This window comes from Spiroplasma endosymbiont of Ammophila pubescens, assembly GCF_964020965.1.
GTDB lineage: Bacteria > Bacillota_I > Bacilli_A > Mycoplasmatales > Mycoplasmataceae > Spiroplasma.
In genome coordinates, this window is the sequence record NZ_OZ026611.1 from 230,686 (window position 1) to 288,356 (window position 57,671).

Here is a 57,671-nt window from a genome sequence, read left to right on the forward strand (position 1 = left end):
CCATTAATTGGAACTGGGCTAGCATGATTTGGAAATAACTCAGGAAAATTACCAGTAGGGTTAGATTCTTTAATCTTTGAGATTTTTAAGCGATCATTAGTGCTATTTGGGTTACATCATGTGTTTTATTCACCATTATGATGAACACAAACCGGGGGAAGTATGGCAGATTTAATCGCTAATGTTTCAAAAGACTCTTTAAGTTATATGGCTTTCCTTAAAGATTTACAAGGAGCTGGTTATATTGATGCTAATATTGATTTAAGTACAATTACAGTTGGAGAAGCACAAGCAGCAATTACTAGTTGAGTATCAGAACTAAATGCTTCAACAATAGCAGCAGTTGGTGATCAAACAATTATATATAAAGTTATTGCTGATCCAAAAATTACCTTTACAATAATTCAACATATTGGGTTAAATTTAGGACGATTCCAAACTGGGAAGTTCCCATTTATGATGTTTGGATTACCAGCAGCAGGAATGTACTTTAGTGTTCCAAAAGAAAATCGAAAACAAGTAATGGGAATTTACTTTTCAGCAGCCTTTACTTGCTTCTTAACAGGAATTACAGAACCAATTGAATTTACTTTCTTATTTGTAGCACCATGGTTATTTTATGGTGTTCATATGCCATTATGTGCAATTTCATTTATGTTAATGGGATTATTACATGTGCATACATCAATGACCGTTTCAGATGGATTTATTGACTTTATTGTCTTCGATATTATTCCATTTGTTGGTGGAAAAGAAACAAACTTCTATTGAATTTTTGTAGTTGGAATTCCATATATTGGAATTTATTTTGCAGCTTTCTATTTAGCAATTAAATATGGGAAAGTTCAAATTCCTGGTCGTGATGGTATCACAAAACTATATACTAAAGCTGATTTTAAAGCAAAAAAAGGTACTAATGAAACAACTTCATCAACACCAGCGAAGGGTGCAAATGGTGATGCGGCAAAAAGAGAAAAAGCACGTAAAATTATTGAATTTTTAGGTGGTGCTGATAATATTACGGCAGTTGACTCATGTGCTTCACGTTTACGAATTACAGTTGTTGATAGTAAACTTGTCAATCAAGATGGAATTAAAGGGTTAGGTGGCAGCACCGGAATGCTTATTCGTGGTCAATCGGTTCAAATTATTTATGGTGGAGAACAAGAAGTAATTAAACCGTATATGTGTGAATTATTAGCTGAAATGCGTAATAATAAAGAGACAGCAAATTTAAATTCAAAACAGGGTTAAAATTAAATAGATATCAAAAAAAACATTAATTTTTTAATTAATGTTTTTTTGTCTATTTTAACAAATGCTATTTTGTGATAAAATTATAATATATAAAAATGGAGTGGAAAATAATGACATCAATTTTTGGATATCCAAAAGAGGAATTACAATTAGATTTAGTTACGCATGGTTTTAAGAAGTATTTAGCAGAGCAAATCTTTGATTGAATATATGTCAAAAACATATATTCTTTTTATGAAATGACAAATATTTCTAAAACTGATCGTAATAAATTACAAGAATACTATACGATTGAGCCATTAAAAATTGTTGTTCAACAACAGTCAAAAGATGGAACAGTAAAGTTTTTGTTTCAGTTAGCAGATGGTTATAAAATTGAAACAGTTTTAATGGCTCAAAGTTATGGTAATTCTGTTTGTGTTACAACACAAGTTGGTTGTAATATGGCATGCACTTTTTGTGCCTCAGGACTATTAAAAAAAACCCGGAATTTATCAACTGCCGAAATTGTTCAACAAGTTATGATGGTTAATCGTTATTTAGCAACAACAAATGAACGTGTAAGCCATGTTGTTGTAATGGGAATTGGCGAACCATTTGATAATTTTGATAATACGCTTAAGTTTGTCAACATTATTAATGACTCAAAAGGTTATCAAATTGGTGCGCGCCATATTACAATTTCTACTTGTGGGTTAGTTCCAAAAATTAAACAATTTGCAGAATTAAAGACCCAAGTTAATTTAGCAATTTCATTACATGCTCCAAATAATGCGATTCGTAATCAATTAATGCCAATTAATAAAACTTATCCAGTAGAAAAATTAATGGATGCAGTTCGTTATTATATTGAGTTAACTAATCGGCGTGTTACTTTTGAGTATATTTTAATTGAGAATGTTAATGATAGTCGTGAAACAGCATTAGAATTAGCAAAGTTAATTCGAGGATTAAATGCTTATGTTAATTTAATTCCTTATAATACAGTTGCAGAAAATGGGTATCAACGCAGTACAAAAATTAATCAATTTTTTGAAACTTTACAACAGCAAAAAATTAATTGTATTGTTCGTCGTGAATTTGGGCACGATATTGATGCTGCTTGTGGTCAATTACGAGCTAAAAATAAAGGGATTATTAGAAAATAATTATGCAAATACGGTTTGGATACAAAACTGATATTGGTGTTTATCGTAGTAGTAATCAAGATTACTTTGATTTTGCCAATAATAGTTTTAACAATTATATTGCCATTGTTTGTGATGGGATGGGTGGTCATCAACATGGCGAAGTTGCCAGTAAAATGGCTGTTGATAGTTTAGTGGAACATTTTAAACGGACAAATTTTAATCATTTGTCCGATGAAGAAATTAATAAATGGTTTCGTCAAACAATTTTAGCAATTCAACAGGAAATGGTTACTTATGCTCAAATTTATGCTGATACAAGTGATATGGGAACAACAGTTGTTGCTGCCTTAATTGCTAATGGAAAAGTATATGTTATTAATATTGGTGATTCACGGTTATATAAATTACATCATGATAAAATTTATCAAATTACTACTGACCAAAATATGGAAAATTCAACAGAATATCGAGAAAAACAAGAATTAGAATTTCAAGGTCAATATAAAAAACAATATAATATGCATACTTTTTGAAAAGTATTAACAAGTGCTTTAGGACCAACAAAGAATTTAAAAATTGATACTTATGTTATTGAAGATATTAAAGGACAGTATTTATTAACCACCGATGGAATTCATGATTATGTTGATGAAATTGATTTAATTGAAACATTAAAATCAACAAATAAATTAAACGATAAGGTTAAAATTTTAATTGATCGGGCATTAGAAAATCTATCAACTGATAATTTAACCGGAATTGTTTTTGAAATAACAGATTAAAGCACTGTTATTTTTATTTGTTGTTTTTTTCTTCTTAGTTTTTTGTGTTATGATGTTTACAAGTTAAAATAATAAGGTAAAAGGGTGCAGAAAATGGAACAAATCACAATTGGAACAGTGTTACACAATCGTTATCAGGTTTTAGCTAAAATTGCAGATGGTGGTATGGCTGAAGTTTTTGAAGGATATGATATGTTATTAAAGCGGCATGTTGCAATTAAAATTATGACATTAACATTATCAAAAAATAAAGAAGCAGTAGAACGTTTTAATAAAGAATATAATTCAATTGCGCAGTTTTCCCATAATAATGTGGTTAAAGTTTATGGTTCATTTCAGGCGTATGATCGTCATTGTTTAGTTTTGGAATTAGTTAAAGGTTATACTTTGAAAGATCGTTTACTAACATTAGGTCCTTGCACTGTTAAAGAATTATTATATTTTTTTGATGAAATTAATTTAGCTATTACGGAAGCTCATCATAATGATATTATTCATCGTGATATTAAACCAGAAAATATTTTGATTTCATATGATGGTAAAATCAAGGTTGCTGATTTTGGGGTTGCAATTTTAGAAAATAGTGAAGATTTAGAATGTGGCAAAATCATTGGAACATCAAAATATATGGCACCAGAAATTGTCCAATCAAAACCAGCAACAAAACGCAGTGATATTTATGCTTTAGGCATTATGTTATATGAGTTAGCTGTTGGGATGGCTCCTTTTGTTGGAAAAAATCCAACTTTTGTTGCAGTTAAACATGTTAAAGAATTGCCACTACGACCACGGTTAGTAAATCCCTTAATTCCACAAAGTTTAGAAAATGTTATTTTAAAAGCAATTGCGAAAGATCCTAGTGAGCGGTTTCAAACAGTAGTAAATTTTAATACTAGTTTACAAGCAATTGAAACATCAGAACATCGCTCGGAAAAACCTTTAAAGTTATCAAATATGTTTGAAGTAAAAGGTAAGCAGTGTAAGCTTTATGATCGGTATTGTTCTTATCCATGATTTTTAAGAATTAATGTTGCTTGATGATTTAGTTTCTTACTAGTTTGTTTCATTATTGCCTTAGTTTGTCTTTGCTTGTTTTTACCAGGGTAGAATAATATGCATCAAACAGGAATGATTATTCGCATTGTTAGCGAGTTTTGTTATGTTAAAAATGATATTGACCATCAAATTTATGCTTGCAAAGCAAAAGGATTATTTCGTCATCAAGAAATTAAACCAGTTGTTGGTGATTATGTTCAATTTGAAATTCAAAATGACAAGCAAGGAATTATTTATCAAATTGAACCGCGTAAAAATGAATTATACCGGCCACGAATTGCTAATGTTGATCAAGTTATTATTATTACAGCAATGGAAGAACCGGCTTTTAATTCATATTTATTAAATAAATATTTAGCATTTATTGAATACAAAAGTTTAAAACCAGTTATTGTTTTTACTAAAAAAGATTTAGTGAAAACAGATGAACTTTATCAAAAATATTTTAACTTATATCGAAAGTTAGGTTATGAAGTTTATTTTATTAGTAATAAAAAAGATGATAAAAAAGTATGACAACAATTTGAACAACTTTTTCAGAATAAAATCACAGTGTTAACTGGGCAAACTGGTAGTGGGAAATCATCAACTCTAAATACGCTATTACAAGAAGAGATAATTAAAACGCAAGAAATTTCTAAAGCATTAGGCCGCGGAAAACATACAACGACGGCTAGTGCATTATATGAGTTATTAGATGGAATGATTGCTGATACACCAGGTTTTTCAACATTTGATTTAAGAGATTATGAAAAAGGAGGATTAGCCCGCTCTTATCATTTATTTAATCAATATGCTAATGAATGTAAGTTTCGAACTTGCTTGCATTTACATGAGCCACATTGCAAAATAAAAGCATTAGTTCAAGCAGATGTTATTCCACAATTTTTTTATAATGATTATGTTCGCATTATGCAAGAACAATAGAAAGAGGTAATGATGAAAAAATATTTTGTTGCACCAAGTGTTTTAAGTGCAAATTATTTAATCCTACAAGAAGAGTTAGCAGCAATTAAGAAAGCAGGTGCTCAATGAATTCATTTTGATGTAATGGATGGTGATTTTGTACCAAATTTAACTTTTGGTCCAAAGATTTTAGCTGATATTACTAGTTATAGCGATTTATATCTTGATTGTCACTTAATGGTTAAAATTAAAAATAGTAGTGTTGAAAATTACCTGCTGCCCTTTATTAAAGCAGGTGCATCAGCAATTACTTTGCATTATGAAGCATTAACTGAACCACAATTAACTGAATTTTTAAGTTTACGAACAAAATTAAACATAAAAATTGCGTTAGCAATTAAACCATCAACTCCAGTTGAAATTATTTACCCGTATTTAAATCGTCTTGACTTAGTCTTAGTAATGACAGTAGAACCTGGTTTTGGTGGTCAATCTTTTATTCCAGCAGCAGCAGCAAAGATTAAAATTTTACGACATTATCTTGATCAAAATAATGGCAAAACACTAATTGAAGTTGATGGGGGAATTAATGCTGAAACTGCAACCCTTTGTAAACAATATGGGGTTGATGTGTTAGTAGCGGGTAGTTATTTATTTGGCCATGTTGATTTAGCAGCAAGGTTGAAAGGATTATTAGCAGATGAAAGCAAATAAAGTTTTAATTGTTTGTTCAGAAACAAATTTAGATTTACAGCAGTATCAAGATTATTATAAAATTGGTGTGGAACGAGGTGTCTTAGATTTAATTAAAACTTTTGATACTTTTGATCTTTTTTGTTGTGACCAAGATAGTTTAACAACAACAGAAGCAAAACTAATTACTAGTAAAGTAAAAGAGTTATTAATAGTTTCCCAAATTAAAGATTATATTGATGGTGAATTAGCCTTACAAGAAGCGTTAAAATTAAAACCACAAGAAATTATTTTTATTGCACAAGGTAATCGCTTTGATATGGAGTTGAGTTGTTTTAACTTTATTTATCGCTATAATATTATTTTTATGAATGATAATACTTATGCTTATTTATTAAAACCAGGAATGAATGAAGTTTATCAAAAGGCAGGTTATCGTTATTTTTCATTATTTAGTTTGCAAGCAGCAACTGTGACAATTAGTAATTTAAAATATAATGCTAACCAATTAAAATTGTCAGAATTATCGCCTAATGCAGTTAGTAATGAATTTCTTACGTCAGTCGGGAATATTGATGTTTTAACAGGACAAGTTGTTGCAATTTATAGTAAATAAAAATCGGTTTTTAAAACCGATTATTTTTTGCTTTAAAATTTGGTACCCATGATCGGGCTCGAACCGATACGAATTTCTTCGGTAGATTTTGAGTCTACTGCGTCTGCCAATTCCGCCACATGGGCATTTGTATATTTTTAATTTTATCGTATTTTAGAGAAAAAGGAAGCATAAATTTTAAAATTTATGCTTCCTTTTTTATTATTTTGTGACTGTGTCCTTGAACTTTATTTATTGCGCAATTTGACCTTTACGCTTTAATGTTTTTAAAGTTCTTGTTGCAACACGTAATGTTTTAACTTCACCATCAACAACAATGCTTACTTTTTGTAAATTAACATTTCATTTACGACGAGTTGCATTTAACGCGTGTGAACGTTTGTTTCCTTGTAAAGCGCTTTTACCAGTAATTTCACATTTTCTTGCCATAATTTCACTCCTTTATATCTACATACTATAAAATAATAACTAATTTTTAAATTAAAAGCAAGTATAAATATAATTTTTATGAAAACCTTTAGTTTTTGCTAAATTTAAATTAAAAAACGAATAAAACTATTGTTAAGAGTGTCATCCATCTTTATCTTATCTTGAATTTTCTTCAACTTGTGTTACCTGTTCTGGTTGATTTTCTTGTTGGTTCATATTTTTTACTTGTTTGTTAATTGTAATAATACTCTTTTTTTGTAAATCTGTTAAATGTGGTTTGGGAAGAACAGGTGGTTTGCTTTTTTGATTGCTTGTGCTTGAATCGCATTTGGTCCTGGTTGTGATTCTAAATTTAATAATTCTTGATTAGATAATTTTAAACGTGGTGGTTTTGCAATTGGATTTATTTTTGATTTAGGTAAATATCATTGGGTATTTTTTTTGTGCATCAATTATTGCTTTGTCTGTATTTAATACAAAGTTATTAAGTTTAGTTATTAAATTTTGATAAGTACCACGAATTGTTTCAATAATTTCTTTTCCATTTGAAATAATTTCTTCATTTTTATGTTGAAAATAAGGAAAAATTACTTCTTTGTATAATTAATTTGCAACATTTTTAATATCTGATAATTCTTCTAAATTTATTGTTTCTTTTAGATTTTTATCTTTTTTTATTATTTTAAAATATTTATTTTCTAACTTGTTAAAATCTTTTAATAATGTTTTAAAATCACTATCCACTTTATCTAAATTAAATAAAAATTTTATTTTGTTCATATGTTTACACCTTTTTTATTTTACAGTAACGTTATTTACTAATTAAAATAATCATACACTACTTATATAATAACTCATTTTATTAAAAAATAATATTTTTTATAATATCGTAAGTTATTTTATAATTGAAAATTGTTTAGTTACTTAGTATTTAGTAAATATTTTACTTAATGATTGAATTTTAAAAGGTGGTAATTAACTTTAATTTATAGTAAGATTACATCTAGGAGGGAAAATATTATGATTGAAATGACAGTACGAAAAACAAGTGAACAAGGGAATAATCATTATTCTTTTACTCAAACTTTATCATTTGATAATACAATTGGAGGAAAACGTAATCAAGAATCATTAAACCATAGTATTGCTCATGCAATAGCTTCTTTAAGAGTACAACATGGATTTTCTTGAGAGGATATTAATGAATGTATTAAAATTAAAAATGTTTCAGAAAAAAAAGAAATTAATACAAAAGACTTTGTTTTAAAATATCAAGAATTAATATTAGCGGAAGAGAAGACATTAGAGAAACTTGTTAGTCCTAGTCATATGTTAACAAATATTGATTATTTTTTTAAATAATTTTAAATGGAAAAGACAACGAAAAGTTAATAATTTAATTAAGAAAATATAATAAATTTATTGCTTTATTATATTTTCTAGTTATAATTAATAATGTTAATTTAGTTTAGTGGTGATTTTTATGATTGAAAAAATTAATGTAGCTAAAATTGCAGATTTAGTTCATGCAGCAGTAATTACAGTTCCTGGGGTCGCTGGATTCGCAAAGGTTGATGATACTGAAAATAATGAAGATAATGTGATAATGCTACTTAAAGATTACTCACAGTCAATTAAATTGAGACAAGATGGTCGTAATTTTTATATAGATATCTTTATTATTTTGCTAGAAGGAGTAAATATTAAAGATATTGCCCGAGAAATACAAATTAGGATTAAATATGAATTAGAAAAACTGGATATTTATTCGAACGATATTATGATTTATGTTAATGTAAATATTCAAGACTTATTAATTTAGGTAGGAAATTTATTAAAATGAGATATTTGAATGATGCAAGATTTACAGTTATATCACTTAGGAGAACTAAAAAAGGGAAATTAATTGATGAAAAATGTAAAGGTGATAGAAATGGAATTTAATGCAAAATCTTTTAAAGATTCACTGATCAGCGGTTATAATAATTTATATAATTTTTATTCAGAAATTGATAAATTAAATGTTTTTCCAGTTCCTGATGGCGATACGGGAACAAATATGAATTTAACGATGACTAATGCTGTTAAGGAAATTAATGAACTCAATTCGGAGTCAATTAGTAAGGTTGCTGATGTTTTTGCACGTGGCTTAATTATGGGAGCTCGTGGTAATTCAGGTGTTATTTTGTCACAAATCTTTCGTGGTTTTGCCAATGGTTTAAAAGAATTTGATGAATTAAATTTTGATTCAGTTAAAGCAGGAATTTCACAAGCAAATGAGGTTGCTTATAAAGCGATAATGAAACCGGTTGAAGGAACAATTTTAACTGTAATTCGTGAAACTGCGGAACATGTTTCAACATTAGAAAAAGAAATTCCTGTTCCAGAGTTATTCCAAAAAATTGTTGATTTTGCAACTGAGTCATTGAATCATACTCCGGAGTTACTGCCAGTTTTAAAAGAAGTTGGTGTTGTTGATTCAGGTGGTTTTGGTTTAGTAAAAATATTTGAAGGCATTACAGAATATTGAAAAACAGGAAAAATTGTGCCACAACGAAAAAAACAGGTTGAAAATACTGGTGAAAATGTTGTTATGGATTTACAAAATGAAGAATTTGGTTATTGTACTGAAGCAATTGTAATGTTAGATCATAAGCATATTAATAAAATTAATGTAATGCAAATTCGCCAAACATTAGAAGATCAAGGTGGAAAATCAATTGTTGCAGTTGTTGATAATGATATTTTAAAAGTTCATGTCCATACTTTACTTCCTGGTTATATTTTAACTTTTTTACAACAACATGGTGAGTTTAAGAATATTAAAATTGAAAATATGAATTTACAAGCAGCCAAACATGTTAAAACAATTAAAATTGATCGGCAATTGAAAAATCCGGTCGCTATTATTGCTGTCACACCATCAAATGGCATTGCTAATTTTTTCAAAACTGATTTAAATATTCAATTTACAGTTAATGGTGGAGCATCAATGAATCCATCAACGGATGATTATTTAAGTGCAATTGAAGCAGTTGATGCGGTTGATGTCTTTATTTTACCAAACAATAGTAACGCAATTTTAGCAGCGCAACAAGCAGCAAAAATTGAACGTAATTCCAATGTCTATGTTGTGCCAACAACATCAATTCAAGAAGGAATGGTAGCAGCTTTATCATTTGAACCGGGAGAAACACCGAAAAAGATTTATTCAACATTAAAAGCAAGTCTTAAAAATGTGACAAGTTTGTCAATTACTGTTTCAGCAAAAACAACTTCAATTGATGGTGTTAAAATTAACAAAGGAGAATATATGGGAATTATGAATAAAAAAATTATTTGTTCATTTCCAACCTTATCACGAACAATGAAATACTTGTTTGATCGAGCAATTACAAAATCAACAGAAATTGTTACAATTTTTGCTGGTGAAGAAGCAGAAACACTCGATATTAATGCAATTCGAAAATATTTAGATGAAAGTTTTGATGTTGAATATGAATTTATTGATGGTGATCAAACATTATACCCGTTTTTAATTGCTGTAGAATAAATAAAAATAATAGAATGAATTTAAGTTTTTTATTTATTTATCTTGAAATGAATTATGAATATGATAATATAGTAGGGATTTAGATTTTATGGCACTATAGCCAAGCTGGCTAAGGCATGGGACTGCAACTCCCCGATCGTCGGTTCGAATCCGACTAGTGCCTCCATTTAAATACTGCTTTATTTCTTATGCGTCCATAGATCAATTGGATAGATCGTTTGACTACGGATCAAAAGGTTGAGGGTTCGAATCCTTCTGGGCGCGCCATTTATTTAAATGTTATTTTTTTTCGGAAAGTAGCTTAGCTTGGTAGAGCACTCGGTTTGGGACCGAGGGGTCGCAGGTTCGAATCCTGTCTTTCCGACCATTTTTTATACTATTTTGGGCCCGTAGCTCAGCTGGGAGAGCACCTGCCTTGCACGCAGGGGGTCGACGGTTCGAACCCGTTCGGGTCCACCATTAACTTTAGTAAAGCAATTAAACTTGATATGGCGGGATAGCTCAGCTGGTTAGAGCGCTCGGCTCATACCCGGGAGGTCAAGAGTTCAAGTCTCTTTCTCGCTACCATGGACCCTTAGCTCAGTTGGTTAGAGCATCCGGCTCATAACCGGATGGTCACTGGTTCAAGTCCAGTAGGGTCCACCATTTATTATTTAGTTGCTTTCCGAGCATTTTTTGGAAGATTACCCAAGTCTGGTTGAAGGGATCGGTCTTGAAAACCGACAGGCGGTGAAAGCCGCGCGGGGGTTCGAATCCCTCATCTTCCGCCATTTTTTTAAAAAAAACTTGCAATTAAAAGTTAGGTTATGATAGTATTAAAATTGTGGGGTGGAGCAGTGGTAGCTCGTTGGGCTCATAACCCAAAGGTCGCAGGTTCAAGTCCTGCCCCCGCAACCAATGGTCTTGTAGTGAAGTGGTTATCATGCCTCTCTGTCACAGAGGAGATCGCGGGTTCAAGTCCCGTCAAGACCGCCAATCGTGGTTCAGTAGCTCAGTTGGTAGAGCATTTGATTGAAGTTCAAAGTGTCGGCAGTTCAATTCTGTCCTGAACCACCATTGAATTTAGTTAAAAATAACCCTAGACTCTAAATTAATCGTAGATTAGTTTAGAGTTTTTTATTTTTGTTATATAATTAATAAAGGTGATGGGAATGTTTTCAAGATTGACAAAAGATATAACCTTTTATTTAAAACGTGAAGAGTGAAAGTTCGCGTTAAATGAAGACAATTTTAAATATAAACCACGCTTTGTCTTAGACCGTTATCAGAAAAAGATAGGAACTGAGAATTTCCGTAATTTTAAATATTGAATTTTTAAACGTTGAATTTTAAAAAATTTTGCTTATACCCAAGATTTTATTCATCGGTTTTATAAATATCAACGGAAATTAGATTTAGTGCTAACTGGTCGTGAACAAGAGTTTATTTATAATGTTGAAGAAGTTAATTTTACATTATGACGCCCCTTAAAAGTTTTACCAGTGGCATTTGATTTACAACCAAAGGAAAAGTGCCATTTTAAAAATAATACTGTTAATATTCATCTTTTTACAACCCATAAAGATATTAAGTTTTTTTGTAAGGGTGTTCTATTAATTACTAATAAGCGGTTTATTATTGATGGTTTAGATAAGAATAATAATAAGAAAGTAGTTCAGTTTAATTTAACAGATATTTCAAATGTTGAATTTATTGATATTGGTGTTAAAATTACGGTTGGAAAGCAAACTTATTTGATTCGGGAAAATAATCATATGTTAATTTTAGCATTGCTTTATCGTTGCTTGGGGCATAAGAAAGTTACCTTTGATCTTAAAAAACTACCACTAAATTTTAAGTTTTAAGATAGAAAGATGAGAGAGACAAAATGATTTTAAAAAATGCGAAAATAATTTGTGAAGAAGAAGTAATTTCAAATGGTTGAATTGAAATTAAAGATAATAAAATTATTAAAATTACAGCAGGTCATACTGACCAAAGAGGTTATGATTTACAACAAGCAATTATTATGCCTGGTTTTATTGACTGTCATGTGCATGGTGGATATGGTGAAGATACTGAAAAAGTCACAATTGCTAGTTTTCAAAAATTTGCTCAAGCAGTACCACAAGAAGGAATTACCAAATATTGCCAAGCAATTATTACTGGCAGTGATGATACTTTAACAAAAATTTTAACGGTATATCAAGATTATATGAAAAATTATAATAAGGGCCCGCAAGCACGACAAATTGGTGCCCATTTAGAAGGACCTTTTATTTCCCATAATTTTAAAGGTGCACATGATGAAACATTATTACAAGAACCAAACATTCACCTGTTAGAAAAATGAATAGAAGCTTCAAATAATAACATTCGGATTGTCACATATGCGCCTGAAGAAGAAAATGGTACTTTTACAAAGTTTTTATTAGAACATCAAATTTTACCATCAATTGGACATTCAAATGCAACATATGATTTAGTCGCAAAACGAGTAGCAATGGGAGTCCACCATGTAACACACTTATATAATGCTATGAGCAAATATGATCATCGTCAGCCTGGTGTTGTTCCTGCTGCATTAAATTTTGATGAAATTTTATGTGAATTAATTAGTGATGGAATTCATATTAATCCAAACATCATTAATTTAACTTATAAAATTAAAGGAGCAAAAGGAATTTGCTTAGTAACTGATGCAATGCTTGCAAAAGGATTACCTGATGGTGAATATCAATTTGGGCCATTGCCAGTTGTTAAAACTGGACAACAAGTTGTCATTAAAGGCACAACTACAATTGCGGGGTCAGTTGCAACCTATGATTATTGTGTTCGTAATTTTCAGCAGTTTACTAATTGTTCATTCCAAGATTTAGCATTAGTTACTAGTACTAATATTGCTAAACAATTAGGAATTTATTCAACGACTGGTTCAATCGCTGTTGATAAATTAGCAGATTTAGTTGTGTTAGATGCTGACTTAAAAGTTTTAATGACCTTATGTGAAGGTGAAATTGCTTATTCACAACATCATTTAACACAAAAATAGAAATTTGTTTTAAAAATTATAAAACAATAAGGAGGAATAAAAAATGAAATTAATTATTGTTGAAGATAAAAATGCAATTGGGAAAGTTGTTGGACAAATTTTTGTAAATTATGTGCAGCAAAATCCAAAAGTTGTTTTTGGTTTAGCAACTGGTTCATCACCAGAAACAACTTATCAATATATTATTGAAGATTATAAAAAAAATAAGACAGACTGAAGTAAAGTAACAACTTTTAACTTAGATGAATACATTGGTTTAGAATCAAGCCATCCACAAAGTTATCGTTACTTTATGAATGAAAAATTATTTAATCACTTAAATATTAATAAAAAGCATACTTATGTACCATTAGGGACAGGTGATTATATTGCTTATGCGAAAGAATATGATAATTTAATTGCAAAAGCAGGGGGAATTGACTTACAATTATTAGGTCTTGGTACTAATGGGCATGTTGGTTTTAATGAACCACCAGCAGATTTTAATTCTTTAACAGGTGTTGTTGATTTAGTTCCTTCAACAATTGAAACTAATGTTCGTTTTTTTACTTCACCAGGTGATGTTCCCCAGCAAGCAGTGTCAATGGGTATTAAATCAATTTTAAATGCAAAAAAAATTATTTTAATTGCTAATGGTACAAATAAAGCACACGCGGTTAAGCAACTAGTTGAAGGTGAAATTAGTAAGTTATGACCTTGTACAGCTTTACAAATGCATCAAGATGTTATTGTTGTAGTTGATAAAGCAGCTGTTGGATTATTACAAACACGAGGAATTAATCTTAGTTAAAAATGAATTGAAAGAAAATTTAATAATTTTAACAAAAACCTTTTTTGTTCAAAGAAATACTTTTTTAGCAGAAGTATAACAATATCAGTGAGAAAAATTGGACCTAGTAATTATTCAAAAGAGTTTTTTATTAAAACTTTTTTTTTTTTTTTGAGTGATACAATTTAAGTACTATTTACTAACTAGATAATAATTAAAACACGCTCTTAATTTTAAGATTGGGAGTATGCTCTATGACTGAAATTGAACAATTATTATCACAGTCATATGCTGAATGCGTTAATTATTTATTAAAAAAATATGGGCCAGTTGCAAAAGATTACTTTTCTGATTTTGGTTGTACTAAAAAGACAAGTGGAATCACGCGGGGAAATGAAGGCTTATATATTCATCATATTGATGAAGATAAAGCAATTATGTTATCAACTCCGACATATGCAAAGAAAAATCCATTTGATTATCAAAAAGCTGATCATTTAGTCTATTGCAATTTATTAGAACATTTAGTTTTACATATTAAAATTGTTGAATATCCAAATCCAGCCCAAAATCCGGGTGAAACCTGTGGGGTAGGCGGAATCTATAATTATATTTTTCCTGAATTAAATGATATTTATAGTGGAATTGTTTATAAACAAGCTTGAAAACAATATGTAAAACTTTAATAAATAAAAAAACATCTCAAAAGAGATGTTTTTTAAACTAAACGGTTGTATCATTCAACAATTAGTGCTTCATTAATATTACTATTTAGTTCTTCACGAAGAGGGAAACGAACATATGTTCCTGTCATTTTAGTTTTATCAAATTTAACAAATTCTAATGTACTAACTTGATTATCTAAACTTTCTAAAATCTTAATATTTTTTTGTGAACTTTCTTTTACACTAATCACATCACCAGGCTTACAATTATACGATGGAATATCAACTTTCTTCCCATTAACAAGAATATGAGCATGATTTACTAATTGACGAGCTCCTGCTCTTGTTTGTGATAGTCCCATACGATGCACGATGTTATCTAAACGTGATTCTAACATAATTAAGAAGTTTGTTCCGGCAATCCCTTTCATTTTTTTTGATTTACTGTAAGTGTTACGGAATTGACGTTCTGTTAAACCATACATATAACAAACTTTTTGTTTTTCATGTAATTGTAATCCATAGTTTGATAATTTTGAACGACGTTGTCCATGTTGACCAGGTGGTGTTGTTCTTTTTTTCCCTTTTGAAAACTCTTTGCCGTTTTCTAAGATACTAAAACCATATCTTCTTGCTTTTTTAAATATACTTCCATGATAACGTGCCATTAAAAAAACCTCCTATATATCATTATGACATACAAAAAGATTCATTGAATTGCTCTAATAAAGGAAGTTTTTTACTTCGCCCTAACAGCTAGGGTTACTTTAACATTAAATCTTAATTAATAAAAAACTAAGAACATTACTATGCAATTCTGCTGCTTCTCTGTGTTGTCTAGAGAATATTGTATAATAAAATCAAGGATAATTCAATATTTTTTTCTAATTTTTAATGTAATATCTTTTGCAACTGCTATAATTCAATTGATATATAGTAATGATTGGGGGCTAGGCAAAATGGAAAATATTATTAATAATACAATTAAATTAATATTATTAATTTTATTTTTTGTCTGCTTGTTACTATTAATAATAACATTAGTGTTGTGAGGGCAAAAGCGTTATTTAAAAACAATTGAAATTAAAGTTTTACAAAAATTTGATATTTTAAAACGATTACCGTTAAAACATAAAATTTTTCGGATTTCTGAAATTGCTCGTTATAATAATCGCTATGCAAAAGACTTGATTATCTGACGAACAAAGTATGAAATTATTTATGAGAAAAAATTAATAAGTTGTTTAGAAGTATTTCGTAAATTATATCAAATTAATAAAACAACATCCAAGAAAATGCCGAAAGTAGCAGTACAAAAAATTATTCCGTTGTTAAAAGAATTAACTTTATTAGAAGAAGAAGCTCGTCGGTTATTAGATGAAATTAACAGTCAATTGCGAATTGAATTATTACAACGAGATTATATTTTGGCACATAAGAAAATGTTTAATTCATTGTTAGAAGATGCAGTTAAATTGCAAATGAATGTATCTTTAGATTCTAAAAAAATTAGTGATTTTGAACGAAATATTGAAAGTATGTTTGATGAATTTGAAGATTATTTAACAGCGGGTGATTTTGTTAAAACAGAACAAATTTTATCCAATATTACTACTTCCTTAACTATTTTTGTTGAAATTTTAGACAATATTCCACAAATTAAAGCCTTGTTAACAAAAGTGGTTCCAAATAAACTTTCTTTATTAAAAGATAAATATGTTCTTTTCAATAAAGATGAAAGTAGTCGTGATTTATTAAAGTATAGTTTTGATGAATTAACCCAAAAGATTGATGAAACTAAAATTTTAATTTCTAAATATATTGATAACTTGCAATATAAAAAAGCAACAAAGAAAACAATTGAAATTATTAATCAAATTAGTGATTTTGATCAAAGTATTGAACACCAAAAAGCAATTATTTCATGTTTTAAAAAATATTATCAAGTTGTAATGGATTATATTAATAAAATTGAACGGAGTTTTAATGCGATTTCTCGACAAATTGAGGCATTACGTAGTTCATCAACATTAACGGCACATGAAGAAGGCATTTATCGTGAAGCAATGGGAAAAATAAAAGATTTAACACATGATACTAACCGCTTAGTCTTAGAAATTAATCGTAATGATCGCGATTATGTTAATTTTAATCAAGAATTAGTACATTTATTAGAAAATGCTGTTGTAACCCAAGAAGCATTAGAAAATGTTGTAAAGATTATTGAAAAGCGTAATTTTGCAGAAACTGAAATTCGAAAAACAATTCATTTGTTAGAAGTGGTTTTGTTACAAGCTGAAGTCCGCTTAAATCAATTACAATATAAAAAATTATTAACAAAATATGAAAAAGCAATTAGTGATTATCGACAATCCTTGGAAAAAATTAAACGAATATCATTTGATGTTAATAATCCTAGTGAAGTTGATGAAGTAACAGGTAAACTAAATCGTTTGAAAACAGAAGTTTTAAAATTGTTTGAAAAAATTAAAAATAATATTTTATTAGATTTATTATCACAAGAAACATTAGTTTATGCACAAAAATTTATTTTAACAAATGATGATGTTGATGACCAGTTACGTAATGCTCAGATTGCTTATCGCGATGGTGATTATGATGACTCATTATTTTTAGTGTTAAAAATTATTCATGAAGAACAAGGAAAAATATAGAAAATGGAGTATAAAATGAATTTTGATGTAATATTAATTCGTTATGGAGAATTAACAACCAAAGGAAAAAACCGTAATGATTTTACAAGAGTTTTAGTTAATAATATTAAAACAAAATTAACAGGATATGAAAATCAATATCAAATTAAAAAAGAATTTGATCGTTTATTTATTGAACTATTAGATGCAACGGTTAGTATGGAAATTGTTAACATTGTTAAAAATGTTTTTGGTTCATCATCGTTATCATTAGCCAAAAAAGTTGCTTGTTATTTATCAGAGATTGCTAATTGTGCAATTAATATCGTAAATTATTATCAACCAGCAACTTTTAAATTAGAAGTGCGCCGAAATGATAAGACTTTTCCACTGACATCAACGGAAATTAAGCAACAATTAGCACCAAAAATATTACAACAAACAAAGGTTAAAGTTGATGTTCATCAACCAGTTTTGCAAATTGATGTTGAAGTACGCCGAACATTTACATATGTTTTTGTTAATAAGATTAAAACAATTGGTGGTTTACCAGTTGGAATATCTGGACGAGGATTAGTAATGTTATCAGGAGGAATTGATTCACCAGTTGCAGCTTTTTTAACAATGAAACGGGGAATGAATATTGAATATTTACATTTTGCGACACCGCCACATACGACAGAAGAAGCATTACAAAAGGTTAAAGCTTTAGTTCAAAAATTAAATTATTACGCTGGTCAAAATCAGCAACGATTGCATGTGGTTAATTTTTCAATGTTACAACATGAATTAATGCATATTCTTGATGCTAGTTATCGAATTATTATTATGCGAAGAATGTTTTATCGTATTGCTAATTTATTAGCTAAAGATTTAAAATGTCAGGCAATTATTACTGGAGAATCATTAGGACAAGTTGCTTCTCAAACAATTGAAAGTATTAATACAATCAATGATGTTTCTACATTGCCGATTTTGCGGCCAGTATTGTGTTTTGATAAAAATGAAATTATTGATATTGCAAAACAAATTGATACTTATCAAACATCAATTTTACCGTTTGAAGATTGTTGTAGTTTATTTGTTCCAAAGAATCCTGTTACAAAACCACGTTTAAAACAAGCAGAATTTCAAGAAAAGAATTTAATGTGAACAGAAATTATTGATGTTATAATTAAAAAAAATATAACAACATATGTGGTTGGTAAGGATGTGATTTATGAAGAAGAAAACTAGTTTTTTTCAAAAAAAGAAAGAAGTAGCAAAACAATTAGTTAATGAATCTGAATTACAAAAAGCAGAACAATCACGAACAAACTTATTAGAAGAAACAATATTAATTGATGAAGAATTTTCAATTATTTGTGATGTTAAAGATGAAAATATTAAAATAATAAATATGAAGAAAGAACAAAATTCTTTTTATAATGAAAATGCAATTGATTTAGAAAAAGAATTATTAAAAGAAATGGTTCCAAAGAAAAAAGCCCGTTTATGACGTTATTTAGTTTTTGGGATCTTAGCGCTTTTAATTGTAATTATGATCATTATTATTGCAATTAAATTATAAAATTAGGCCACAATTGTGGTTTTTATTTTCTTTTTCGCTACAATGATAGGAGAGTGAGGTAGCAATGATGACAATTCCCCATTTAAATGTTCGAACAAGTTATAGTTTATTATCATCTTTAATTACTTTTGATAAATATTTTAATTATGCTATGACAACTAATTTATCATCATTGGCAATTTGTGATAATAATATGTTTGGGGTTTATGAATTTCACCAGCTTTGTCAAAAAAATAAAATTAAACCAATTATTGGCTTAAATGTTATTATTTTCTTGAATGATATTCTTTATAATATGAATTTATTTGCTCGTAATCAAAATGGTTATTTTAATTTAGTTGAAATTTCATCTTTAATAATGATTAATGCTGAACATAAGCAAAATTTAACATTAGAGGAAATTAGTAAGTTTTTAACAACAGATGTTAATATTATTATTAATTATACAACAGATAATTATCAACCTGAGTTATATCAAACGCTAAGAAAAATTTTAAAAGTTGGAACGGATTTATATTTAGGTATTAATAATGGGAATTTATCGTTGTTAGAGTCGTTGCAAGCATTAGTTGCAAATGAACAAATTATTTGAAATAATAAAGTACAATATTTTACAAGTGAAGATTTTACTGCTTATAAAGTTGTTGATACAATTAAAACACAAATTTTATTTAAAGAAAGTAAGATGAAAGATTTATATGGTTGAGTTTCACCACCCCCCTTTTATCAACAATATTTTGACAATATTAAAACATTTATTACGACAATTGATGTTTTTCCTTTACATAAAGGGACTATTTTTGATAATTTATTACATTATCCAACCCCAGAAGGGCAGACAGCACAACAGTTTTTACAAGAAATTTGTCAAACAGCTTTAAAACAAAAAAAAATTAATGGTTCTAAAACAACATATCTGCAACGATTAACTTATGAATTAACAGTGATTAATAAAATGGGTTTTAATGATTATTTTTTAATTGTATGAGATTATGTTCGTTATGCAAAACAACAAAATATTTTTGTTGGTCCTGGCCGCGGTAGTGCTGCTGGTAGTCTTGTAAGTTATTTATTAAATATTATAACAATTGATCCAATTGCTTATAATTTACTTTTTGAACGATTTTTAAATCCAGAGCGAAAAAGTTTACCAGATATTGATATTGATTTTGAAGATGATAAACGAGAAATGGTTGTTGAATATTTATTTGAAAAATATGATAGTGAACATGTTGCCCATATTATTACTTTTCAAACAATTGGGATGAAAATGGCAATTCGAGATATTTGTCGAATTTTTGATATCGCAATTGAAGAAGCAGATAAAATGAGCAAAGCAGTTCCATTAGAATATAATTATCATTATGAAGAAGCAATTAATGCTAATCCTCTTTTTGAAATTTATCAGAAGAAATATCCCCAAGTGTTTTTGCATTTAAAAAAAATTATTGGTTTACCACGTCAAACAGGGACCCATGCAGCAGGTGTTGTTTTAACACAACAACGCTTACAAACAATTATTCCAATTAAAGAAGGCTATAATGGAATTTATCAAACACAATATTCAATGAATTATTTAGAAGAATTGGGAATTCTAAAAATGGATTTATTAGGATTACGAAATTTAACAATTTTACATGATGTGATTGATAATATTTACCAAGAAACAAAAGTAAAATTAGATGTTGACACCTTACCATTAAATGACCAAAAAACTTATCAATTATTAGCGCAAGGGGATACAAAAGGGATTTTTCAATTAGAATCACCAGGGATGACGAAGGTTTTAGTTGATATGGTTCCAGACCAATTAGAAGATATTGTTGCAACGTCTTCATTATATCGTCCTGGTCCACAAGATAATATTCCTTTGTTTATTAAACGAAAAAAAAATTTGGCAAAAGTTACCTATATTGATGAACGTCTAGCTGAAATTTTAGCACCAACTTATGGCATTATTGTTTATCAAGAGCAAGTTATGCTAATTGCTCAAAAAGTTGCTAATTTTTCACTAGCTAAAGCTGATGTGCTTCGTCGTGCAATGGGGAAAAAAGATGCATCAATTATGAGCCAAATGAAAACTGAATTTATTGAAGAGGCTGTTAAAAATCATTATGTTGAAAAAATAGCACAAGAAATTTGAGAATTAATTTATAAATTTGCTGCCTATGGGTTTAATCGGAGCCATGCAGTTGCATATTCATTGTTAGGTTATCAAATGGCCTATTTAAAAGCAAATTATCCTTCCCAGTTTTTAGCTAGTTTATTGACACATGTTATTGGGGATGAACATAAAACAAATGATTATATTGCTTTAGCAAAAAAGAATCATTTAACAATTGTGCCACCAAATATTAATGCTCCATATCGACAGTATCATACAATTGATAATCAAATTTGTGTTCCATTATTAATTATTAAACAAATTGGTTTTGCTTTTTTTAATAAAATTGCCCAAGAGTATCAAACTAATGGGATGTTTATGGATTTATATGATTTGTTTATTCGTTTATATAAGAAAGGCTTAAATCGAAAAACTTATGAGGCATTATGTTTTTCTGGAGCATTAGATGTTTTTAAGTTGAACCGGATTACCTTATTTAATAATTACCACCGGATTCTTACTTATATTGAGTTGATTAAAACGCAAGAAGAGAATGAAAATTTGGTTGTTGATTTTTCATTAGCTGAAAAACCAGAACTAGTAATTGAACCAAACGATGAAGTTATATGTATAGAAAAAGAATATGAATTTTTAGGATTTTATTTATCGAATCATCCATTAAAATATATTCGTGAAAAAGCAGGGTACCAAGATAAAACAACATTAATTAGTAATTTGCGTTTAAGTTTACGATCAACAAATATTTTAGTTCTCGTGAAGCGAGTAAAAGTAATTACTGATAAAAACAACAATAAAATGGCATTCTTAGATTGTTATGATGAAAGTAGCGAAATTAGTATTACTGCTTTTGCTGGTATTTATAAAGATTATGCTAATTTGTTAAAAACTAATAATGTCTTATTATTAAATATTAAGTTAGGAACATATAATAATAAAATTAATGGGATTATTAATCGCATTAAATTTATTAGTGGGTAGCAAGAATAAATGTTTATTGAAGTTATTGCAAGAAACTACAAAGAATGCCAAATTATTGAACAAGCTGGAAATATTAACCAAATTGAATTATGTGCTTATTTATCGCGCGGAGGGTTAACACTATCTTATGCAGTTATTCAAGAATGTACTGAACGAATTAAAGTTCCTATTCGGGTAATGGTTCGTCACCGTGATGCTGATTTTTATTGTCCGGCTGATGAATATTTTCAACTTAAAAAAGATATTGCTTATATTAAAACAACAAAGGCAGAAGGTATTGTGGTCGGTATTTTAACACCTACACATCAAATTGATTTATTACGGATGGAAGAATTAATTGCCTTAGCACATCCATTAGCAATTACTTTTCACAGGGCTTTTGATTTAATTGAAGATAAAATTACTGCTATTCAACAATTAGTTCAATTAGGAATTAGCACAGTTTTAACCCAAGGTGGGATAACTCCAATTATGAAAAATTTAGTAACTTTACAAAGTCTTCGGAATTATGGTGTTCAAATTCAAGGAGGTAGTGGTATTAATTTGACTAATTATCGCGAAATTAGTCATTATTGTGATGCTATTCATCTTGGCAGTGCTGTGCATTATGACGGGACTCGAAATACTGTCCTTGATATAGTAAAACTTCAACAATTAAAATAGGAAAATTTTTAATTAATTATAATTAATTTGCTACTTTTTCTAAAAACTTTAAAAAAAGTAATATAATTATTTGGTAATGATTAATAGCAGAAAGGAATAAAAAATGAACATTTTAAAAAACATACTTGAAAAAATTAATACCTTTTCTCACAAAATAAAAATTATTTTTCCAGAAGGAAATTCTGAACGAATTCAAACAGTAGCGAAACAATTAATTGGTACAAATATTACGCCAATTCTTGTTTTTGCAACACGAGCAGAAGTTCCTACAACAATTGATGAATTACAAAGCGAAGTTATTGTTGCCGAAGAGCAAAATGAAACAGAATTAGCAGAATATTTCGTTGAATTACGAAAAGGAAAAATTTCATTATTAGAAGCTAAAGAATTAGTTCGTGAATGTAATTATTTAGCAATTTTATGAGTTAAAAAAGGTCTTGCTGATGGAATGGTTGGTGGGATTACTTATGATACAAAAGATATTATTGGTCCAGCATTGCGAATTATTAAAGCAAAACCAAGTGTAAAATTAGTTTCATCATTTTTTTTAATGGTTCGGAATAATGAACGTTATATTTTTACTGATTGTGCTTTGAATATTGATCCAACGGCTGAGGAATTAGCAGATATTGCTTATTTAGGATATGAAGCTAGTCAAGTTTTTGGTTTTCAAAAGCCAAACATGGCATTATTATCCTTTTCAACAAAAGGTTCAGGGCGTGGGACTTCTGTTGATAAAGTCCGTACTGCTTATGAACTTGTCCAAGTAAAGAATTTAAAAAATTGTTCTGTTGATGGTGAGTTTCAATTTGATGCCGCGTGAGATTATGCTATTCGTAATAAAAAAGCGCCGTCATCAGTCTTAAAAGCACCTGTTGATATTTTTGTTTTTCCAAATTTGGATGCGGGAAACATTGGATATAAAATTGCCCAACGATTAGGGGGATTTGAAGCAATTGGTCCAATTGTTATTGGATTAGACCGACCAGTTAATGATTTATCACGTGGTGCTACTATTAATGACATTTACAATACTGTTTTAGTGACAGCATATTTATGTATATATAAATCAAATGATTAGAAAGGAAAAAAAGAAAAATGATTTTAGTAATAAATGCGGGTAGTAGTTCAATGAAATTTCAATTATATAAAGTTGATTCAGCAAAAAATTATGAAGTAATTTGCAAAGGATTAGCTGAACGAATTAACATTGATGGAATTTTTACCCTTAAATTTAATGGTCAGGAGTTTCAAACAAAAGAAAATTTTCCAGATCATAAAGCAGCAGCGAAAGTTTTAATCGCTAAATTAAAAGAACATCATATTATTCAAGATTTTACTGACATTCAAGGAATTGGACATCGAATTGTGCATGGTGGTGAAAAGTTTACACAATCAATAATTATTAACGATGAAGTATTTGCAGAAATTAAACGAATGGTAACATTAGCTCCGCTGCATAATCCACCAGCAATTGCTGCCATTGAAGCTTTTCGTAAGATTGTTGATGTTCCAAATGTTGCAGTATTTGATACTTCATTTCATACAACAATTCCTGAAGAAAATTATTTATATTCAGTTCCCTATGAATGATATAGTAATTATCAAGTCCGTCGTTATGGTTTTCATGGCATTTCTTATCGTTATATTACAAAACAATTAGCTGAAATTTTACAAAAACCAGTGACTGAAGTTAATGCAATTATTTGTCATTTAGGCAATGGTGCTTCAATTTGTGCAGTTAAAAATGGTAAAAGTTTTAATACTTCAATGGGTTTAACCCCATTAGAAGGATTAATTATGGGGACACGAAGTGGCGATATTGACCCTTCAATTCACCAATTTATTGCAAATCAAACTGGTGCAACATTAGATGAAATAACTAATACTTTAAATAAAGAATCTGGTTTATTAGGAATTTCGGGAGTATCATCTGATTTACGTGATGTTTTTAAAAGTAGCACGAATAATCAACGTAGTAAATTAGCATTGTTAATGAGTACAAAAAGAATTGCAAAATATATTGTTAGTTATGCTAATGATTTAAAAACAAAACTAGATGCAATTGTTTTTACCGCTGGAATTGGTGAAAATTCTGATGAAATGCGCCAATTAGTTGTTAATGAAGTTACTTTATTAAACTTAGAATTATCTTCGTCAGCAAATCAAAGGTCATATGAAACGGAAAATCTAATTTCAACTCCAAAAGCAGATGTTCTTGTTTATGCAATGCGAACAAATGAAGAAGTAATGATTTGTGAAGATACTTATCATTTAATTAATTCATAAGATAATTTTATTATTATTTAAAATATAATTCTTCACGATGAAAAGGTTTAGATGCTATTAGCATCTAAACCTTTTCATTTTAGTCCATTTTTTAAATTAAGTGTTTTGCAAAAATTTTATTAATACTAAAATGAACAACTAAAATCATGGCAGTTGAAAAAATAAAGGTAAATGTAGTGTCAGAAATCCAGTGGAATCTTTCCATTACAACAGCAAAATTCATTGCTAAAACATGAATTAATCAAATAATAAAACATAATTTTATTTTTCAGTTAATTTTATTGTTCTGCTTATTTTTTAAAAATAAAAGAATAATTGAGCCAGTACAATATGTAGCATTAATATGACCACTTGGGAAAGCGTATTCTCATGGGGTTTTAAATGTTGCCATATTAACATTACTAAATAAACCAATTGGTGGTTTTCACCAAGGATATTGTCATTCTGAGGGAATATTATTAAGATAACCGTTACCTAAATTATATCCAAAATGAAAACTCGATTTAAGATAAGCAGCTAAGAATTCAGGATGGGCATCAATTAAATCACCAAAAATAGCATTATAATAATAGATTCGATGTGTTGCACCTTTTAAAATCACAATAATAATATATGTACTAATTAAAAAACTTAATCCTTTAGTTGCTTTTATTCATGTTTGTTCTGTTAACAAACGGTTAGTTTTAACTAACCGATAGCGAACATAATAAAGACCAATTCCTAATAAGAATGATTGGTAAAGAAAAACTAAAATAGCACTTGTTAATTTATACTTATAATTATCAAATAGAAGATAGTCAATTCCAGGCCCAAAGCCTTCGTCAAGACTTGGAATTAAGGCTAAATTAACAATATTACCAATAAGTCATGCTCCTATGGCTAGGAAATAATAGATTATAGTAATCCAATAATTTTTTATAAATTTTTTCTTTTCTTGTTTTATTTTAAGCAAAAACCATGTTTCTAATAATATTGTTAGATAAATGATAATTACAATAACAATTTCAGTATTTCCTAATTGATCATAAAAACGGACTCAATATTTAACAAATTCATTTGATAAAGGTTTTGCAAGTTCAGCAGCAATTTGGTAGTCAATTTGATATCATCCCGTTGCAATAAGAACTCCTAAACTAATAAGAGAAATTATGAATAATGGAATTGCAAAAAAAATAAATATTTCATTTTTTTTTTTAATAAAAAAGATGTTATTTTTTTGTTGCATATAGTTTCCTCGTTTTTTATTTCATTGTTGTTAATTAAATAGGAATTTAGTAAAAAATATAGGTTCTTTTCTTTTTAATTATATGTTAAAAAATAAAATTTTAATTTTAATTTTAAAACTTTCCACGGTATAATTACTTAGAACATGTTATTAATAATTAAAATGATAATTATAATTACTTTAATTATTGGTTCACAATAGGGTTTTTAATTAAATATAACGAAAGATATAATTTAAAATAAAAGGAAATATGTGTGGGTGATTAAAATGAAAACAGATTTCAAAAAGTATTTTCAAGTATTTTTTAATATATATTTTATTTTGTTTACTTTATATTTTGGAATTTCGTTATTTTTACCTTGTTTTGTACCACATTATACAAATTGAGCATTTGTTAGTATTTCATTAAATTTAACTTATATTGTTTTAATAACGGATGCTTTTTTATTTTTCTTAGCTGTTTTAATCCAAATTTTAAGTGATTTTAAACATTATAAACGGATCATCTTACAATGAGATAATATTTTAAAAGTTAATGTTATTGTAATTTTATTATGATTAGCAAATATTTTTTGATTATCATACACTATTTATTGAAATATTACGATAACAGGATTACTTAGTCGTTTTACGCAGTTTTATTTTCAACTTTATCAATCAATTTTAATTTCGTTTTATTTCTTTTATGCTTTATTTATTATTATCTTTTTTATTGCTTTAGTCATATTACGGATTTATTTAATTTATTGGTATAAAATTAATGATTTAATTTATTTTAATCCGTTTCTTAATCTAACATTATTTTTAAATATTTTGGAACCGTATCTTTTTATGCGATATCGAATTAATATATTAGTTATTTTTTTATTAAAAAAACTAATTATTATTTTATTTATTATTGCAAATATTATTAAAACATATCGATTAATTCTTTTTAAAAAGGAAACAGCCCCACCACAACAGGGCAGTATTATTACCAAAATTTTAACAAAATAATCTTTTTAAAATTAATAAACTAATTTTAATATTAATTATGTAATAAAAATTATTGAAAAACAAAGGAGAACAAAATAATGAAAAAATTAATGATGATTTTAGCATCAGTATCACTATCAAGTCCAATTGTTGGGACAGCAATTGCATGTCATAGTCCTAAAACTAGGGGTGAAATTAATACAACAGGAATACCAACTGTTGGTACTATTAAAGCAAATTTAAAAAAAGCAGGTTATGATGTTGATAACTTAGATGTTGATTTAGCGCCAGGAATGAAAACAGCAATTATTCGTTTTATGCCAGATGTTCCAAATCGCCCATTTTTAACAAAAAAAGTTGATTTAAAATGAACAACAAATGATATTAGTAAAATTATTACTGTTACATCATTGCCATATGATAATGGTTCTGGTACAAAATTAACCGTCGATGAAGTGTTAACTGTTGTTAATAGTTTAAATGGAACAAATTTTACTTTTTCTGATATTGAAATAAATCTTGATCAAGAAATTAGTCAATGAGTAATTACGCCAAAACCAGGTGGTAATTTTATTGGTTCAGCAGTTGAAATTGTTAATGAACCAATTACATTTTCGCAAGCATTTCCATTAAAAAATATTGGTGATATTTATCTCGCTGATGCAGTCTGAGCAGATTATAAAAAAGACCTTGAGGGTACAAAAATGAATATGACAGCAGCAATTATGGAGTTTGTTGGGGATCGAAATCGTTTCGCAAGTTTATATAAAGATGCAATGTTAAAAGCGATGATGGGAGCTTTAAATGGTGGAATTGAAATATCAATTAATCAAGATAATGGGGAAGGGACTTTAAAAATTACAACGGAAGTTGAGCATGTTATTAATCATTCAACAATAACTGCTAATTTTACAGTTAAGACAACACCACGTAAGTTTTTAACGCAAGATAATGTTAAACCAACAGAAAAATTAATCCCTGTTAAATTAGATAAGATTTATACAAAAGAAACTGAAAACGAACTTCGTTATGATCTTGTTACAAAGCTATTAGGAAAACAATTTGCTGATCAATATCAGGAGATTTGATATAATGAAATTTGAGTAACTTTTAATGAGGATGGTAAAGGAGCAACTATTGAGGCTAAACCAGGTTCAAAAATTTTATCAGCTTCTGATACTTTAGCTTCTTTAATGACAAAAATTCCAGCTTATAAATTAAATGTTACATTTGAATAAAAAGAAAAAATAAACTCATTAATCTTATGAGTTTATTTTTTTATTTGAACAGGCTATAATTAAAATTATTGCGGAATACAATAAAACATTAAAATATTTAGGGGGAATACAATGACAACAATTTCATATGTTTTATTAGGAATTATTTTAGTTATTTTAGTTACTTTTCTAATAATTTATTTAGTAAAAACACATAAAAAACCGCTTGTAAATAATGATTCAGCATTATTACAGAAAGATATTCAAGCATCAAAAGAATTATTAGAGAAACAAGGATTAGGATTACAAAATCAACTTTCTGAACAAAAAAGAGAATTATTAACTTTAATTAGTGAATTTCAAACAAATTCAGTTAAAAATGATACTAAATTTAATCAAAACTTAATAATTTTAAACGAAGGATTAAGTAATTTTCAAAATAACTTGTCAAAGCAAGATACTGACTTAAAAAATAATTTAAACCATCAAGGTGAAATTATTTCCAAATCATTTACTGATGTTTTATCAAATTTAAAAGTTTTAAAAGAATCAACTACAACATTAAAAGAAGTTGAAGAAAAAGTTAAAACTTTAAATGATATTTTTTTAAATAATAAAAAACGAGGTAATTTAGGTGAATATTTATTAGAAAAAGTTTTAAGTGATATGTATGGTGAAAGTCATCAAGGATGAGACCGCCAATATAAATTGCCGACAGGAACTGTTGTTGATGCATTAGTTAAAACTGGTGGAGCAAAAGAAAACATTGCTATTGATGCAAAATTTCCATTAACAAATTATAATAAATACTTAGAAGCAAGTGATACCGCAATTAAAAATAAATATTTAAATCTTTTTAAACAAGATTTAAAAGATCGAATTAATGAAGTTGCTAAGTATATTAATCTTGAAAATGAAATTTCAAGTGCAATTATGTTTGTTCCTTCCGAAGATTTATTCGCATTTATTTATTGCCAATTTCCAGATGATATTATTACTTTTGCATTTAAAAAACGGGTGTGAGTTACTTCACCAACAACATTATCAGCAATTTTATTTGTTTTAGAAAAACATATGCGTGAAGTTGCTTTTAATCAAAATATTGAAGTTATTAAAACTAATTTATTAAAAATAAAAGGTGAATTTGATCGTTGAGTTGAACGTTGACAAGAGTTTACGAAAAATTTTGCAAAATTTAATACTAATATTGAACAATTAAATACAACACATAATAAAATTCATAGTCAATATCAAAAAATTTTAAATGAGCAACAGTTAGAACAACCAGCAGATTAAAATGAATGACGATAAAAGAAAAATATCTTAGAAGTAAGATATTTTTTAATAATTTTTGAAATTAATTGTTAACAGAATTTCAATTTTATTTTCCTTGTTATTGATTTTAATTAAAGTTATAATTATGTAAAGGCCAACACAAGGAAAGGAAGAATAAAAATGAAAACACTAACAATGAAATTAAAACTTTTTAATGGCGTTGAAATCCCATTAATTGGGTTAGGTACATATAAAATGACTGATGAGCATGAAGTTTATCAAGCTGTTATTGCCGCATTACAAAATGGTTATCGTCATATTGACACTGCTCAAATATATGGAAATGAAGAATTAATTGGCAAAGCAATCAAAGATAGTGGTGTTCCACGAAAAGAAATCTTTTTAACAAGTAAGATTTGAAATGCTAATCATAAGTACGATGTGGCATTACATGAAGTAGATAACATACTAACACGGTTAGATACGAATTATTTAGATTTATGTTTAGTTCATTAGCCCACTGCCGAACGAAATGAATGTTTTCGTGCGTTAGAGACAGCGTATAAAGCAAAAAAAATTCGTGCAATTGGAGTCAGCAATTTTGAAGTTAGCCATTTACAAGAGTTAATTGCAATTAGTGAAATCAAACCAATGGTTAATCAACTTGAATTTCATCCTGGTTTAAATAATACTGATGTTGTTAAATTTTGCCAAGCAAACAACATTATTATTGAATCATGAGCAACTTTAATGCAAGGACAATGTATGACAAATTCAACTGTTCTTAAAATTGCAGAAAAACACCAGAAAAGTCCTGCCTAAATTTGTTTAAAATGAGCAATACAACAAAATATTGTTGTTATTCCAAAATCAACTCATAAGGAACGTATTATTGCTAATAGTGAACTAGATGATTTTATGTTAGATGATGAAGATATGGCAGCATTATTTGCTTTACCACAGGTAAGATTAGGAGCTGATCCAAATAATTTTAATTTTTAATCACTATTTTTTGTTATAATTTAAAAGATAGTTTATCAAAAGGAATGATTCGATGAAAAAATTGCTTAGTTTTTTTGGAACGATGATAATGTTTACAACTCCAAGTATTTTAACGATTAGTTGTATTTATCCAGAACATTATTATATTCCAACCCAAGATGCAACATTGCAGCCAGTGGTTGGCAAGTTTTTAACACATTTTATGTTACAACCCATTAATGATGAAGATGAATATTGAATAAAACATCAAGATGATAATACAATTTTCACAATGTTTTCAAAAGAAAGAGAAGCTCATACTTTATGATCAATTATTAATTATAATTTTAATAATCCTTCAAATGTTCTAGCATTTGAACTACCAACAACTAATGTTTTATAAAACATATATTGCAAGTATGCCAACCCATTTGCCAACAGCTAATCAATTATATCGTGATTTTATTTTGTTTCCGTTAATTCGTAATACAACGGAGTATACTTATACGATGGGACAAACAACAATGGAAGAATATACTTTAGATGGTAGCCATTTTCCAACAACGATTTATTATTTAACAATTAATTTAAATTCAAATGTTTTTTGAAGTTATGAACTTAATAAAGATTTACAAGAATATTTAATTAATTATATTCAGAATCATCCAAGGTTTATTTTTAAACAAAATATGACAACAGCAGAAATTATTAAATTATGGCTAACAAATGTTTATAGTGATTCAAATAATTTTAAAATTAGTAATATTAAAACAATTGAAAATATTGATGAATTATATTGTTATTTAAAAAATAAAATTACTTTTCATTTTGATCAGTTAGATACTAGTAAAGTTAATCAAAATGGAAAATTTAATTTTAAAGTAACTGACCAAAATGGTAATTATATGTGAGAATTAAATGAATTAAAATACCAAATTAAAAACTAAATATAACAAAAATAGACACATAAATTTTATACTTTATGTGTCTATTTTTTATTTAAAGGCTACTTTTTTTATAATTTAATCCAACAACATTTTTAACTTTTGTTATTTTTTTATTAGCAATTGCTCGTGCTTTTGTTGCTCCTAAATCAATTAATTCATCAATTGTTTGATCTTGCATTAATTTGTGGTATTTTTTTTGAATTGATTCTAAAACTTCAATAATTGTATTGGCAACTTGTTCTTTTAATTGGCCATAATCGTGTTGAACAAATTCCTTAACAGCTGTTTCAATTGTTACTTTTTTTAAAACAGCATAAATTGTTAAAAGATTACTTACGCCTGGTTTTTGTTCAGGATTATAAGCAATTTTTCCTTCTGAATCAGTTACAGCACTACGGATTTTTTTTCGAATTATTTTGGGTGCATCTAATAAGCTGATAAAAGACTTAGAATCATTAGAAGACTTACTCATTTTTTTAGTTGGATTTTGTAAATCCATAATTTTACCACCAATTGGTGGAATAAAGTCGGTCGGAATTTTAAATAAATCTTGTTGATAACGATTATTCATTCGTTCAGCAATATTTCGTGTTAATTCAATGTGTTGTTTTTGGTCTTTTCCAACTGGAACTAAATCAGCATCATATAATAAAATATCCGCGGCCATTAAAGTTGGGTAAGTTAATAATCCGGTTGGAATAAATTCAGTTCCATTTTCTGCTTTCATTTTTATTGATTTGTCTTTAAATTGTGTCATTCGTGATAATTCCCCAATAGTTGTATTGCACAATAAAATATGTGCTAATAATGTAACTTCTAAGACATCTGATTGAACAAAAATAATTGCTTTTTGTGGGTCCAAACCACATGCATAATATAATGCAACCATATTTTTAATGTTATTTCGTAATTCTTCTTTGCTAATTGGAATTGTAATTGCATGTAAGTTTGCCACAAAAATAATTAAATTATTATCTTTTTGTAATTCAATAAAATTTTTTATCGCCCCAATATAATTTCCTAAAGTTAATTGTCCTGTCGCAGTAATGCCTGAAACAATTGTTGGTTTTTTTTGTTCCATATGTTCTCCCTTCTTGTCCAAATTTAATAACATATTTAATAATATCATAGCAAATATTTTAGTTTTTCCAAAATAAAAACAATAAAAGTAGTATTTTTCTTGGATTTTCAACCGATTTTGTTTACTATTTTTTGAACAAATAATATAATAACATTATACACTTAGAAGGAGAGTAAAAAATTATGTCGAGAATTGAGAAAATTAATGCTCGTGAAGTAATTGATTCACGAGGAAATCCAACTATTCAAGTTGAAGTTTGAACAGAATTTGGCGGATATGGTTCAGCAATGGTACCATCAGGAGCTTCAACTGGAAGTCGTGAAGCATTAGAATTAAGAGATGGTGATAAAGGACGTTACCAAGGGAAAGGTGTTTTAAAAGCAGTTGGGAATGTTAATACAAAAATTGCCGAACAACTGGTTGGAATGGAAGTAACAAACCAAGTTGAAATTGATCATGCCATGATTACTTTAGATGGAACTGATTTTAAAAAGAATTTAGGTGCTAATGCAATGCTAGGAGTATCAATGGCTGTTGCAAAAGCAGCTGCTTCGGAATTAGAAATGCCATTATACAAATATTTAGGTGGTGTAAATGGGAAAAAATTACCTGTTCCAATGTTGAATATTATTAATGGAGGAGAACATGCTGATAGTGCAATTGATTTCCAAGAATTTATGATTATGCCAGTTGGAGCTAAAACTTTTAAAGAAGCTTTAAGATGATCATCAGAAATTTTTCATACTTTAAAAAAAATCTTACATGATAAAGGTGATATTACTGCTGTTGGTGATGAAGGTGGTTTTGCTCCGCATTTTAATTGAGCATATAAAGATCAAACTTTAGCTTCATTTCAAACAAAAACACCAGCTGAGGTTGCCTTAGATTTAATTGTTGAAGCAATTGAAAAAGCAGGATATAAACCAGGTAAAGAAGGTGTTATGATTGCAATGGATTGTGCTTCATCAGAATTATATTTTGATGATAAAAAATATCACTTTAAGAAAATTGAAAAAGTTACTGGTAAAGAATATGCCATGACAACAGAAGAATTAATTAAATATTTAGATAAATTAGTTGATAAATACCCAATTATTTCAATTGAAGATGGTTTAGCAGAAGGTGATTGAGCTGGTTTTGAATTACAAGTAAAAACAATGGGACATAAAATTCAAATTGTTGGTGATGACTTATTTGTTACAAATCCAAAAATTACAGCAGAAGGGATTGCTCGTAACGCCGCAAATTCTGTTTTAATTAAATTAAACCAAATTGGAACAGTTACTGAAACAATTGATACAATTCAATTAGCACAAAAAGCAGATTGAACAGCAGTTGTTTCACATCGTTCAGGAGAAACAGAAGATTCAACAATTGCTGATTTAGCAGTCGCTTTAAATACTGGTCAAATTAAAACAGGAAGTATGTCACGAAGTGATAGAATTGCAAAATATAATCGTTTATTAGCAATTGAAGATGAGTTAGGAACAGTAGCTGAATATGATGGAATTAAAACATTTTATAATTTAAAAAAACATGTTGCTGATTTAAAAAAATAACCTTTTATAAGGTTATTTTTTTATTATGATTATATAAATATTTATGGTGATAAAAGAACGTAACAATACCAAATATTTGAAATTTTAAAAAATAGTTGAAACATCGTTTTGATACTATATGTAATAATATGATAGTATTATATTGTATTGAAGAGGGGTAATAAAAATGAAATTGGCGAGCAATAATTTAAAAAAACAAATTAATAGTAAAATTAAAAATATGGATATTGATTTGAAATATGAAAAGAAAAAATTAGAAATTAATTCTGATAAAATTGTTGTCTCCATAAATGAAATTAAAAACAACCCTATTTTTAAAGAATTATTTATTAATTTATCAGATAAATAAAAAATGTGAGTAAAAATATACTCACATTTTTTTATCTTAAATTTAAAAATATGTTATAAAATTTGATATCATATGCATTTTATTTAAAATTAAAAATATTTTAACTTACTTAAGCGTATTAATTTATTCGATCTCTTTTAATCAGTTTAAAGTACGCTTAACAGCAACTTTTCATCCTTTTAATAATTTTGCTACAATTTCTTGTTTTAATTTAGCATGATATTTTTTTCCAACAGCGGATATTTTTTTAATTTCTGCTGGTGATTTTCAGAATCCAACAGCTAATCCGGCTAGAAAAGCAGCTCCCATGGCTGTGGTTTCAATATTTTGCGGGCGAATTACTTCAACTTGTGAAATATCAGCTTAAAATTGCATTAAATATTCATTTTGACTAGCACCACCTTCAACTTTAATTCGTTTAATTGGCTGTTGTAAATCTTCAGCCATGGCAGTAATGACATCATATGATTGATAAGCAAGTGGTTGCTTTAACTAAATGTTCTCGTTTTGTTCCACGCTCTAATTCAAAAATTGCACCACGTGAATAAGAATCTCAGTAAGGTGATCCTAACCCGGTAAAGGAAGGAACAACATAAACTTGCTGGTCACCTTGGACAAGATTAGTATATCAATCTGTTTCACTAGCATGATAAACAATTTTAATTTGATCACGAAGTCATTGAATAGCAGCTCCAGCAACAAAGATTGACCCTTCTAAGGCATAAGTAATTTTGTTTTGATAATCTAAGGCTATTGTTGTTAATAAGCCATTTTTTATGTAACTGGTTTTTCACCAGTATTTATTAAAATAAAACATCCCGTTCCATAAGTGTTTTTAACTTCCCCTGGCTCTAAACATAATTACCTAAATAAAGCGGCTTGTTGGTCACTAATAGTACTTGCAATTGGAATTTGAATGTCAGTTTCTTTACTCAATAAGCCGGGGAAAGTATGACCATAAATCTCTGATGATGATTTTACTGTTGGTAAAATATTTTTTGGAATATCTAATAAAGTTAGTAATTCATCATCTCATTGTTTAGTATGAATATTGAATAGCATTGTTCGACTGGCATTAGTTGAATCAGTGACATAAATTTTTCCTCCTGTTATGCGGTAAATTAGTCAAGTATCAATTGTTTCAAATAAAAGGTTATTTTCTTTTGCCAATTGGCGGGTACCTTCAACATTATCTAAAATTCATTTGATTTTTGTTGCTGAAAAATATGGATTAATTACTAAACCAGTTTTTGCTTGAATTATATCACTTTTTCCTTTAGCCATTAATTCATCACAATAAGCGGCTGTTCTACGGTCTTGCTAGACAATGGCATTGTAAATTGGCAATCTTGAACGCTTGTCTCACATAACAACTGTTTCACGTTGATTGGTAATACCAATTCCGGCGATTTCATTTGGCCCTATTTTTGTTTTATTTAACGATTGAACAAGAGTTGTCCGTTGTGAGTTTCAAATTTCAACAGCATCATGTTCAACTCAACCAGCTCTCGGGAAAATTTGGCTAAATTCTAAGGCATCGCTAGAAATGATTTCTCCTTGCTGATTAATAACAAGAGTACGATAACTTGTTGTTCCTTCATCAAGGCTAATAATTAATATATTTTGACATTATAGTTTGCTCCTTTTTAAATTGTTGGAATAATTTCTAATTGAATTGGATCAAAACCTTGGTTTTTTACTAACTGACAACCAGCATCAGTTAGTAATTGACAAATATATTTAGCAATGGCTGGGGAACTGCTTAAACCAGGCGATTTTGTTCCAGCGACATTAATAAATTTTGGATTATTATGTGTTGCTTTTAAATAAAAATCTTTTGCTAATGGTTCAATTGGACGGGACCCAGCAAAGGTTTGACAAGTTAACTGAGGGAGTAAATTATTCGGTTGGTTACACCTTATTCTAATAAATATTTATCTATTAAAATAAAATTCCTAAGAAAAAGATAAATTTATCTTTTTTAATTAGTTTAATCATAACATAAAAGTAATAATTTACAATACAAAAAATAATAATTCGCAAATTATTTAATAAATTTATTTTAAATTATTGATTTTTACTTTAAATTTTAGACAAAACATTGTGCTTGGTGAGCAACATTTTTATTTATTAAAAATTGCTGATTATACTTATCTTCATTTTTAAAATAATAATTATATTCTTTTTCATTTTTTTTGTTTAATTTATTAAGATAAAACTCAATTAAATTAACACCATTTTCTTTTGCCATTTTCAATGCAATCATATTTTTAAAAACTTTTTCACTATATGATTTAGCACCATATCCTTTTAATCATTTGACATTATGCGAAATTTGTGGTTCAGTACAAGACCCCATATATCAATCTTCTTTATAAACTTTAATACCCTCAGAATTATTTTTGATATATTTAATGAAACCATTGATTTTATCTTTTTTATCTTTTAAAAATGGATATTCTTTAATATTTTTTCTTGTAATTAATTTTTTTAAATATTTTATTGCTTCATCCGGATCGCCATTTTTAAATAATTTATTCATATCTCAATAAATTTGTTTTCTTATTTTTTTTATTATCAGTTAAATTTTTAGTAAGTTTTCTTCTTCGATAAGGAAATATTGTTTTTAATTCTTTCATTAAATGAAATTGATCTAAAATAAAAATTGCACCAATTTCATTTGCAAATTTTTGGATTCATTTTGCTCCATCACCTGCTAGGGTTAACTTACAATTTTCAATATTAAAATTTTGATTTAAAAAATGTAAAAATTCTTTTTTATATTTTTTAATAAGATAGTATTTATTTTTTACTGATTTCATAACAATAAAAATTTTTTTATCTTTTAGAACATTTTTATTTTTAGTGCTTTTTATTTCATCATACCCAGTATGAAAATATGCTGTTCTAAACATATTTTTTTTCTATTTTTCTATATTTTGTTAAATTACTAAAAGAATCGTCAACTCCAGCATACAAATATGGTGTTTGGACAATTATTTTTTCAGTCTTTGTTTTTAATTGTTCTTTAAATAATTTAGCAAAATCAATTTCCTTATTAATGTTTGTGATTGTCATCTTTGATATATTTAATTTTGGGTACATATCCATAATATCTCTTTGTCTTTTAGCACTATCCATTAATTTTCAAAGTTCTATTTTAACACTTAAAATAATTGTTTGATTATTTTTTAAACCAATTTTTTTATTTAATAAAGTTGTTGTTTTGAATTTATTATCTTTTTTATCACGATAACCAAATCTGGAAGCTTTAATTATAATATTGCCAAAGGGAGTTTTTATCATTTTATTCTTTTTCTCTCACAAAATATAACCATTTTTTCCATTACGGTTTTGCTCTCTTAATTCTTGATCAAGGTTTTCATATTTTTCTTTCATTTTTTGTTTTCCTATTAAATTAACATCGATATTTACTTCTTCAACAAAGTTTATATCTTTAAAACTATTAAAAATATTTAACATACTTATATTCCTTTTTAATCATCATTGAATGATAGTAAAATTTTATACTGCTTAAAATAATTTGTCAGCAGTTTTATTACATTATTTTTATCGATAGAAAGAGATAAATTAATTAACCTTCTTATTCTTTTTCTTTTCTTTTAATTTCACTAGTTATTTGTTAAATAACTTTATTAACTTTTTCTCATTTAGGTAGAGTTTCCCTTAGGTGTGATTTAGTTAATCACTTACGACTACTCTTCTGCTCCATGTAGTACTAATTTAATTAGTTGATTAACCTTATAGATATCCTCCCACTTCGTTTATTTTTAAGTGTTTCAGCTTGACCACTTTGTGAAATCTTACTAAAAGTAAATTTATCATTGTTTTATTTTGAATAGATTTGTAATTTGTATTTTCATACTCTCTTAATTGTATTTTTAAATTATTAATGTTTGTCTTAATTTCTGTTGTTGTTAAATTGATAAATTCATTAATTTCATTTTCTTTTATTTCTTTTTTGTTATTTTTAATATCATAAAAATATTCTTTATTAAAATTTATATAATTAATTTCTTTTAATTGAAATATGTTTGTTTTTTCTACTAACTTTAAATCTTTTTATAGTTTTAAAGTTGTTTTCATTGGGTTATAGCGTGCTATTTTAACAATTCCTTGTCCTTGTTTTAAATTTGCTAACTCACTAGTTAACATTAAGGGGTGACTTTTTAAATTTTTTGAAACAATAATATTGCTTTTATTTTCATTAATACTAATTTGTTCGATTGTTTTTGTTCCAAATAATTCACTATAATATTTTATTGTTTCTAAATCACTGGTATGTAAGAAAATATGCATCCCACAGTTATTTAAAATAATTTTTGCTATTGTATCACCATAATTTAATTTTAATTGGTTGATATCTTGTAAAATAAATTGAAAAAATATGTTTCTGCTGCGCGAAATACTAACTCATTTTTCAATGTTGTTTATTTTTGTTAAATTAGCAAATTCATCTAAAATAAAATATACTGGTTTTTCTAGTTTTTGTTCGATTATTTCACTTGCTTTATTTGTTAAAAATTGATAAATTTGACTAATTAATATTGCTATTAATTTATAGTAATTATCATTTTCGTCACTAAATATTATGTATAAAACTGTTGGATATTCGATAAAATCATTGTAATTAATATCATTTTGGGATGTTAAATTACGAATAAAATCATTGTTAAATATTTCTAAACTTTTTGCAACAGTCATTAAAATAGCATCTAGTGTTAGATTTTCTTTACTATCAACCAAAGCCTGACTTGCGGTTATTTTGGCAATGCTGGTATTTTTTCGATTATTTAGTCATTCAACTAAATCTTTTTTAAAACTAGCGATTGCTGCCACTGATGCCATATTAAATTTATTGGAAAATGATTCTTGATTTAAAGTTTCCTCGATTTCTGTTATCAAATTATTTTTGTTTATTTTATCTTCATAATCTTCTAATATTGCTAAAATAATTCCTTGAATAATCATACTTGTTAATTCATTCCAAAATTCATCTTCGGGATTTTTGTTAATTAACATACGACTAAGTGATCTAATTTTATCTTTATACTTTATTTTTCATTTTATTTTTTCTTTTTCCTTATTTGTCATTATCATTTTAATAAAGTCATCATAAATTAGTTTTAATGGATTTCAAGTATTTCCTTTTTCTAAATTACGAAAATCAATAACTTTTATTTTATAACCATTTTTTGCTAAATAACCACTGGTTAAATTATACAATTCACCCTTGGGGTCGGTTATAATCATAGTTGGTTTAGTGGTTGATTTTCCATTTAAATAAATTGTTGGTAATACTATGCCTTGTGTTTTTCCGCTTGCTGTTGAACCAACAATAACACTATGAATATTATTTTTTAAGTTAAACAATAAATCTTTTTTGTTTTTATTACAATTAAAAACAAAGTCTGTATTTTTATAATTATCTTTGATATTTACTTTTTCACTAATATCATCAATTTCTTTTATACTTAATCATTTACTATCACCAAAATCTATTTTATTGGTTGTTTTAATTGCAGTTTCTTTATTCTTCACTTTACTAAATAAAACAAAATAAAAAAATCAGCAATAAAACGCTAAACTTAGCCCAACTGTTATTAATAATCCGTATTTACTTTTAATTATATAATTTCATCATGATAATATTTGAAATTGCTTAATTTCATTGATAAATATTGTAATTTCTTTTCAATTAATAAAAATTGAATAACCTATTCCAAATAATGTTAAACAAAAAATAAAAATAATTGAAACAAAACATAAACCAATTAATAAACTTATTTTTTTCTTTTTGATTTTATTTCACATATTTTTATAACTCTATTTCTATACTACTCACCAAATCATAACCTTTTTGCATAATTGGATTGATTTTAAAAACCATTTCATTAAATTCTTCTTCAATTAAACTCATATTTTTAAAATCTGCTATTTTTGGGTTAGCAACAGTAGTTATAATTTTGTAGTATTTCATTTTTTCTGCTAAATCTAAATATTTAGTTAACTGGTTTATTTTATAATCTGTAAAATTATTTTCATATTTTAAATATTGTTTAATTTCATAAATTAAACCATCATAATTATAACTAATAATTTTAATTTTGCTAAATTCTTTAATATTGTCTTTGTTAGACTTGTATTCATCAAATAGATTATTAATTTCATTTTCTAATTTATTTCGTTCAAATTGTTTAACTTGTCGAAAATTAATTGCATTATAACTACCTTTACTACCAATTTCACCAGGCTCTATTTCATAACTTGCTTTTGTTAAATAATTAGCATGATAATTATGAAATTTTTGTATTTATTTTTTACCCCCAAAATCCTATTATTACTAATTATGTATCTTTCTCCATTAAGTTTTTTTGAAAAAACTTTACTAATTGGAATAAAATCAAAATGAATATGGGGAGTTGTTTCATCCATGTGAACTGCTGAATACAAATATCCCATATCTGTTTTAAGATTATTTTTCATTTATTGTTTCATAAAATTTATTTCAATATTAGCTCATTCATTTAATTTATGATAATTTATACTTTCAGGAATTAAGTGTCCCATTTTACGAGTATCTGTTGTTTTGTCCTATATTTTAATATCTGTAAATTTACATATTCCCATTTTTTCAAATCATTATTGTCTTGTTGCTGGCAAAACAATTTCTATATAAGTATTATGTTTATTACAAAACTCTTTAAAAGTTGATTTTTGTGCTTCACTATATTTTTGTTGTTGCTTATTTCAAGCTTCTTCTATATTTTTTAATAATTCAAATCTTTTATTATTTGTTAACTAAAAACCTTTGTCATTGCTTATTTTTGCTCTTGTATCACCAACATAATAAAAATTATATTTTGTAAAATAAGGATTAACATTTTCAGGTACTTTAATTCTAAAATTATGTCGTATTAATTTGTCAACTGTACCACTTTTATATTTTTTAAAAGTTGTAATCGGTGGTGATGACTTAAATTTATATTCTTTTTCCATCTTTTTATCCTCCTTTTTTGGAAATTTTTATCCTTTAAAATTTATTAAATTTAAAAAGCTAAAATATTTCAAAAATTTCATTTTTATTTTGTCTAATTAATCATCTTTTTTTGGAAATTTATTACCATTAAAATATTTAAAATTTTCTTGGTATATTTGTTTTAGTTCTGCTTTTTTAATTAAAACTTGCTTATCCATTTCTAATAAAAAAGGGTGCAGTTTTTTTCAATTAACCTCACCCTCAATTTTTCCATCTTTATTTTTAATATAAAAGTTTTTATTTTTAAAAATTGTAATAAAACAATAATCTTTGTTATATTGTAATTTAAAATATTTGCTATTTATATTAATGCTTGCATAAGGATACAATAAATTTTTTATCCTTAACTCAATTCATTTATTACCTTTAATATCATAATAAGGTTTTGTTAAAATTAAATTATTTGTCATAACTTGATAACTTATATATTTTTCTGTTTCTTTCATTTTGATAGTTCCTTTCTTTATAAAATTATTTTTAATCTTTTTTTAATTTTTAATGTTATAAAATAGAAAATTGGTAAACATATTGTGTTCGTAATTAATATTCCGATAATTATTTTTTCTATATTTAAAACACCAATATTTAATCAAAAAAGAACAAAATCAATCGGAAGATAAATAATTATGTTTGATAATAAAATAAGAATAATTTTAATACTATGATTTATTTTTATTCAATTAATTAATTTAATTAAAATTGCTAATAAACCTGTTCCAATATTTCAGCATAATGATCCCAAAGTAAAACCTCATAATGTTAAATCAGATAGAAAATGTTCTATAAATCCAATTAAGAAACACCAATATCAATTTAAAATAAATCCACTTATAAAAATGGGGATTAAAAATAATGGAATTGATGTTCTTGGAATAATTTGGATTCGCATAGTTTGCGATAATACAACCATCATGGCAATTAAAACTGCGACATAATTTATGTTTTTGATTAATTGAAAGTTATTCATTTTTTAAAAATTTAATTTAAGTTGTATTTTTTTTAATCGTTTTTGTATCATTGCAAAGTAATTATTATTTATTTCACAACCCAGTCATTTTCTGTTTAACTGTTCACAAGCATATGCAGTTGTACCACCGCCCATAAAAGGATCAAAAATTAAATCATTTTCTTTGCTATGTTTTTTAATCAAATCGCCAAATATATAATGGTTTTTCTGTTGGGTGTTTTGTTTTTTTATAAGCTGAACCTATTGGGCTTTTAAATATTGTTTTTTTTATTTTCATAATTATTTTGATAATTTGGAATTGAGTATTTTTTAGAATAAATAATCATACAATATTCTTTATATTGCAAAATAAAATTTTTAGTTGGCATTGGGTTTGTTTTTTCTCATAAATAAAAATCAAAATTCATATTATTTTTATAAACCCAATCTAAATAATCTTTAATTTGTCATCTATTCATTCAAATTAATATAAATTTAGTTTTTGAAATTCGATAAAACTCATCTAAATAAGTATTTATATCAAATGAATTATGCAAATTATTATCATAGATAGCATTAATATATTTATTTATACTTTTTGATATATTATTTTCATTTATTTGCTCGTTTTTTCTTTTTGGTAAATTATATAAATAGGGTGGATCAGTTAATATTAAATCAACGCTATCATTTTCTAAATTTTTAATAAAAGTTAATGCATCACCATTTATTAATTTTCCTAAATTTGTTTTAAACATTTTTTCCTCCTTTTTTGAATTTTTTTGTTGTTTTTTACTAAAAAAGCAAAAATTTAACAAAATTCTTCATAAAAATTAAAAAAACAAGTAAATTTACTTGTTTTTTTAATTATCTTTTTTTCCAAATCCTGCTTTTTCTTTTTTGTTTGCTTGAATTTCAATACAATATCTTTCAAATCCAGAAACAAAAAATAGCCCTTGTCCTTTTACGCTACGAGTAATATAATCTTGTTCTGCTGATGTTAATCCGCCATAACTTTTATATAAATTAATAACTTTTTCTAAGTCGTTAGGTTTTAACCCCATAATAAACGAATATTGACTATTATTAATAATTGCTGTTGTTTTCTTTAAAATTGTTTCATTTTCTACAAAATCAGCGATGTTTTGTGTTGCCACAACCAAAGCACCATTATATTTCCGAATTCGTTTTGTCATTTGATACATAAAATTTAAGGCAACTGGATTATCTTTATCGATTGTTAAATGAGCCTCATCAACAATTATTACAATTTGATTATTATCTTTAAAACGATTTTATTTTACTTCTTTTTTAATAATATTTAGCATTAAAATTAATTGTGCTGCGTTTGTTTTTTTGTCATCTAAATCAAACAAATTATAAACATCATAAACAATAAAGTTGTTATTAAATTTTATTGTTGTGTGACCATTTCAAAGTGCTTGATATTTTCCATCATTTAAAAAATCAGTTGCTATTAAATCCATAAATTCTTTTAAAAGTTTATTTTTATTGTTTTTATATTCTTTTTCTAATAAATAATAAAAATCATTCATAATTGGAAAATCATTATTATTAATTTTATTAATGTCACTATTATTTGTAATATTAAATTGATGATATAATAATTTCAAATATTTTGTTAATAAATTAATTTCTCACCCGTTAAAATCAGGATAAAGCGTTTTGAATCATTGTTTTAAAAATCGTAAATGATTTGATAGGGGCGATTAATTGGTATTTTCTAATTCATCACTAAAGTTATTATCTAAAATTTGTAGGTGATTTATTTTTCCTATCGAAGCATCTCCTGCATTAATTCAATTTCCATCATAATATTTGCATAATTCTTGGTATTCACGATCAGGGTCAATAACAATCACTTTTTGTCCCATCTGAATATGATAATTTATTATTTTTTTTAACAAATATGTTTTTCCCATTCCTGATGAACCAAGAATAAACATATTATGGTTTGTTCTTTTACTGGTAATTTTAAATTGATCTAACAATACAACATTTCCCATATTATTTGTTCCTAAGTAAATTCCTTGTTTATCATATAAGCCACTATAAATAAATGGAAATGATGCTACTAAGGTACTTGTTGGCATTTCTCGGCCATATTTTTTTATTATGACCTTATTGTTATAGGGTATAAAACCTTTTAAACCATTAAATTGTTGATATCACAATGGATTAAGTTTAATATCCATTTCTTTTAATGATTTTGTTAATCGTGTTTGTGCTTGTAGTAATGTTTTTTTATTTGTTCCATAATTTAAAAATAAAATATTAACATTTTTTAATAATTCACCACCACCACCATTAACCTCATCAATTAAATGATAGTATGTTTCTAATTCATAGTTATTTTCATTTGTATTAATATATGATTTTGTCATTGCTTGTCTTGTTTGGGTTGATTGAATGGCACTGTTGATCGCTTTTTTTGTTTCATCATAATTTAAAGGATTTATATTTCAAATAATAGTTTACTCATTTGAAAATAAACATGCCACTCATAAATCATTAATAAATAAAGGGTAGTCATGAATAGTATTAATTTTATAATATAAATCATTTGCTATAAAATAATTTTTTTAATATTTAGATAGTTAAATTGCAATAATTTTGCTAAATTATCTTTATTTTTATTAAAATCTGTTTTATTTAATGGTTTTTCATATGGATTTCATATTAATTTTAAGATTTTTGTTATTTCGTAATTAGATAAAGTATTGCAATTAATTTTTCCTTTATATAATTTATCTTCTAAAAATAATATTTTTTCACTTAAATCTTTTTGACTATTTCCATATACAAAAATAAAAAAACATTTTTCAGTTTTAATTTCATCGTTTATTTTAATTAATTCTTTTTTTAAAAAAGCAATATTATTTTTAATTTGTTTTGTAATTTTTACAAATTGATTAAAACTAATTTCTTTGTTTTTATAACGAGTTTGTGTTTTATTAATTTTTTTTTTGTAAATATTTAATGTTGTCATCAAAATTTAATGGTAATTCTAACTTTAAAAAAGTTATTGGAAAATTAGCAAATTTAAAAACATCTTGCAAATCTCGTAATCTTAATATTTGCTCTTCGCCACTTAATAAAGTGATATCGAATCCCTTTATTTTAATTGTTCCAATTAAAGTTTTTTTAAAGGGTACTTTAAAATTCCGTGTGTTTCAATATAATTATCATCAATAACTTTATTATATGGTACCAGTAAACTTGTTTTGTTTTTATTATATTTCTTATAACTAAATAGGAAATTTATTTTATAATATAAGCATTGTCATCCTTTTAAATTATTGTTTTTATTTGTAATAATTAGTGGTAAGCTAATTAAAATCATGATTGATGATAATAATTTTATTCATAGTTTTCATTGAAAACCAAATATAAACATAATTGTTAATCCAACTCAAACAGCAATTATCAAAACATCTGTTATTGTTATATTGCGTCAAAATCGATATTTGGCGTCTTTTAGTTTTTTTGGTATTACATTTTTCATATTTTGCACCTCTTTCTTTAAAATAAAAAACGGCATTTAAAATGCCGTTTTTTAAGAAATAAATATTTTATATAATGATTTATTATTTTATATAATATTATAAAATAACTTTTCATATCTAATTTAACCCTTAAAATGCGTAATAAGGGTATTTAAATAAAGAAAAAATAAACCAATATTTTATCTGTTTTTTGCCTTTGTTATAGCTTTTATTTTTTTCAACTTTTTGCCCCTAATTTTTTTATTTAATTGATTTTTAATGATAATTCAAGTTATAAAACCACCAACTATCCCACAACTAATCAAAGTCATAAAAAATAAATAAACTGGTTTTTTAAAAAACTTTTTTCAATCACTTTCATTATTTTTATTAGGTTTGTTAGGATCTGGTTGTTTGTTTGGTTTTTCTGGTTTATTTGGATTATTTTTCTCTTCATTCCCATTATTTTCGTTATTTCCATTTGATTTATTAGGAGTGTTAGGTATTATTCCCTCTGTTTGGGGAATTTCATTTGGTTTATTGGGGGCATTTTCTGTTATTGGATTGTTTATTAATTTATATGAAACATTCCCAACTGCTTTTAAACTATTATCCAAAGCATATACAGTCAATAATTATATTTCCATTTAATCTTGCTTTGGGTTTTGAATAATCTTTTTTATGATAATCACCTCGTTTTTTTTGCTTTTAATTTTATTTTTCCTAAAATTAATATCAAATAGTAGTTTAAAAATAAATAATTAATTAAACCATATAACCACTTTTAACGAACTGGTTCTATATTTTTGTCTGGCTCTTTTTTTCAATTAATATCAGATAAATGATTTACCACTGTATAACCAAATTTATCTTCAACATAATTTTCTATAATTTTATTTCACGATTTTTCTTGTAATTCTTTAAACTTTTTTGTTAAATATTCATCAATATCTTTTATATTATCTATTGTTCCACTTGATCAACAATATCCTGTTCAATATTGTTATAAACCAAATTTATATCAAAAGTTTTCTTTTTCTTCATGATCGGTATTTTTTGAAATTAAATCTTTTATTTTATAATGATCTTTTATATTATCTGAATCTTTTATAACTAAATACATGTTTTATACTCCTTACTAGGTAATTTGTCATATTTTGAACTGTCAACTAATATTCAATCGATAGAACCTGTTGAATATGGATTTTTGTAAAAATCTTCTTTAAATAATTGTGATTTTTCTAATTCATCATAATTAATTTTTAACAATTTATACCCTTTAATATGCGTATCAATTTCATCTTTTAAGTATTCAATTTCTTTATCTTTTTCAGAAATTTCATTTTCATAAAAATTAACTAAATCATCTAATGTTTTTGGTAATAAACCATTATTACATAATCTAATTTCTTGTTTAGCTTTTTCTATTAATTCTTTAACTTTGTTAAATTTAATTGATTCTGTTATATTAATTATTTAAAATCGCTCTTTCATATTCTTAAATATCCTTAATTGGTAAATTGTTTAAATAATTATTAAGTGCTTGAGTTAATTCTTCTTCATTTTTATAATCATAAACTCTTTTAAAATATCTAAATATTTCATCTCAACTTAAATATTTTGATAATATGTTTCATTCTTTATATTGCTTTTTATCAAACATATTAAATTTCCTCCAAATTTTCTAATATTTCACAACATTTTAAATAACTAAGCGATCATCTAAAAAATTAAATAAAAAACAAAATAAAATAAGAGTCACAAACAAACATATTTATCTATTTTTTCTTTTTAAAAATATATGGGTTTTTTGCAAAAATACAATAAACATTTGTGCATCATAAATGTTTATTATCACCATCTATTTTTGATCTACATTTAGGACAACTTTTCCTCATTATTTTTATATCCTTTATTTTTTATTTATCAAAAATAAAAAACCAACTAATTTTAATAAATAGTTGGTTTAATTTTTTTATCGTATTTGATTTAAAATATTTTCAATATTATTAACTTTATCAATTAAAGCTTCCATAATTTGTTCTAAATTGCTTAAATTGTTTTCTGTTGTTGTTTTAATTTCGTTAATTAACTCGCTAATCGTATTTTTGATATTATTTTCAACCATATAATTTCTCCTTTCTAATTTTTGATATTAATAATTCATCATTTATTTTTCTTAAAAATTAATTTTTTAATAATTTGGTGATTATTTTTGCATTGTAAAGTCAAAAATCAAAGATTATAACTTATTTTTTGTTTATTAATAAATTCTAATTTTGCTAAGCAATGCCTAGCATACTTTTTACAATATCAACCGCCTTTTCTGTTTCTGGTTAATTTTGTAAAGTACTCATTGATATAACACTGACATTGATTAATTAATACTGTCTTATTTGCTAATTTAATTTTTAACTCTTTTCAAAAGAGTTCTTTTAAAGACACTTTCAAAACCTCCTTATAAATAGTAAGATTTCTAAATTTTTTTATTGTGGAACACTTACCCTTTAACCATTGCAGGTTAAATATTTATCTCCAAACCACTATAACTCTTTTATATTGCCTAAAAAATTGCCTCCATTATGTCGTAGCGGTACGGCCACCCCTATATTATTTATTCTCACTTACTTGGTTTTACGACATTCCAAGTAGGAGAGTTTTATTTGGTTGGTTTTGCTGTTATTTTCTTAAACTAAGCAAGGTTAACGACAATTTTAACCTAATTAAAAAAGATAGAATTTTATATCTATCTTTTTCTTATTTTTTGGAAATTTTATACCAACCGAATAATTTACTCCCTCTCTAAATTCTGCTTGCTCGATTATGCGTAAATCTTTTGGATTTACATGATTCGTCATTCCTCGTTCATATAGCATTTGTAAGTGTGCTTGTTCTTCCGCAGTAAAGGCAATTACTAATGAATTAACTTGTTGATGAGGAATATTTAATTCCTTAAAAATAGTTTGATAAAGTTTGTGTCCTTCAATATTTAATTTTGCTGTTAATTTTCCCGGAGTTGGATCAAATCCACCATGAATAACTCCAAAATTTTCAGCTGATGTTTCCATTGCTACTTTTTTATTTTTTTCAATGGTAATGGTTTTTAATTGATAACGACTTAATTCGCTACTAATCGCAGCTTCAATGACACCACCACCAATGGTGCAAACATCATAAGTTGGTTTATTTACCATAATAAGAGGTATCCTTTCCATTGAATAATACTAAAATAATAAAAAAATTCCGCTAGTTACAATTCCTGCTGTGGTTGGAGCAATAATTGGAATTCAACTATAACTTCAATCTGATTTTCCTTTGTTTTTAAGCGGTAATACAAAATGAACAATTCTTGGAATTAAATCACGCACTGGATTAATTGCATAACCAGTTGTTCCCCCTAATGATAAACCAATTCCAAAAACTGTTAAACCAACAAAAAGTGGTGATCATGCTCCTAAATTACCACTACTATATTTTCCAATTGCTAATATTGCGGCAATTAAGACAAAAGTTCCAATAAATTCTGCAAAAAAATTAAAAAATGGGTTGCGGTGAGTTGGACCTGTCGCATGAATTGCAAGAATAAAGTCGGGATTATCAGTTACTGTATCTTTAATATGTTTTCAATAAAATACATCAACAATAATTTGACCAATGATTGCGCCGACAATTTGTCCTAATAACAAGGCAGGTAATAAGAATCAACCATTAGTAATAAAAAAAGTTTGTTGAACAACCATTGCAATGGTAACAGCTGGGTTTAAATGAGCAACACCATGCAAAGCGCTACTAATCATTGCTCCAATTAGAACAGCAAATCCTCAACCAGCAGTAATGGCAAAAAAACTTTGGCCATTTCCTTTAGTGTTTTTTAGTAAAATATTCGCAACAACGCCATTACCTAGAATTATTAATATCATTGTACCAAATAACTCTAGTCCAAAATGTTGAAAAAATAATTCAGTATTTGTCATAATTAACCTCCTTTTTGTAATAATTTAATAAAAAAGTTTAACTAAAATTTGCTAAATATTTTTAGCAAACTACTGTAAAGAAATTAATTTTTGGTAATATTTGGTAAAACAGGAATTAATTTCCTCAATAATTAAGGCTGATTTTTTTTCATAAATCATAATTTTCTAAGTTATATAAAATTGTTGATAAAATATGAATATATGAATTAAAATATGAATATATGAATCAAGGAAAGGGACTCCGCCCCTAGATCGCTGCGCGACCTGTACCCCGCAAACAACACACTGAGAGGACATAAAGTCCCTCCTCCGGCGTGTTTGCTTGTCTGTTTGTCTCTGTCTGTGTCTGTCTTTGTTTTGCTTGTATTTGTATCTGCTTTTACTTTTAAGTTTTATATGACTGCTTATTTTCGCTGTCTAATTTAGACCTTAAAACGCTTTATACAAACAAAAAAAACATAGACTACTGGTTCTAATCTATGTTTTACTTTAATGTTGTTTGAGATTTCTTTCTCTTTTAAATTATAACACTTTACAGAACCAGTATAAAGGTTTTTTAAATATTTAATTACAAAATTATTATACTACTAATTCCATTATTTTAAAATAAAAATATTTTTATTTTAAAATAAAAAAATTAGCACTGTAATACTAACTAAATCGTAAATAATTTTTCTTACCCATTTATACTAATAACTTAATTATTTTTTTGATAAATCTAATAAAATATTTCAAACTTGAACTACTCTTTTAAGATTAAACATCTCTCTAATTAATAACATTTTTCTATACAAATCACGGTTAATATTAAATGTACGAACAATATACTTTTTATTATAAGTAATTTTATTTTTTAAAATATTAACTTGTTCTAAACTAATATCTAAATTAAACTCATTTAATAATTTAATAAAAACATCTTTATTTTTTAAATGATAATGAGTTGCTAAATCTTTTAATAAAATAAATTGTTGTTCTGACATTACAACATAAGTACTCCATTTTTGATCAACAGAACTGTAAAAAATATCTAATATTTGATTTTTCTTTTCCCTATCATTTACTTTATATTTTTCACCATTATCTAAAACTAAAATCATTAAAACTCCTTTCCAAATAATTAATTATCAATATAGGCGTAGAATGGTTAAGTAGGGATTAACTACTAAATAGGAAACTTTAAATCGTATTTAATTATCATAAACTAATACAGTCACACCAAAACAAAATCTAAAAATGTTAATAGGAATAGTAGTATTTTAAAACATTAAAAACAAGAACATAATTATAAATTATTACTTAACATTATAAATTAATTTTAAAATACTAACTACTTTATTGTTTAATACCATATGAACATTAAAACAATTACCCCATTATTTAAAAATTATTTTATATTTAATAAATAAACTGATATTTACAATTTGAATATAAAATATTTTTTAGTATTTAATAGTCCACTAAAAAAGAGAAAATATCTAAATATCCTTACAGTGAAATTGTAATAACAATTTGAATACTTAGAAATGTTCTCTCACAAATCTAAGTTATTTTTATATTATCATTATAAAATTTATTTGTCAAATTAAAAAGTAGATTCGCCACTGTAATAACAAATCTACAACTAAATTATATCATTACAACGACGAAAAATTAATATGTTTTAAAATATTAATGACAAAATAAATATTTAGTTATATAATTTAAGAGTTAATTAATTAAGCATTTTTTTCTGACCGAGCAATCGGTTTTTTCTTTGTTTACTAATTGAAAACTCTTCAATCTTGCTAAAAATATCATTATCTATGTAAGTATCATATTGTAAACCAATAAATATACCTAAATCTTTATTATAAAATGGTCGCATGTAAAAGATTGGGGTTTTTGTTTTTAAATATTATTTAGTTCAATAAAATAAAGACATTTTTTTCTTGTTTTTATAAAAAACCCCAATTTTCTTTATACGACCTATAAAATTGTTTTTCACCAAACTTATTTTTATGGTGAATAAATATTTCTCATAAATCATCAAAAGGCATATTTATTAAACCAGTTTTAGTCGCTACATTATCGCAATTTATACTAAATTGATATAACTTAATATTCAAATCAAATAAATTATTAAGTTTATTACCTGAGGCAACATTTTTAGGTTTATAATCAATATCAAACTCTTTGGCAACTTCTATTTTTTCTAATTCATTTTTAGTTAATGACTTAACCATATATTTAGAAAGATATTTTATAAGTTGTTCATTAGTTCCTTTTTGAACTTTGATATTTTTATTAATTTCATAAGGTCAATATTTTCGTATTATTTTATTAGGAATATAACAATCTAAAATTATATGAAAATGGACTGCTCCGCGATTTTGATATTCATATACATATAAATATTTGAAATCTTTACATTTTTTATATTTTTTACGATATCTAGTTATATTTTGAAAGAATTTCATTAAATCATATTTGCATTTTTTAATATCTGTTTCATTAACTGCATAAGTTAAAGTTAAAAATGTTAACTTATCTGCATTTTGAAAATTATGTATTGCTTTACGAATACAGTTTCCTTGAGTACGAATACGATTATTTAATAGTTTAGTTTCATTTTCACCAGTATTTTTAATACCAGTTTTATTGCGAATATTATTTTCAATTCTATCTAATGGAAAAAATGTATTTTTTACATAATTACCGTAATATGTTTTTTTTAACATAAAAGTCTTTGTTTTGACCATATATTTTATTTATTAATTCTTTTCTTTCTGCTTTATTTAAACCAGTATGTAAATATCATATGTCATCATCATCTAATTCATTATATGGATACTGATTAAAAGGATATGGATAAATATTAAAATATTTATTATTCATTTTTATAACTCCTTTCTAGTAATTAATATTATTTTTAAAACCTTTTTAAAATGTCGGAAAACAATGCTCTAAAACCCTTATTTTATGGGGTTGTTATTTTTTAAACCCTTATGTTTATTGACTTTTTTTGATGTTGAGTTATGATAGTTAATTTAATTAAATCAATTTTAACATAGTTTTTATTTTTATTAGTATCTTTAGCTATAGATAATCGATAGCCTTCGCGAGTAAGAACAAAAAAAGCTACAAATTTTAATTGACTTAATTTTAAATGCATTCTAATATTTTCCAAACAATTAACAATGCTGCGATAAATTTCAGTTTTCATATTTTAATTCTCCTATAAGTTTAATATATAATTATTTTAACCAAGTTTTTTTTTTTTTTTGTAAAAAATTTTTTAAAATAGCAAAGATGTAATTTTAAGATAAAAAATAATTATTAATTAATACGATAAGGCAAAAATAAAATATATAACTAAAAAAAGCAAGAGTATTGGCACAAAAAAATTTTTTATCAAATTATTTGTGAAATCATAATAATAATTTACAAATAATTTGATAAATTTAAAATTTATTTGTGATGTTTTTATTTTTATTTATAGTATGTAAAGAATAAGGTCAAAGTATTAAACATATCAAATTTAAGGAATTATTATTAATGAAAAAATGAAAAAAACTAATTTATACTATTAATACTGCATTGATTTTACTAGTAATATTTTTACTGAGTTTTATTTTATGAATATTATATACTGTTTATTTGCCTATTAATGTTCCAATTAAGATGAATCCGGAACCATTAGTAGAATTAGTTCCAAAACCACCAGTTACAGTAATTCCCAAGGTTTCATCTAAGCCTAAGCAAGGGAAAAACAGCATTGATTTAGAATATCAATATGTTCCTAATTCAACTTGATTTTATCAACGTGGTTATAATGGCTTATGAATTGATAATTATCAAACAACATATCTTGAAAAAAATTTAACAAATGCTTTTTTAATGCAAGCACAAAATACTGATTTACCATTTTATACGCAAGAAGTTTTTAAGTCTTATGAAGAATTATCTAATTTTTGATATGATGAAACAAAACAAGGATGACAACAAGTTATTAATACTTTTTGTCCAGATTATCAAGAAAAATTAAAAGCATTATTAGTAAAATTTTATAATTTTATTAGTAATATTTGATCAAAAGATATTGTTAAAAAATTTGTTAGAATATTAAGAATTAATGATAATCGTGGTTCGGTTGTTGGTTCTACATATTGAGAAGGGTTTAAACAAACTATTGCGCTTGAACGAAATATCTTGCTTTGTAGTCATAAAGTAAACGGATTTAACTCTTGGCGAAATGGCTGATGAAGCTCTAGTGAAATTTTTAATGTTATTTTTCATGAATTGGGGCATACCGTTGATATTAATTTTAGTCGTCAAGTCAATGTTATTAAAGAAATTAAAGTTTTTTTAGCAAATAAAATTGAGAATAACCAAGGTTTAACGCAAGAACAAATTTTAAATTTATTTCATTTAAGTAGTTATTCTTTTAATAATCTTGGTGATTTTGTTGCAGAAGGATTTGTATATTTATTTTTAGCAAGTGATGCTTTGAAAATAAAAGCGTGAAAATTATGACACGAATTTTGAGCATCCTATTTACCAAGATTAATAAAATAAATTACATTTAGTTTTAAATTTCTGGATTATTTTTTAAGATTAAGTATCTTTTAATTAAGCATTAATTGTATTATAATATACTATAATTATATTATTAAAATAAATTATTAATATTTAGTGAGGCAGAAAAATGAAGATACATCCCCTTGTAAAAGAAATTTTAATTACTACTGAAGAAATTGATGAAAAATGTTTTGAATTAGGGCAACAAATTAGTCATTATTATCTTAATGAATATCCAGCAAAAGATAATACGATTTTATGCTTAGGATTATTAAAAGGATGTATTCCTTTTATGGCAAAATTTATTTCTTATTTAATTGGTATTGAATGTGAAACGGAATATATGGTTGTTTCATCTTATTTTGGTGGTATTAAGAGTAAAGATACGCCCCAAATTTTACTTGATTTACCAATGCCAATAACAAATCGCGACATTTTATTAGTCGAAGATATTATTGATAGTGGTAAAACAATTAAAATGATTAAAGACTATTTATATCTAAAAGGAGCACGTAGTGTAAAAGTTGTTACTTTATTAGATAAAAAAGCTGGTCGGAAAGTAGATTTAGTTGCTGATTGATATGGATTTGATGTTCCACCTGCTTTTTTAATTGGCTTTGGTTTAGATTATCAAGAACGTTTACGTAATTTGCCATATATTGCGATTGCTGATCAGAAAAAAATAGCAACATGAAAATGAGACATAAAGGACTAATAGACAATTAAATGATTTAGTTATCATTGGAGGAATAAATGAAAAAAGTAACGACAAGAATGATTACAATTAATAGTATTATTATTGCAATTTTTTTATTGTTTGCTTTAGTTCCATCATTAGGATATATTACGATTGGTCCAGTTAGTTTAACCTTAATGCATATTTTATTTTTAATAGGAATGTATGCTTTATATATTACAATGAATTTAAATTTAATTTGAGCAGGTTTAATTTATGGTCTTATTTTTGGTTTATCCTCATTAATTCAAACATTAATTTCACCAGGTCCAACTAGTTTTATTTTTCTTAATCCATTGTTTTCTGTTGTGCCACGGGTTTTAATGGGACTTTGTGTTGGTGTTTTAGCTTATTTTTTAACAAAAACTTCGGTTAAAATTGAAACAAAAATTTATACTAATCAAATTACAGAATTGACTTGATACCAACGACATTATTTAAAAATTTATAATATTATTATTGCTTTTACTGCAGCTACGTTAAATACTATTTTTGTTTTATTTTTTATGTATTTTATTGGTCCTTTAATTTATACTGGCCCAGATCAACAACGCTTTTTTCACACTTTTACTTGAATTATTTTAGCAACGAATTATTTACCAGAAATGTTGTTAGTGGTTGCTATTTTTCCACCAGTTGCATATGCATTAAAAAAACTTCATAATAATAATTAATATATTGAGTGCACTTTTAGTTTGAATTGCATTATTTAATAGAAAATTATAAAATTAAAATAGAAAGAAGCGAAAAAACAGTGAAACAATCAACAAGCCTTATTTTTATAAAAGTTATTTTATTTTTGTTATTATCTCCAATTTTATATTTTTAATATCTATTATCATGACCATTAGCTTATTTTTTTACTCGCTTTCGTTCATCAAGTGAGTTTACAGCGCAATTACAAAATAATAATAATGAATGACTAAATATTATTGTAATTATTTTGTTATGAATTTTTTGTTCATTTATTATTGCATTTTTATTTTTATTTTATTCTTTAGCGCAATACTTACGAGTTTATCAAACATTGCCTAATGCATTACGCGGTTTATTTGGTTTAGCATGGATTATTTTATTTTTTCAGAAAGTTTTAAAAATTAAATCTTAATTATAATGAAGTAAGATAAAATAATGGTATAACAGAGAGGAAGGTTTGGATGAAAAAGAAAATTGCAATTTTAGGAGATTCACTAACTTTTGGTTATTTACCGATGGGAACTGGCAAAATGGCAGATGCTGATAATTGACCAGTAAAATTAGAAAATTTATTAACAAAATATTATCAAACAGGAGAAATTGAAATTCAAACTGATGCCCAACCAGGACGAACAATTATTAAGCCATTAATTGATTTTGGTTTTCCCCAAGATAATGGAATGGACAATTTATCAGTTTTATATCAAAAAACACATCCAATTGATTTATTCATGATTTTTTTAGGAACAAATGATTATTTTGGTTATGATGCTTATGCAAAATTAAAAGAAATCCCAGATTATCCAATTGAAACAAAAATTGTTGATTCATTAGGGGAATTGATTAATAAAATGAAAGTATTGCATAAAGATAATAAAGAAGAAGTGAATTATCATGTTTTAGTAGTTTGCCCACCAAAAGTATTAACATTGCATGATGGTGAATTGTTGACATCCTTACCAGAAGCTTATCAAAAATATTGTGCAAAATTAAATATTCCTGTTGTTAATTTACAATTATCAGCAAATCCACATCCTGAAGATCAAAATGAATATGATGGTATTCATTATACACCAATGGAAACAATGCCTGTTGCCCAAACCATTTTTGATGTTATTGTTGCAGAAAATTTATTAAATTTAAATTAATTTTAGTAACAAGCAATTAGAAAGGAATTAAGCATAAATGATTATTGGTGTTTATGGTTATATTGGAGCAGGAAAAACAAGTGCCTGTGAATACTTACAAAATAAATATCATTTCACTTATTTAAATGCGGATAAAATTGCAAAAGAAATTATGCAAGAGCCAACCGTTTTGTTTTTTTTAGAGCAAACTTTTCCGGGAATAGTTATTAATGGTGTTGTTAATCGTGAGCGTTTACGAACAATTATTTTTACTAATCCTCTTGCTAACAA

At 26.3% G+C, this 57,671-nt stretch carries 65 protein-coding genes, 11 tRNA genes and 3 pseudogenes (2 of these 79 only partly in view); 45 read left to right on the plus strand and 34 right to left on the minus strand.

Annotated features, from left to right (window positions below; genetic code table 4):
• The 7 genes and pseudogenes from ABNT63_RS01415 to ABNT63_RS01445 form a co-directional block, all read left to right on the plus strand.
• A pseudogene (locus ABNT63_RS01415) lies at window positions 1-1,254 on the plus strand (PTS transporter subunit EIIC); it begins 802 nt to the left of the window's first position.
• A 113-nt stretch (window positions 1,255-1,367) separates the two neighbouring features.
• Entirely contained in the window at window positions 1,368-2,405 is a 1,038-nt protein-coding gene (gene rlmN / locus ABNT63_RS01420) for a 23S rRNA (adenine(2503)-C(2))-methyltransferase RlmN (RefSeq protein WP_348736109.1), read from the plus strand.
• 2 nt (window positions 2,406-2,407) lie between these two features.
• Window positions 2,408-3,169: a PP2C family protein-serine/threonine phosphatase gene (locus tag ABNT63_RS01425; RefSeq protein WP_348736110.1), complete on the plus strand. Its 762-nt coding sequence runs from the start codon at window positions 2,408-2,410 to the stop codon at window positions 3,167-3,169.
• A gap of 93 nt (window positions 3,170-3,262) precedes the next feature.
• Window positions 3,263-4,276: a protein kinase domain-containing protein gene (locus ABNT63_RS01430; RefSeq protein WP_348736111.1), complete on the plus strand. Its 1,014-nt coding sequence runs from the start codon at window positions 3,263-3,265 to the stop codon at window positions 4,274-4,276.
• A 6-nt stretch (window positions 4,277-4,282) separates the two neighbouring features.
• A complete protein-coding gene (rsgA, locus tag ABNT63_RS01435) occupies window positions 4,283-5,152 on the plus strand; it encodes a ribosome small subunit-dependent GTPase A (RefSeq protein WP_348736112.1) in 870 nt (289 codons plus the stop codon).
• A 12-nt stretch (window positions 5,153-5,164) separates the two neighbouring features.
• Window positions 5,165-5,845 carry a ribulose-phosphate 3-epimerase gene (rpe, locus tag ABNT63_RS01440; protein WP_348736113.1) on the plus strand — a complete coding sequence of 227 codons (681 nt, stop codon included), beginning with the start codon at window positions 5,165-5,167 and terminating at the stop codon, window positions 5,843-5,845.
• Window positions 5,832-6,440, plus strand: coding sequence for a thiamine diphosphokinase (locus ABNT63_RS01445; protein ID WP_348736114.1), 609 nt, complete (start codon window positions 5,832-5,834; stop codon window positions 6,438-6,440). Before rpe ends, ABNT63_RS01445 begins: the two co-directional genes overlap by 14 nt.
• A gap of 40 nt (window positions 6,441-6,480) precedes the next feature.
• Here the strand turns inward: ABNT63_RS01445 and ABNT63_RS01450 are convergent.
• From ABNT63_RS01450 to ABNT63_RS01465, 4 genes are all read right to left on the minus strand, one after another.
• Window positions 6,481-6,565 (minus strand) — tRNA-Leu (locus ABNT63_RS01450).
• Window positions 6,566-6,671: 106 nt separating this feature from the next.
• Window positions 6,672-6,869, minus strand: coding sequence for a 50S ribosomal protein L28 (gene rpmB / locus ABNT63_RS01455; protein ID WP_338991668.1), 198 nt, complete (start codon window positions 6,867-6,869; stop codon window positions 6,672-6,674).
• A 266-nt stretch (window positions 6,870-7,135) separates the two neighbouring features.
• Window positions 7,136-7,318, minus strand: coding sequence for a hypothetical protein (locus ABNT63_RS01460; protein ID WP_348736115.1), 183 nt, complete (start codon window positions 7,316-7,318; stop codon window positions 7,136-7,138).
• Window positions 7,319-7,472: 154 nt separating this feature from the next.
• Window positions 7,473-7,649, minus strand: coding sequence for a hypothetical protein (locus tag ABNT63_RS01465; protein ID WP_348736116.1), 177 nt, complete (start codon window positions 7,647-7,649; stop codon window positions 7,473-7,475).
• Window positions 7,650-7,889: 240 nt separating this feature from the next.
• Here ABNT63_RS01465 and ABNT63_RS01470 point away from each other — a divergent pair, with 240 nt between their 5' ends.
• From ABNT63_RS01470 to ABNT63_RS01550, 17 genes are all read left to right on the plus strand, one after another.
• Window positions 7,890-8,231 (plus strand): hypothetical protein, encoded by a 342-nt coding sequence (locus ABNT63_RS01470; RefSeq protein WP_348736117.1) that lies wholly within the window; start codon window positions 7,890-7,892, stop codon window positions 8,229-8,231.
• A gap of 109 nt (window positions 8,232-8,340) precedes the next feature.
• The gene (locus ABNT63_RS01475; protein ID WP_348736118.1) at window positions 8,341-8,691 is read left to right on the plus strand and encodes an Asp23/Gls24 family envelope stress response protein; all 351 of its coding nucleotides are present in this window, start codon (window positions 8,341-8,343) and stop codon (window positions 8,689-8,691) included.
• A gap of 111 nt (window positions 8,692-8,802) precedes the next feature.
• A complete protein-coding gene (locus ABNT63_RS01480; RefSeq protein ID WP_348737120.1) occupies window positions 8,803-10,422 on the plus strand; it encodes a DAK2 domain-containing protein in 1,620 nt (539 codons plus the stop codon).
• A 90-nt stretch (window positions 10,423-10,512) separates the two neighbouring features.
• Window positions 10,513-10,588: transfer RNA gene (locus tag ABNT63_RS01485), tRNA-Cys, on the plus strand.
• 24 nt (window positions 10,589-10,612) lie between these two features.
• A tRNA-Arg gene (locus ABNT63_RS01490) sits at window positions 10,613-10,689 on the plus strand.
• 23 nt (window positions 10,690-10,712) lie between these two features.
• Window positions 10,713-10,789, plus strand: a tRNA-Pro gene (locus ABNT63_RS01495).
• A gap of 16 nt (window positions 10,790-10,805) precedes the next feature.
• A tRNA-Ala gene (locus tag ABNT63_RS01500) sits at window positions 10,806-10,881 on the plus strand.
• Between the two features lie 31 nt (window positions 10,882-10,912).
• Window positions 10,913-10,989 (plus strand) — tRNA-Met (locus ABNT63_RS01505).
• Between the two features lies 1 nt (window position 10,990).
• Window positions 10,991-11,067 (plus strand) — tRNA-Ile (locus tag ABNT63_RS01510).
• 32 nt (window positions 11,068-11,099) lie between these two features.
• Window positions 11,100-11,192: transfer RNA gene (locus ABNT63_RS01515), tRNA-Ser, on the plus strand.
• A gap of 52 nt (window positions 11,193-11,244) precedes the next feature.
• Window positions 11,245-11,319 (plus strand) — tRNA-Met (locus ABNT63_RS01520).
• A 2-nt stretch (window positions 11,320-11,321) separates the two neighbouring features.
• Window positions 11,322-11,397 (plus strand) — tRNA-Asp (locus tag ABNT63_RS01525).
• A gap of 5 nt (window positions 11,398-11,402) precedes the next feature.
• Window positions 11,403-11,478: transfer RNA gene (locus ABNT63_RS01530), tRNA-Phe, on the plus strand.
• Window positions 11,479-11,573: 95 nt separating this feature from the next.
• Window positions 11,574-12,266, plus strand: a complete 693-nt coding sequence (locus ABNT63_RS01535; protein ID WP_348736119.1) for a hypothetical protein — start codon at window positions 11,574-11,576, stop codon at window positions 12,264-12,266.
• Window positions 12,267-12,289: 23 nt separating this feature from the next.
• Complete coding sequence (gene nagA, locus ABNT63_RS01540) at window positions 12,290-13,453, plus strand: N-acetylglucosamine-6-phosphate deacetylase (RefSeq protein WP_348736120.1); 1,164 nt, start codon at window positions 12,290-12,292, stop codon at window positions 13,451-13,453.
• A gap of 43 nt (window positions 13,454-13,496) precedes the next feature.
• Window positions 13,497-14,243, plus strand: a complete 747-nt coding sequence (nagB, locus tag ABNT63_RS01545; RefSeq protein ID WP_348736121.1) for a glucosamine-6-phosphate deaminase — start codon at window positions 13,497-13,499, stop codon at window positions 14,241-14,243.
• 233 nt (window positions 14,244-14,476) lie between these two features.
• Window positions 14,477-14,908 carry a hypothetical protein gene (locus ABNT63_RS01550; RefSeq protein ID WP_348736122.1) on the plus strand — a complete coding sequence of 144 codons (432 nt, stop codon included), beginning with the start codon at window positions 14,477-14,479 and terminating at the stop codon, window positions 14,906-14,908.
• 32 nt (window positions 14,909-14,940) lie between these two features.
• On the opposite strand, the gene rpsD is transcribed toward ABNT63_RS01550, so the two are convergent.
• Complete coding sequence (gene rpsD, locus ABNT63_RS01555; protein WP_348736123.1) at window positions 14,941-15,555, minus strand: 30S ribosomal protein S4; 615 nt, start codon at window positions 15,553-15,555, stop codon at window positions 14,941-14,943.
• Between the two features lie 291 nt (window positions 15,556-15,846).
• On the opposite strand from rpsD, the gene ABNT63_RS01560 reads away from it, so the two are divergent.
• From ABNT63_RS01560 to ABNT63_RS01590, 7 genes are all read left to right on the plus strand, one after another.
• Window positions 15,847-17,562 carry a septation ring formation regulator EzrA gene (locus ABNT63_RS01560; RefSeq protein WP_348736124.1) on the plus strand — a complete coding sequence of 572 codons (1,716 nt, stop codon included), beginning with the start codon at window positions 15,847-15,849 and terminating at the stop codon, window positions 17,560-17,562.
• Window positions 17,563-17,577: 15 nt separating this feature from the next.
• The gene (thiI, locus tag ABNT63_RS01565) at window positions 17,578-18,777 is read left to right on the plus strand and encodes a tRNA uracil 4-sulfurtransferase ThiI (RefSeq protein WP_348736125.1); all 1,200 of its coding nucleotides are present in this window, start codon (window positions 17,578-17,580) and stop codon (window positions 18,775-18,777) included.
• Window positions 18,761-19,111, plus strand: coding sequence for a hypothetical protein (locus ABNT63_RS01570; protein WP_348736126.1), 351 nt, complete (start codon window positions 18,761-18,763; stop codon window positions 19,109-19,111). The genes thiI and ABNT63_RS01570 overlap by 17 nt, the downstream gene beginning before the upstream one ends.
• A 64-nt stretch (window positions 19,112-19,175) precedes the next feature.
• Window positions 19,176-22,214, plus strand: coding sequence for a DNA polymerase III subunit alpha (locus ABNT63_RS01575; RefSeq protein ID WP_348736127.1), 3,039 nt, complete (start codon window positions 19,176-19,178; stop codon window positions 22,212-22,214).
• 9 nt (window positions 22,215-22,223) lie between these two features.
• Window positions 22,224-22,877, plus strand: a complete 654-nt coding sequence (locus ABNT63_RS01580; protein WP_348736128.1) for a copper homeostasis protein CutC — start codon at window positions 22,224-22,226, stop codon at window positions 22,875-22,877.
• 103 nt (window positions 22,878-22,980) lie between these two features.
• Window positions 22,981-23,958 carry a phosphate acetyltransferase gene (gene pta, locus ABNT63_RS01585; RefSeq protein ID WP_348736129.1) on the plus strand — a complete coding sequence of 326 codons (978 nt, stop codon included), beginning with the start codon at window positions 22,981-22,983 and terminating at the stop codon, window positions 23,956-23,958.
• Between the two features lie 17 nt (window positions 23,959-23,975).
• On the plus strand, window positions 23,976-25,166 hold the full coding sequence (locus tag ABNT63_RS01590; RefSeq protein ID WP_348736130.1) for an acetate kinase: 1,191 nt from the start codon (window positions 23,976-23,978) through the stop codon (window positions 25,164-25,166).
• Window positions 25,167-25,257: 91 nt separating this feature from the next.
• Here ABNT63_RS01590 and ABNT63_RS01595 read toward each other — a convergent pair whose 3' ends face one another.
• Complete coding sequence (locus ABNT63_RS01595; protein ID WP_348736131.1) at window positions 25,258-26,391, minus strand: phosphatase PAP2 family protein; 1,134 nt, start codon at window positions 26,389-26,391, stop codon at window positions 25,258-25,260.
• Window positions 26,392-26,658: 267 nt separating this feature from the next.
• On the opposite strand from ABNT63_RS01595, the gene ABNT63_RS01600 reads away from it, so the two are divergent.
• From ABNT63_RS01600 to ABNT63_RS01625, 6 genes and pseudogenes are all read left to right on the plus strand, one after another.
• Window positions 26,659-27,387 (plus strand): hypothetical protein, encoded by a 729-nt coding sequence (locus tag ABNT63_RS01600; RefSeq protein ID WP_348736132.1) that lies wholly within the window; start codon window positions 26,659-26,661, stop codon window positions 27,385-27,387.
• 77 nt (window positions 27,388-27,464) lie between these two features.
• Entirely contained in the window at window positions 27,465-28,604 is a 1,140-nt protein-coding gene (locus ABNT63_RS01605) for a hypothetical protein (RefSeq protein WP_348736133.1), read from the plus strand.
• 111 nt (window positions 28,605-28,715) lie between these two features.
• Window positions 28,716-29,879, plus strand: a complete 1,164-nt coding sequence (locus ABNT63_RS01610; protein WP_348736134.1) for a DNA recombination protein RmuC — start codon at window positions 28,716-28,718, stop codon at window positions 29,877-29,879.
• Between the two features lie 234 nt (window positions 29,880-30,113).
• A pseudogene (locus tag ABNT63_RS01615) lies at window positions 30,114-30,680 on the plus strand (aldo/keto reductase).
• Between the two features lie 232 nt (window positions 30,681-30,912).
• Window positions 30,913-31,242 (plus strand): lipoprotein, encoded by a 330-nt coding sequence (locus ABNT63_RS01620; RefSeq protein ID WP_348736135.1) that lies wholly within the window; start codon window positions 30,913-30,915, stop codon window positions 31,240-31,242.
• Window positions 31,232-31,786, plus strand: a complete 555-nt coding sequence (locus ABNT63_RS01625; protein ID WP_348736136.1) for a hypothetical protein — start codon at window positions 31,232-31,234, stop codon at window positions 31,784-31,786. Before ABNT63_RS01620 ends, ABNT63_RS01625 begins: the two co-directional genes overlap by 11 nt.
• Before the next feature lie 52 nt (window positions 31,787-31,838).
• Here ABNT63_RS01625 and trpS read toward each other — a convergent pair whose 3' ends face one another.
• Complete coding sequence (gene trpS, locus ABNT63_RS01630; protein ID WP_348736137.1) at window positions 31,839-32,867, minus strand: tryptophan--tRNA ligase; 1,029 nt, start codon at window positions 32,865-32,867, stop codon at window positions 31,839-31,841.
• Between the two features lie 182 nt (window positions 32,868-33,049).
• On the opposite strand from trpS, the gene eno reads away from it, so the two are divergent.
• Together eno and ABNT63_RS01640 are read left to right on the plus strand one after the other, a co-directional pair.
• Window positions 33,050-34,426 carry a phosphopyruvate hydratase gene (gene eno, locus ABNT63_RS01635; protein ID WP_348736138.1) on the plus strand — a complete coding sequence of 459 codons (1,377 nt, stop codon included), beginning with the start codon at window positions 33,050-33,052 and terminating at the stop codon, window positions 34,424-34,426.
• 166 nt (window positions 34,427-34,592) lie between these two features.
• Window positions 34,593-34,775 (plus strand): hypothetical protein, encoded by a 183-nt coding sequence (locus ABNT63_RS01640; protein WP_338991726.1) that lies wholly within the window; start codon window positions 34,593-34,595, stop codon window positions 34,773-34,775.
• Between the two features lie 123 nt (window positions 34,776-34,898).
• Here ABNT63_RS01640 and glpK read toward each other — a convergent pair.
• The 9 genes and pseudogenes from glpK to ABNT63_RS01680 form a co-directional block, all read right to left on the minus strand.
• Window positions 34,899-36,395, minus strand: a pseudogene (glpK, locus tag ABNT63_RS01645) (glycerol kinase GlpK).
• 469 nt (window positions 36,396-36,864) lie between these two features.
• A complete protein-coding gene (locus tag ABNT63_RS01650; protein WP_348736139.1) occupies window positions 36,865-37,317 on the minus strand; it encodes a hypothetical protein in 453 nt (150 codons plus the stop codon).
• Window positions 37,310-37,690: a UPF0236 family transposase-like protein gene (locus ABNT63_RS01655; protein ID WP_348736140.1), complete on the minus strand. Its 381-nt coding sequence runs from the start codon at window positions 37,688-37,690 to the stop codon at window positions 37,310-37,312. The genes ABNT63_RS01650 and ABNT63_RS01655 overlap by 8 nt, the downstream gene beginning before the upstream one ends.
• Window positions 37,683-38,258 (minus strand): UPF0236 family transposase-like protein, encoded by a 576-nt coding sequence (locus ABNT63_RS01660; protein ID WP_348736141.1) that lies wholly within the window; start codon window positions 38,256-38,258, stop codon window positions 37,683-37,685. Before ABNT63_RS01660 ends, ABNT63_RS01655 begins: the two co-directional genes overlap by 8 nt.
• A gap of 600 nt (window positions 38,259-38,858) precedes the next feature.
• On the minus strand, window positions 38,859-40,610 hold the full coding sequence (locus tag ABNT63_RS01665; protein ID WP_348736142.1) for a VirD4-like conjugal transfer protein, CD1115 family: 1,752 nt from the start codon (window positions 40,608-40,610) through the stop codon (window positions 38,859-38,861).
• A gap of 4 nt (window positions 40,611-40,614) precedes the next feature.
• The gene (locus tag ABNT63_RS01670; protein WP_348736143.1) at window positions 40,615-40,776 is read right to left on the minus strand and encodes a hypothetical protein; all 162 of its coding nucleotides are present in this window, start codon (window positions 40,774-40,776) and stop codon (window positions 40,615-40,617) included.
• 296 nt (window positions 40,777-41,072) lie between these two features.
• Entirely contained in the window at window positions 41,073-41,282 is a 210-nt protein-coding gene (locus ABNT63_RS11335; RefSeq protein WP_431607832.1) for a plasmid recombination protein, read from the minus strand.
• A gap of 315 nt (window positions 41,283-41,597) precedes the next feature.
• Window positions 41,598-41,795: a hypothetical protein gene (locus ABNT63_RS01675; protein WP_348736144.1), complete on the minus strand. Its 198-nt coding sequence runs from the start codon at window positions 41,793-41,795 to the stop codon at window positions 41,598-41,600.
• A 96-nt stretch (window positions 41,796-41,891) separates the two neighbouring features.
• The gene (locus ABNT63_RS01680) at window positions 41,892-42,281 is read right to left on the minus strand and encodes a hypothetical protein (protein WP_348736145.1); all 390 of its coding nucleotides are present in this window, start codon (window positions 42,279-42,281) and stop codon (window positions 41,892-41,894) included.
• Window positions 42,282-42,461: 180 nt separating this feature from the next.
• On the opposite strand from ABNT63_RS01680, the gene ABNT63_RS01685 reads away from it, so the two are divergent.
• A complete protein-coding gene (locus tag ABNT63_RS01685) occupies window positions 42,462-42,770 on the plus strand; it encodes a hypothetical protein (RefSeq protein ID WP_348736146.1) in 309 nt (102 codons plus the stop codon).
• Between the two features lie 35 nt (window positions 42,771-42,805).
• On the opposite strand, the gene ABNT63_RS01690 is transcribed toward ABNT63_RS01685, so the two are convergent.
• The 18 genes from ABNT63_RS01690 to ABNT63_RS01775 all read right to left on the minus strand — a co-directional run bounded on the left by ABNT63_RS01690 (window position 42,806) and on the right by ABNT63_RS01775 (window position 53,466).
• Window positions 42,806-42,985, minus strand: coding sequence for a DNA methyltransferase (locus tag ABNT63_RS01690; protein ID WP_348736147.1), 180 nt, complete (start codon window positions 42,983-42,985; stop codon window positions 42,806-42,808).
• 68 nt (window positions 42,986-43,053) lie between these two features.
• Window positions 43,054-43,539, minus strand: a complete 486-nt coding sequence (locus ABNT63_RS01695) for a hypothetical protein (protein WP_348736148.1) — start codon at window positions 43,537-43,539, stop codon at window positions 43,054-43,056.
• Window positions 43,540-43,644: 105 nt separating this feature from the next.
• Window positions 43,645-44,052 (minus strand): hypothetical protein, encoded by a 408-nt coding sequence (locus ABNT63_RS01700; RefSeq protein ID WP_348737122.1) that lies wholly within the window; start codon window positions 44,050-44,052, stop codon window positions 43,645-43,647.
• A 24-nt stretch (window positions 44,053-44,076) separates the two neighbouring features.
• A complete protein-coding gene (locus ABNT63_RS01705; protein ID WP_348736149.1) occupies window positions 44,077-44,415 on the minus strand; it encodes a hypothetical protein in 339 nt (112 codons plus the stop codon).
• A gap of 96 nt (window positions 44,416-44,511) precedes the next feature.
• Entirely contained in the window at window positions 44,512-45,186 is a 675-nt protein-coding gene (locus tag ABNT63_RS01710) for a helicase HerA domain-containing protein (protein ID WP_348736150.1), read from the minus strand.
• 182 nt (window positions 45,187-45,368) lie between these two features.
• Window positions 45,369-45,791: a hypothetical protein gene (locus tag ABNT63_RS01715; protein WP_348736151.1), complete on the minus strand. Its 423-nt coding sequence runs from the start codon at window positions 45,789-45,791 to the stop codon at window positions 45,369-45,371.
• A 144-nt stretch (window positions 45,792-45,935) separates the two neighbouring features.
• Window positions 45,936-46,307 carry a hypothetical protein gene (locus ABNT63_RS01720; RefSeq protein WP_348736152.1) on the minus strand — a complete coding sequence of 124 codons (372 nt, stop codon included), beginning with the start codon at window positions 46,305-46,307 and terminating at the stop codon, window positions 45,936-45,938.
• Window positions 46,308-46,487: 180 nt separating this feature from the next.
• Window positions 46,488-46,919: a hypothetical protein gene (locus tag ABNT63_RS01725; protein ID WP_348736153.1), complete on the minus strand. Its 432-nt coding sequence runs from the start codon at window positions 46,917-46,919 to the stop codon at window positions 46,488-46,490.
• Between the two features lie 481 nt (window positions 46,920-47,400).
• Window positions 47,401-47,556, minus strand: coding sequence for a hypothetical protein (locus tag ABNT63_RS01730; protein WP_348736154.1), 156 nt, complete (start codon window positions 47,554-47,556; stop codon window positions 47,401-47,403).
• Between the two features lie 229 nt (window positions 47,557-47,785).
• Complete coding sequence (locus ABNT63_RS01735) at window positions 47,786-47,950, minus strand: hypothetical protein (RefSeq protein WP_338991744.1); 165 nt, start codon at window positions 47,948-47,950, stop codon at window positions 47,786-47,788.
• Window positions 47,951-48,262: 312 nt separating this feature from the next.
• Window positions 48,263-48,415: a hypothetical protein gene (locus ABNT63_RS01740; RefSeq protein ID WP_158500439.1), complete on the minus strand. Its 153-nt coding sequence runs from the start codon at window positions 48,413-48,415 to the stop codon at window positions 48,263-48,265.
• 14 nt (window positions 48,416-48,429) lie between these two features.
• Window positions 48,430-48,732, minus strand: coding sequence for a hypothetical protein (locus tag ABNT63_RS01745; RefSeq protein ID WP_348736155.1), 303 nt, complete (start codon window positions 48,730-48,732; stop codon window positions 48,430-48,432).
• A 278-nt stretch (window positions 48,733-49,010) separates the two neighbouring features.
• Window positions 49,011-49,481 carry an FAD-dependent oxidoreductase gene (locus ABNT63_RS01750; RefSeq protein WP_348736156.1) on the minus strand — a complete coding sequence of 157 codons (471 nt, stop codon included), beginning with the start codon at window positions 49,479-49,481 and terminating at the stop codon, window positions 49,011-49,013.
• Window positions 49,482-49,511: 30 nt separating this feature from the next.
• Window positions 49,512-50,261 (minus strand): MIP/aquaporin family protein, encoded by a 750-nt coding sequence (locus ABNT63_RS01755; protein WP_348736157.1) that lies wholly within the window; start codon window positions 50,259-50,261, stop codon window positions 49,512-49,514.
• 701 nt (window positions 50,262-50,962) lie between these two features.
• Window positions 50,963-51,361, minus strand: a complete 399-nt coding sequence (locus ABNT63_RS01760; protein ID WP_348736158.1) for a hypothetical protein — start codon at window positions 51,359-51,361, stop codon at window positions 50,963-50,965.
• 837 nt (window positions 51,362-52,198) lie between these two features.
• Window positions 52,199-52,981 (minus strand): rolling circle replication-associated protein, encoded by a 783-nt coding sequence (locus ABNT63_RS01765; protein WP_348736159.1) that lies wholly within the window; start codon window positions 52,979-52,981, stop codon window positions 52,199-52,201.
• Window positions 52,956-53,138 carry a hypothetical protein gene (locus ABNT63_RS01770; protein ID WP_348736160.1) on the minus strand — a complete coding sequence of 61 codons (183 nt, stop codon included), beginning with the start codon at window positions 53,136-53,138 and terminating at the stop codon, window positions 52,956-52,958. The genes ABNT63_RS01765 and ABNT63_RS01770 overlap by 26 nt, the downstream gene beginning before the upstream one ends.
• A gap of 100 nt (window positions 53,139-53,238) precedes the next feature.
• A complete protein-coding gene (locus ABNT63_RS01775; protein WP_348736161.1) occupies window positions 53,239-53,466 on the minus strand; it encodes a hypothetical protein in 228 nt (75 codons plus the stop codon).
• A 332-nt stretch (window positions 53,467-53,798) separates the two neighbouring features.
• Between ABNT63_RS01775 and ABNT63_RS01780 the strand changes: the two genes are divergently transcribed.
• From ABNT63_RS01780 to coaE, 5 genes are all read left to right on the plus strand, one after another.
• Window positions 53,799-54,818 carry a hypothetical protein gene (locus ABNT63_RS01780; RefSeq protein WP_348736162.1) on the plus strand — a complete coding sequence of 340 codons (1,020 nt, stop codon included), beginning with the start codon at window positions 53,799-53,801 and terminating at the stop codon, window positions 54,816-54,818.
• A 130-nt stretch (window positions 54,819-54,948) separates the two neighbouring features.
• On the plus strand, window positions 54,949-55,536 hold the full coding sequence (gene hpt, locus ABNT63_RS01785; protein WP_348736163.1) for a hypoxanthine phosphoribosyltransferase: 588 nt from the start codon (window positions 54,949-54,951) through the stop codon (window positions 55,534-55,536).
• A gap of 38 nt (window positions 55,537-55,574) precedes the next feature.
• Window positions 55,575-56,231: an ECF transporter S component gene (locus ABNT63_RS01790; RefSeq protein ID WP_348736164.1), complete on the plus strand. Its 657-nt coding sequence runs from the start codon at window positions 55,575-55,577 to the stop codon at window positions 56,229-56,231.
• A 483-nt stretch (window positions 56,232-56,714) separates the two neighbouring features.
• The gene (locus ABNT63_RS01795) at window positions 56,715-57,401 is read left to right on the plus strand and encodes a GDSL-type esterase/lipase family protein (protein ID WP_338991798.1); all 687 of its coding nucleotides are present in this window, start codon (window positions 56,715-56,717) and stop codon (window positions 57,399-57,401) included.
• A gap of 37 nt (window positions 57,402-57,438) precedes the next feature.
• A protein-coding gene (gene coaE / locus ABNT63_RS01800) for a dephospho-CoA kinase (RefSeq protein WP_348736165.1) crosses the window boundary here: on the plus strand, window positions 57,439-57,671 show its 5' end (the start). Its footprint extends 343 nt past the window's final position; only the first 233 of its 576 coding nucleotides appear in the window; it begins with the start codon at window positions 57,439-57,441; its stop codon lies beyond the right edge, outside the window.